The following is a 55,579-nucleotide window of genomic DNA, read 5'->3' on the forward strand; positions in this document are numbered from 1 at the left end:
TCAGGCGCCGCTCGCCACGCAGCCGCGCCTGACGGCGCTGTTCGCGCTGCGCCGCGAACTCGAGGAAACCGTCAAGGAAACCAGCGACCCGACCGTCGGACACACGAAGCTCGCGTGGTGGCACAAGGAACTCGCGGCGCTGGCCGACGGGCAGCCGTCGCACCCCGTCACGAAGGCACTCGCGCAGCATCACCCGGCGATCGCGGCCGAGGCCGATGCGTTGCGCACGCTCGTCAACGGCTACGGGATGGATCTCGAACAGGCGCGCTACCTCGATTTCGCGAACCTGCAGCGCTACATCGCTCAGGCGGGCGGCACGTTCGCGTCACTGGTTGCGCGCGCAAGTGCCGCGAACCCGGCCGACCCGCAGCCGTGGGCCGCGGAGGCCGGCCGCGCGCTGATGCTCGCGCAGTTCGTGCAGGAACTCGGCAACGACGCGCGCCACGGCCGCATCTACCTGCCGATCGACGAACTGCAGCGCTACAACGTGACCGCGGCCGATCTGCTGAATCGCCGCTACAGCCCGGCCTTCACCGAATTGCTGCAATTCCAGACGGCCCGCGCGCGCGAAGCGCTCGCCGCCGCCGACGCGGCGATCCCCGCGTCCGAACGCCGCGCGCAGCGCACGCTGCGCGCGCAGATCGCGCTGGCCGGCGCGCTGCTCGACGAAATCGAGCGCGACGGCTACCAGGTGCTGCACCAGCGCATCGCACTGACGCCGATCCGCAAACTGTGGATCGCGTGGCGCGCGTCGCGGCGCCGCTGACCCTTACGCGTCACGCCTTCAACAGCGGCAGCGTGTCGAAGCGCTGCTGCAGCACGCGCGTCGCGTCGAGCCCCCACCACGGCCCGAGCACGGTGGCATAAAGCTGGCGGAAATCGACCGCGACCGGCAGGTTGCCGTTGCCGTCGAGCCGGCCGAGCGCGGGTGGCGCGCCGTACAGCCCGCCGGCCACGCGGCCGCCCATCACGAAATGCGGCGCGGCCGTACCGTGATCGGTGCCGTTGCTCTGGTTCTCGCGCACCCGCCGCCCGAATTCCGCATACGTCATCACGAGCGTCTGGTTCCAGCGCCCGAGTTCGATCAGCGCGCCACGCATCGCGCTCATCCCTTCCGCGAACTGCTTGAGCAACGCAGCCTGCTGCCCCGGCTGGTTCTGGTGCGTATCGAAACCGTTGAGCGTCAGACGCAGCACCGCGACGCCATCCTGCGCGCCGGGCCCGGACGCCTCGCACGCGGCCAGCACCTGCATCGCGGTCTTCACCGACGTGCCGAACGCGCCGGCCGGGAAGGCCGTCCTGAACTCGCGCATGCCGCCGCGCGGCCGCAGCCGGTCGGCCGCCTTCACGATGTCGTTCTCGACGTCGATGATGTGCGCGAGCGCCGGGTTCTGCTCGCGCAGCGACGACGGCTCGGCGAGCCGCGCCGCCCGGATGAACTGCGCGGGGTTGACGAGCGCGATCGCACGCGCGCCGTTCGACAGCGGCCCCATCTCCGCGCTGCCGAGGACGACGCCGTCCGCCGCGAAACCGGGCGGCACGGGCGCCTGCGCGAACGTGCGCGTCAGCCACCCTTCATGCAGATACTGGTCGGAGCGCGATGCGGTGTCCCAGATCTCGATCGAACGGAAATGCGACAGGTTCGGCTGCGGATAACCGACGCCTTGCACGACCGCGACCTGCCCGTCACGCCACAGCGGCATCAACGCCGCGAGCGACGGGTGCAGCCCCGTGTGCGCGTCGAGCTGCAGCACCTGCTCGCGCTTGATGCCGATGCTGCGCCGGAACTGGTAGTACAGCGGGTCCGCGTACGGCACCACCGTATTGAGGCCGTCGTTGCCGCCCTTCAGCTCGACGAGAATCAGCACGTTCGCGTACCCGGCCGCCGGTTGCCGCCCCGCCTGCGCCGCGGAAGCGGCGATCGCGGGCGCTTGCCACATCGACACGCCGGCCGCGGCCGCGGCGCCGGTCAGCGTCAGAAAATCACGTCGGTTCATCGCGCATCCTTTGGTTCGCCGTCCGGCACGTTTGCCGCGGCGGCGCCCCGCTTCGTCGTCGTTTGCATCATTTCAGCTGATAGGCCGGATCCATCAGCAGCGCCTCGAGATACGCGCTGCCGGTCGAATCCGTGTCGATCGCCGCGACCGGCGACAGTTGCAGCACCGCGTGCTGCAACTGAAGCTCGGTCGACAATCCGGCGATTGCCTGCGGCCGCGCGCGATATTGCGCGAGCCAGCGTTCGAGGTCGAACCGCAGCCCGCCACGCGCGGGCCTGGCCGGCGTGCCGCGCATGCCGGCCGCGGACGCCATGTCGGCCACCGGCATCGCATGCGCCCGCGCATTCGGCGGCGGCGCCATCGGATGCGCGGGCACGCGCATGCCGGCCGTCTCCGTCGCGCGGAACAACTGTTCGACGAACTGCTTGCGCGACAGCAGCGTGGTGCTGTTGATCCACAGCGCGCCGCCCGGCCAGCCTTTGACGTTCGGCGGATAGAACAGGTTCTGCCCGAGCGTGCGCACGGTGTTCGCGAGCATCTGCGGATCGCCGTACGCCACGTCGAACAGCCGCACCGACCCGACGACGAACTCGGCCGGCGACTTGACGAGCACGCCGCGGTTGCGCGGATCCCAGAACGCGTCGGTCGACCACAGCGCGGCGAGCGCCGCGCGAATGTCGTAACCGCTCGCGCGGAACCGGTCGGCGACCGTATCGAGCGCCCCCGGATCGGGCGTGTCGGACACGAACTCGCGCCACAACTTGGCGGCGATGAAACGCGCGGTGCCCGGCCGCTTCAGCAGGATGTCGAGAAAGCCGTCGCCGTCGAACGGCCCCGTTTCGCCGAGAATCGTCTTCTCGCCGGCGTCGTGGGTGTCGGGCCGCACCTCGAAGCGCAGCGTATCGGGATCGATCGTCCAGCCCGTCATCGCGCGCGCGGCCTCGGTCACGTCGACCTGCGTGTAATGCCCTTCGCCGAGCGTGAACAGCTCCATCACCTCGCGCGCGAAATTCTCGTTCGGACGCCCCTTGCGATTGCTCGCGCCGTCGAGATACTGCAGCATCGCCGGATCCTTCGCGACCGCATGCAGCAGCGTGCCGAAGTTGCCGAGCGCCTCGCGGCGAAACAGCGCGTTCTGCGCGGCCATCGTCTGCGGGTAAGGCACCTTGTCCTGGCCCGACGTGAAGTGCCCGTGCCAGAACAGCGTCATGCGCTCGGTCAGCGGCGACGGCGTGACGACCATCTCGTTGACCCAGGCGGCACGCAATTCATCGTAGCGGCGGTTGCGCTCGCGCTGCTCGTCGCGCCGCATGTCGGGCGTCAGCGCCTGGCGCTGCGCGCGCGTCGGCGGCGGCTCGGCGATCCAGTCGGGCCATGTCGTCGCGGGTTCGCGGCGCACGCTGCCGAGCGTGTCGGCCACGATCTGCGCGCGCGTCATGCCGACGACACGCGCGACGTCGGCGGGCGCGGGAGAGAAACCGGTGCGACTGAGGAAAAACAGCGCGTCGTCGGCATCGAGCGGCGACTGCATGGCAGGCGACGACGCCGGTATGGCAGCGTTCGCTTTCATCGTCATGGACTCTCCCGGAACGCACCGGCGGTGCGGATGCCGGTACAACGGCATTCGGCACGCGAAAGTTGACCGAAAAAGTGCTACGAATTCTTTCTGCGCGGGGCGGGCCGCGCAGGGCAAGGACGGCACGTGTCAGCGCTTGTACAACTCGCGAACGGCATCTTCGATGTGCTGGCGCAACAGGTGCCGCTCTTCGGGCGTCATGTGCCCGTCGCGGCGGCGCTGTTCGAGATCGGGGGGCACGGCGGAACGAACCGTCGCCTCGGCGGCACGGTCTGGCTGCGGCGCTTTGCCGCGCGGCAGCTTGCGCGACGGTGCGCCCTGCTCGGGGCGCTGCGCATACGCGAAGTTCGACGCATACGGACCGGCGAGCGCGATCGTCAGCGTCAGTGCAATCCGGAAAGATCGCATGACCGTCCTCGCTTCTTTGGTCGATTTGTTCCCTTCGTCACGCGGCAACCGGCTACCTCTGGTACTTGAAAAACCCTGCGGAAATCGGGTGTACAAAGATGAAAGATGGAGTGCAGGGAGTATCTACCGAATTTCGGCTTCGAGTAAAGGAATCTATATAGCCTGCCTTTACTCGGCGCGACACTACGGGTAAATTTTGTAACCGACTGTAACGCACGAAAATACGTGGCCGTGCGTCAATTCCCATTCGCGATAAGATGCCGATCATGGAAACGAAAAACCCCTCCAAGATTCTCGTCGTTGACGACGACCCTCGCCTGCGCGATCTGCTGCGCCGCTATCTCGGCGAACAGGGTTTCAACGTATACGTCGCCGAAAACGCGACCGCGATGAACAAGCTCTGGGTACGCGAGCGTTTCGACCTGCTCGTGCTCGACCTGATGCTGCCGGGCGAGGACGGCCTGTCGATCTGCCGCCGCCTGCGCGGCAGCAACGACCGCACGCCGATCATCATGCTCACCGCGAAGGGCGAGGACGTCGACCGCATCGTCGGGCTCGAGATGGGCGCCGACGATTACCTGCCGAAGCCGTTCAATCCGCGCGAACTCGTCGCGCGCATTCATGCGGTGCTGCGCCGCCAGGCGCCAGCCGAACTGCCGGGCGCACCGTCGGAAACCACCGAGGTGTTCGAGTTCGGCGAATTCTCGCTGAATCTCGCCACGCGCACGCTGACGAAGTCCGGCCAGGAAATCCCGCTGACGACCGGCGAATTCTCGGTGCTGAAAGTGTTCGCGCGTCATCCGCGCCAGCCGCTGTCGCGCGAAAAGCTGATGGAGCTCGCGCGCGGCCGCGAATACGAAGTGTTCGACCGCAGCCTCGACGTGCAGATCTCGCGCCTGCGCAAGCTGATCGAACCGGATCCGGGCAGCCCGCGCTTCATCCAGACCGTCTGGGGCCTCGGCTACGTGTTCATCCCGGACGGCGCCGCCTGACCTTTCTCCCTCCCGGTTTCGCCCGTCCACGGCCCGTCCCATGCGTATCGACCGGCGCCTCCTGCAGCTCGCGTTCGGCGGGCTGTTCTGGCGCACCTTCCTGCTGATCGCGCTGCTGATCTCGGTCAGTCTCGCCGCGTGGTTCCAGAGCTTTCGCGTGATCGAGCGCGAGCCGCGCGCGCAGCGCGTCGCGCTGCAGCTCGTCGCGGTCGTCAAGCTCACGCGCACCGCCCTGCTCTATTCCGATCCCGATCTGCGGCGCGCGCTGCTGCAGGATCTCGAGAGCAACGAGGGCGTGCGCGTCTACCCGCGCGAAAAGACCGACAAGTTCAAGCTGCAGCCCGACGAATCGCTGAACCGCCTGATCGAACACGACATCCGCAGCCGCCTCGGCGACGATACCGTGATCGCGCAGTCGGTCAACGACATTCCCGGCGTGTGGATCAGCTTCAAGATCGACGACGACGATTACTGGGTCGCGCTCGACCGCGACCAGCTCGACAACGTCACGGGCCTGCAATGGGCCGGCTGGGGGCTGTTCGCGCTCGCGCTGTCGCTGTTCGGCTCCGCGTTCATCACCAGCCTCGTGAACCGGCCGTTCTCGCGGCTCGCGCTCGCCGCGCGCCAGGTCGGTTCGGGCCAGGCGCCCGAACCGCTGCCCGAGCGCGGGATGGGCGTCGCGGCCGACACCAACCGCAGCTTCAACCAGATGGTGCGCGACCTCGAACAGCTCGAGGCCGACCGTGCGCTGATGCTCGCGGGTATCTCGCACGACCTGCGCACGCCGCTCGCGCGGCTGCGGCTCGAAACCGAGATGAGCCCGTCCGACCAGGCGACCAAGGACGCGATGGTCGACGACATCGAGCAGATGGACCGCATCATCGCGGCCTTCATCGACTACGCGCGCCCGTCGCAGCGCAAGCCCGAGCCGGTCGACCTGTCGTCGATCGCGCAGGAAGTCGCCGCGCGCGTCTCGGGCGAGGACGGCGTCGAGATCCGCACGCGGCTCGTGCCGAGCGCGATCATCGAAGCGGACGAGACCGACATGCGCCGCGTGATCGGCAACCTCGTCGAGAATGCGCGCAAGTATGGCCAGAGCAAGCAGGACGGCGTCTCGCGCATCACGGTCGAGACCCGCGTGTCGCATGCGCGCGTCGAGCTGTCGGTGAGCGACGAAGGCCCCGGCATCCCCGAGGATCAGCTGCCGCTCGTGATGCGCCCGTTCTACCGCGTCGACACCGCACGCACCAAGGCGGACGGCACGGGCCTCGGGATGGCGATCGTGCTGCGGCTCGTCGGCCGCTATCGCGGCGCGCTGCGCCTGCGCAACCGGAACCCCGACGCGGGCCTCGAAGTCACGCTCGAATTCCCCGGCGCCGGCAAGGCGCGTGCGACCGCGTGACACGCGCGCGCCTGCCTCCCGCGCGTCACACTATCGATCCGGTTGAAAAAAGCTATGAGGATCGTTAGTCAAAATCTATTGAAGTGTTTTACTAATAGTGTTATAGTTTGCCTCATGCTGTCACATCATCGTTGCAGCACCGAGGTAGCTTGACTCAGTCTTCTTCCCCATTCACACAGGAGTATCCGCATGAAAACCGTGGGCGATAAACTCGAAGCTTTCACCGTCGTAGCCGCGAAGCCGGGCTTCAACCATCACGAGGAAAACGGCCAGTCGGCGTTCGAGACCGTCACCGAAGCGTCGTTCCCGGGCAAGTGGAAGATCATCTACTTCTATCCGAAGGATTTCACGTTCGTGTGCCCGACGGAAATCGTCGAGTTCGCGAAGCTGACGAAGCAGTTCGAAGAGCGCGATGCCGTCCTGCTCGGCGGCAGCTCGGACAACGAATTCGTCAAGCTCGCATGGCGCCGTGAGCACAAGGACCTCGACAAGCTGAACCACTACTCGTTCGGCGACGTCAAGGGCGAGCTGATCGACCAGCTCGGCGTGCGCGACAAGGAAGCCGGCGTGGCCCTGCGTGCAACGTTCATCGTCGATCCGGACAACACGATCCAGCACGTTTCGGTGAACAACCTGAACGTCGGCCGCAGCCCGGAAGAAGTCCTGCGCATTCTGGACGGCCTGCAGACGGACGAACTGTGCCCGTGCAACCGTGCAGTCGGCGGCGCAACGCTGTAAGCGCATCGATGCACGAAGCCCGCGGCGCACGTCCTGCCTGCGGGCTTTTTTAACGGCCAACCCATAGGAGATATCAATGGAATTCATCGACTCGATTAAGGCACGTATCCCCGATTACGCGAAGGACATTCGCCTGAACCTCGACGGCACGATCTCGCGCTCGTCGCTCGAAGGCACCGACGCGGTGGGCGTCGCGCTGGCGGCGGCCATCGCGGCGAAGAGCACCGTGCTCATCAAGACGATCCGCGAAGCCGGCGTCCTGTCGCCCGAAGAGACGAACGCCGTGCTGACGGCGGCCGCGCTGATGGGGATGAACAACACCTGGTATCCGTATGTCGAGATGGCCGACGACGCCGACCTGAAGACGCAGCGCGCCGAGCTGCGGATGGGCGCGTATGCGACGCACGGCGGTGTCGACAAGCGCAAGTTCGAGATGTACGCGCTCGCCGCGTCGATCGTCGGCAAGTGCCACTTCTGCGTGAAGTCGCACTATGCGCTGCTGAAGAACGAGCAAGGCATGACCGTCACGCAGCTGCGCGACGTCGGCCGCATCGCGTCGGTGATCAACGCCGCCGCGCAGGTGATCGCCGCCGAAGGCGAATAAGCGGTCGCGTGCCGTGCGGCAGCCATGCCGCGCGGCGCCCGCTTCAAACGACGATGCCACGCCGACGCGTGGCATTTTTCATTGCAGCGGCATCGCGCGGGGCGAACCGCGCGATGCCGCCGGCAGCCGTCAGCCGCCCTGCTTCACCAGCAGCGCGGCGGCCTGCGCCTCGATGCCTTCGCCGCGGCCGAGATAACCGAGCTTCTCGTTGGTCTTCGCCTTCACGTTCACGCGATCGAGCGGCAGCCCGAGATCGGCCGCGATGTTCGCGCGCATCCCGTCGATATGCGGCGCGAGCTTCGGCGCCTGCGCGATCACGGTGCTGTCGACGTTCTGGATCGTGAAACCCGCCGCCTTCACGCGCTCGGCGCACGCACGCAGCAGCACGCGGCTGTCCGCGCCCTTGAACGCCGCGTCCGTGTCGGAGAAATGACGGCCGATGTCGCCGAGCGCCGCCGCGCCGAACAGCGCGTCGGTGATCGCGTGCAGCAGCACGTCCGCGTCCGAGTGGCCGAGCAGGCCGCGCTCGTACGGAATCGTCACGCCGCCGATGATGAGGGGGCGTCCTTCGACGAGCTGGTGCACGTCGTAGCCTTGTCCGATTCTGAAATCCATGCGTGTTCCGATTGAGAGGGGGTGAATGTCAGGAAGCGTTCGCGGCACGCGCGAGGATCGCTTCCGCGAGCGCGAAATCTTCCGGGTACGTGACCTTGAAATTGCGCAGGCTGCCCTGGACGACGCGCGGCGTGTGGCCCGCCCATTCGATCGCGCTGGCCTCGTCGGTCAGGTCGTGCCCTTCGCGCTGCGCGCGCAGGATCGCCTCGCGCAGCATGCCGATGCGGAACATCTGCGGCGTCTGCGCCTGCCACAGCGCGTCGCGCGATTCCGTGCGCGCGATCGCGTCGCCGCCGGCCGGCACGCGCTTGAGCGTATCGGCCACCGGCAGCGCGACGATGCCGCCGACGGGGTCGTCCTTCAGCGTCGCGACGAGCGTGCGGATCAGCGCCGGCGTGATGCCCGGGCGCGCCGCGTCGTGCACGAGCACCCAGTCCTGGTCGGTCGCGCCGAATTCGGCCAGTTCGAGCAGCCCGTTCAGCACCGACGCCTGCCGCGAGCCGCCGCCGCAGCGGCGCACCGCGAAACGCAGGCCCGCGAAGCGGCGCGCGTCGAAATGGGAATCGTCGGGCGCGAGCACGACGAGCGTCTGCGCGAACTCGCTGCACGCGTCGAACGCGGCGAGCGTGTAGTGCAGCAGCGCGCGGCCGGCCAGCGTGCGGTATTGCTTCGGCACGGCCGAGCCGGAACGGCTGCCCGTGCCGGCACAGGGAATCAGGGCGAAAAGTCGGGGAGTCACGAAGGGAAACGCCGGAAAGATGAAATCGAGAAGCGGATTTTATAATAGGTCTTTCGTCTCGACCGGCGCACCGCGATGCGCCCGTGCACGCCACCCCTGTCGTCCCTATGCCAGATAACGCTTCCAACCCGTCAGCCTCCCCCGTTGCCCGCGTCAAGCCCGGCCAGCGCTTCGCCTTCGACGGCGCGCACGGCTCCGCCGACGCGCTCGCCATCGCCCGTTATCTCGCCGACAACCGTCAGGACGTGCCGCTCCTCGCGGTGATCTGCGCGAATGCGGTCGACGCGCAGCGGCTGTCGCAGGAAATCCGCTATTTCTCGCCCGACGCGCGCGTGCGCCTGCTCCCGGACTGGGAAACGCTGCCGTACGACACCTTTTCGCCGCACCAGGACCTCGTGTCCGAGCGGCTCGCGACGCTGCACGACCTCGGCGAGGGCCGCTGCGACATCCTGCTCGTGCCCGCGACCACCGCGCTGTACCGGATGCCGCCCGCGTCGTTCATGGCCGCGTACACGTTCGCGTTCGCGCAGGGCGAGCGGCTCGACGAGGCGAAGCTGAAGGCACAGTTGACGCTGGCCGGCTACGAGCACGTGAGCCAGGTCGTGCGGCCCGGCGAATACTGCGTGCGCGGCTCGCTGATCGACCTGTACCCGATGGGCTCGCCGCTGCCGTACCGGATCGACCTGTTCGACGACCAGGTCGACTCGATCCGCGCGTTCGACCCCGACACGCAGCGCAGCCTCTACCCGGTGCGCGACGTGCGCCTGCTGCCCGGCCGCGAGTTTCCGTTCGACGAAGCCGCGCGCACGGCCTTCCGCAGCCGCTGGCGCGAAACCTTCGAAGGCGACCCGAGCCGCGCGCCGATCTACAAGGACATCGGCAACGGCGTGCCGTCGGCCGGCATCGAGTACTACCTGCCGCTGTTCTTCGACGAAACCGCCACGCTGTTCCACTACCTGCCGCAGGACGCGCACCTCGTGTTCACCGGCGATCTCGAGGCGTCGATCCGCCGCTTCACCGCGGACACGAAGCAGCGCCATGCGTTCCTCTCGCACGATCGCGAGCGGCCGATCCTCGAGCCGCAGCGGCTGTTCCTGTCCGACGAGGATTTCTTCGCGTTCGCGAAACCGTTCGCGCGCGTCGTGCTGCCCGCGCAGCCGGCCGGCGGCTGGGCAACCGCGCTGCCCGAGCTGACCGTCGACCGCCATGCGGACGACCCGCTCGCGTCGCTGCGCACCTTCGTCGAAACGTCCGGCAAGCGCGTGCTGCTGACCGTCGAATCGGCCGGCCGCCGCGAGACGATCCTGCAACTGCTCGCCGAGCATCACCTGCGCCCCGCGTCGAACGACCACTTCGCGGGCTGGCTCGCGAGCGACGAACGTTTCGCGCTCGGCGTCGCGCCGCTCGCGAACGGCTTCGCGGTGCCGGGCGAAGGCTACGCGGTCGTCACCGAAACCGAGCTGTACGGCGCGCTCGGCCGCCGCGCGGGCCGCCGCCGGCAGGAACAGGCGAGCAACGTCGACGCGATGGTGCGCGACCTGTCGGAGCTGAAGGTGGGCGATCCGGTCGTGCACTCGCAGCACGGCATCGGCCGCTACCTGGGCCTCGTCTCGATGGATCTCGGCGAAGGCGAGACCGAATTCCTGCATCTCGAATACTCGGGCGAAAGCAAGCTCTACGTGCCCGTCGCGCAATTGCACGTGATCTCGCGCTACAGCGGCGCCGACCCCGACAGCGCGCCGTTGCACGCGCTCGGCTCCGGCCAGTGGGAACGCGCGAAGCGCAAGGCCGCGCAGCAGATCCGCGATACGGCCGCCGAGCTGCTGAACCTGTACGCGCGTCGCGCGGCCCGCGAAGGCCACGCGTTCACGCTCGACCCGCGCGACTACGTGAAATTCGCGGAAAGCTTCGGCTTCGAGGAAACGCCCGACCAGGCCGCGGCGATCGCGGCCGTGATCGGCGACATGACGAGCGGCAAGCCGATGGACCGCCTCGTGTGCGGCGACGTCGGCTTCGGCAAGACCGAGGTCGCGCTGCGCGCCGCGTTCATCGCGGTGCTGGGCGGCAAGCAGGTCGCGCTGCTGTCGCCGACCACGCTGCTCGCCGAGCAGCACACGCAGACCTTCGCCGACCGCTTCGCGGACTGGCCGGTGCGGATCGTCGAGCTGTCGCGCTTCAAGACCACGAAGGAAGTGAACGCGGCGATCGCGCAGATCAACGAAGGCAGCGTCGACATCGTGATCGGCACGCACAAGCTGCTGTCGTCGGACGTGCAGTTCAAGCGCCTCGGCCTCGTGATCATCGACGAGGAACACCGCTTCGGCGTGCGCCAGAAGGAAGCGCTGAAGGCGCTGCGCGCGGAAGTCGACGTGCTGACGCTCACCGCGACGCCGATCCCGCGCACGCTCGGGATGGCGCTCGAAGGGCTGCGCGATTTCTCGGTCATCGCGACCGCGCCGCAAAAGCGGCTCGCGATCAAGACCTTCGTGCGCCGCGAGGAGGAAAGCGTGATCCGCGAGGCAATGCTGCGCGAGCTGAAGCGCGGCGGCCAGGTGTACTTCCTGCACAACGAAGTCGAGACGATCGAGAACCGCAAGGCGATGCTCGAGGCGCTCGTGCCCGAGGCGCGGATCGTGATCGCGCACGGCCAGATGCACGAGCGCGAGCTCGAACGCGTGATGCGCGATTTCGTCGCGCAGCGCGCGAACGTGCTGCTGTGCACGACCATCATCGAGACCGGCATCGACGTGCCGAGCGCGAACACGATCATCATGCACCGCGCGGACAAGTTCGGCCTCGCGCAGCTGCACCAGCTGCGCGGCCGCGTCGGCCGCTCGCATCACCAGGCCTATGCGTACCTGCTGGTCCACGATCCGCAGTCGCTGACCAAACAGGCGCAGCGCCGGCTCGAGGCGATCCAGCAGATGGAGGAACTCGGCTCGGGTTTCTATCTCGCGATGCACGACCTCGAGATCCGCGGCACCGGCGAGGTGCTCGGCGACAAGCAGTCGGGCGAGATCCACGAGATCGGCTTCCAGCTCTACACGGACATGCTGAACGACGCGGTGAAGGCGCTGAAGAACGGCAAGGAGCCCGACCTCACCGCCCCGCTCGCCGCGACGACGGAAATCAACCTGCATGCGCCCGCGATCCTGCCGGCCGACTACTGCGCGGACGTGCAGGAGCGGCTGTCGCTGTACAAGCGGCTCGCGAACTGCGAGCACGGCGACGCGATCGACGGCATCCAGGAGGAGTTGATCGACCGCTTCGGCAAGCTGCCGCCGCAGGCGCACGCGCTCGTCGAGACGCATCGGCTGCGGATCGCCGCGAAGCCGCTCGGCATCGTGAAGATCGACGCGAGCGAGGCCGCGATCGGGCTGCAGTTCGAGCCGAATCCGCCGATCGATCCGATGCGGATCATCGAGATGGTGCAGAAGCACCGGCACATCAAGCTCGCGGGCCAGGACAAGTTGCGCATCGAGACGCGCTCGCCCGATCTCGCGATCCGCGTGTCGACGATCAAGGAAACGCTGCGCGCGCTCGGCCCGAAACAGGGCGCGGCCGCCGCGGCGCGCTGACGCGATACCGGCGGGCGCGACGTTGCTGCACCGCATCGCGCCCGACGAAGGCGGCCCGGCGCGTTTTTGAGTATGATTTTCCCATTCATCAGACGGAGTTTTGCCATGTCCACTCTCGACGCGACGGCGCCTTCCGCCGCAACCCGGGGCGACGAATCGCTCGTCAGCCTGCCCTGGGTCAAGCAACTGGTGTCGATGGACACGACGAGCCGCGTGCCGAACCTCGGCCTGATCGAGACGGTACGCGACGCACTCGCCGCGAAGGGCATCGCTTCGACGATCACGCACGATCCGCGCGAAGGCTGGGCGAACCTGTTTGCCACCGTGCCCGCGCACGACGGCACAACGAACGGCGGCATCGTGCTGTCGGGGCATACCGACGTCGTGCCGGTCGACGGCCAGCAATGGGACAGCAACCCGTTCGCGCCGGAGATCCGCGACGGCCGCCTGTACGGCCGCGGTACCTGCGACATGAAGGGCTTCATCGGCGCGGCGCTCGCGCTGCTGCCCGAGATGCAGGCGACGAAGCTCGCGAAGCCGATCCATTTCGCGCTGTCCTACGATGAGGAAATCGGCTGCGCGGGCGCGCCGCTGATGATCGCCGACCTCGTGAAGCGCGGTGTGCAGCCGTCGGGCTGCATCGTCGGCGAGCCGACCAGCATGCGGCCGATCATCGCGCACAAGGGCATCAACGCGTACCGCTGCTGCGTGCGCGGCCACGCGGCCCATTCGTCGCTGACGCCGAAGGGGCTCAACGCGATCGAATATGCGGCACGCCTGATCTGCCATATCCGCGACATCGCCGACCGCTTCCGTGCCGAAGGCCCGTTCGACGAACTGTACGACGTGCCGTTCACGACCGCGCAGACGAGCACGATCCAGGGCGGCAACGCGATCAACACGGTGCCGGCCGAGTGCCGCTTCGATTTCGAATTCCGCAACCTGCCCACGCTCGACCCCGAGCAGATCTTCACGCGCATCGAGGCGTATGCGCGGGAAACGCTGCTGCCGCAGATGCTGCGCGAGCATCCGAACGCCGCGATCGAGTTCTCGAAGATCGCCGCGGCGCCCGGCCTCGATGCAACCGAACAGGCCGCGATCACGCAGCTCGTGCGCGCGCTGACGGCCGACCAGGACAAGCGCAAGGTCGCGTACGGCACCGAGGCCGGCCTGTTCGAACGCGCGGGCATCCCGAGCGTCGTGTGCGGGCCCGGCAACATCGAGCAGGCGCACAAGCCGAACGAGTATGTCGAGCTCGCGCAGCTCGCCGGCTGCGAGCAGTTCCTGCGCAAGTTCATCCGCAGCATGTCGGTCGACGCGCACTGACTGCCTCCCGCCACGCCGGCCCGCGTGTGCGGGCCGGCCCACTCCGCCACCGCCACGTCATGCCGACCGAACAACAGGGCACCGCCCATACGACGATCGACGGCGAGCCGATTCCGACGCTCGACGAAATCGCCGCGCAGCATTTCGCTTTGTCGCCGTGGGTCGCGCGCACGCCCGTGTTCGAGCGCGCCGACCTGCCGTCCCTCGAGGGCACGCACGTCAACTTCAAGTTCGAGCTGCTGCAGGCGAGCGGCAGCTTCAAGGCGCGCGGCGCGTTCACGCACCTGCTCTCGCTGGACGAGGCACGCAAGAACGCGGGCGTCACCTGCGTGTCGGCCGGCAATCACGCGGCGGCCGTCGCGTATGCGGCCATGCGGCTCGGCAGCAGCGCGAAGGTCGTGATGTTCCACACCGCGAGCCCGTCGCGCATCGCGCAATGCAAGCAGTACCGCGCGGAAGTCGTGCTCGCGGGCAGCGCGTCGCAGGCCTTCGATCTCGTGCGACGCATCGAGGCCGAGGAAGGCCGCTTCTTCATTCATCCGTTCAACGGCTATCACACGATCCTCGGCACCGCGACGCTCGGCTACGAATGGGCGACGCAGACGCCCGACCTCGACGCGGTGATCGTGCCGATCGGCGGCGGCGGGCTCGCGGCCGGCATGGCGACCGCGCTGCGGCTCGCGAACCCGCGCGTGCACGTGTACGGCGTCGAGCCGGAAGGCGCCGACGCGATGAGCCGCAGTTTCGCGGCGAATCACACGATCAAGATGAGCGCGATGCAGACCATCGCCGATTCGCTGATGGCGCCGCATACCGAGGAATACAGCTACCAGCTGTGCCGGCGCCACGTCGACCGCATCGTCACCGTGTCCGACGACGCGCTGCGCGCCGCGATGCTGTTCCTGTTCTCGCACCTGAAGCTGTCGGTCGAACCGGCCTGCGCGGCCGCGCTCGCCGCGCTGCTCGGCCCGCTGCGCGAAACGCTGCAGGGCAAGCGCGTCGGCGTGCTGCTGTCGGGCACGAATACCGATCCCGCCACGCTCGGCATGCACCTCGCGCACGCGAAACTGCAGCACTGACCCCACATCGGGCACCGACGAACCACCCTAGGGTTATCCCCAGATTATGTTGACAGCCCTGTTGATAACCCGCCGGACACGCACGCAAGTGGTTGAGCGCGCAGCATTTTGCGCGCGCGAAGGTCGATCGTCACGAAATGGGCAGACACGGACGCTGGTCGCATGCGCGGCGGCGCTCACGCTGCTCGCCGGTTGCGCGACGGCGCCGTCGCCCGTCGCGCAACCGGTGTCCTGCACGCAACCGGGCGAAAGCCGGATGCTGCAGGCCGACCTGCTGTTCGGGCGCGACGTCACGGGGCGCGGTCCCGTCACCGACGCGGAACGCGCGACGTTTCTCGCCGACACGGTGACGCCGCGCTTCCCCGACGGCCTCACCTACTGGGACACGCACGGCCAGTGGCGCGACCGCGCGACCGGCGGCGTCACGCGTGAAGACAGCTTCGTGATCCGTATCATCGCCGACGATACACCCGACACGCGCACACGGCTCGCCGCGATCCGGCTGGCGTACATGCAGCGATTTCACCAGCAATCGGTCGGCGTGACGATCGTGCCGGCCTGCGTATCGTTCTGATTCACCTTCTCCTGCTGCTCACGACTCGCACAAGAAAAACGGGCGCCCGAAGGCGCCCGTCGCATGTCCGAAGCACCGCGTATCGCTTACTTGTTCTCGAACATGTCCATGATCTGCTGCTTCTCCTGCGGCGTGACGGGCGGCGGTGCCAAACCGGCCGCGCCGGCCGAACCGAGCGCGTCGTTCGCGCTGATCGCGTTCTCGGCCGGGTTGATGTCGACGTTCGCGACGAAGCCGTTGCCCGGCGTGCGATCGGCGTAGTACAGCTCGCCGTCGATCGTGGTCAGGCCGTCCGGCATCGGCATCTGCTGCTCGGGCACGCCGTTCAGCGCGGTGCGCATGTAGTTCACCCAGATCGGCAACGCGAGCTGCGCGCCGAATTCGCGGCTGCCGAGGCTCTTCGGCTGGTCGAAACCCATCCATGCGACCGCGACGAGCGACTGCTGGTAGCCGGCGAACCAGCCGTCCTTCGCGTCGTTCGTCGTACCCGTCTTGCCCTGCAGGTCGCTGCGGCCCAGCACGTTGGTGCCTGCCCCCGTGCCGGCCGTCGCGACCGAGTGCAGCAGGCTGTTCATCACGTATGCGTTGCGGCCTTCGATCGTACGCGGCGCCGTGCCGCCCGCGATCACCGGCTGCGACTTCTGCAGCGGCTGGCCGCGCGCGTCGTCGACTTCGGCGATCAGGTACGGATCGACCTTGTAGCCGCCGTTCGCGAATACCGCGTAGCCGGTCGCGAGCTGCAGCGGCGTGACGAGGCCCGCGCCGAGCGCCATCGGCAGGTAAGGCGGCGTCTTCGCCGGATCGAAGCCGAAGCGCTGCGTCACGTACTGCTGCGCATACTGCGTGCCGATCGACGCGAGGATCCGGATCGACACGAGGTTCTTCGAACGCTGCAGGCCGGTGCGCATCGTCATCGGGCCGTCCGGCTGGTCATCGTCCTTCGGCTCCCACGCGGTGCCGCCCGGCACGCTCGGCGGGAAGTACAGCGGTGCGTCGTTGATCATCGTCGCCGGCCCGAGCCCCTTGTCGAGCGACGCCGAGTAGATGAACGGCTTGAACGACGAGCCCGGCTGCCGCCATGCCTGCGTCACGTGGTTGAACTTGCTCTTGTTGAAGTCGAAGCCGCCCACGAGCGAGCGGATCGCGCCGTCCTGCGGCGCAATCGCGACGAGCGCGCCTTCGACCTGCGGCAGTTGCACGACCTGCCAGCCCGTCTTGCCGTCCTTCAGCACGCGCACGACCGAGCCCGGCTTGATGCGCAGCGCGTTGTTCGCGCGCGGGCCGAGCGCGGCCGACACGAAGCGCAGCCCGGCCGGGCCGATCGTGGTGGTCGCGCCGCCGACGAACTGCACCTCGACCGCGTTCGGCGACGCCGACAGCACGACCGCCGATTGCAGGTCGCCGTTGTCCGGATGATCGGCGAGCGCGTCGTCGATCGCCTCGTCGCGGTCGTCGCCGGCCGCGGGCAGGTTGATCGACGCCTCCGGCCCACGGTAGCCGTGGCGGCGCTCGTAGTCGAGAATGCCGCGACGCACGGCCTGGTACGCGGCTTCCTGGTCGGCCGAGTTGATCGTCGTCGTGACGGTCAGCCCGCGCGTATAGGTTTCGTCCTTGTACTGCTGGTACATCATCTGCCGCACCATCTCGGCGACGTATTCGCCGTGCACCGCATACTGGTTGCCCGGCGTGCGCACGTGGATCTCTTCCTTGATCGCTTCGTCGTACTGCGGCTGCGTGATGTAGCCGACCTCGAGCATGCGCTTCAGGATGTACTCCTGGCGCACCTTCGCGCGCTTCGGATTGACGACCGGGTTGTACGCGGACGGCGCCTTCGGCAGCCCCGCGAGCATCGCCGCCTCGGCAAGGGTGATGTCCTTCAGGTCCTTGCCGAAGTACACGCGCGCGGCGGCCGCGAAGCCGTATGCGCGCTGGCCGAGATAGATCTGGTTCATGTACAGCTCGAGGATCTGGTCCTTCGTCAGGGCCTTCTCGATCTTGTACGCGAGCAGCATTTCGTAGATCTTGCGCGTATAGGTCTTCTCGCTCGACAGGAAGAAGTTGCGCGCGACCTGCATCGTGATCGTGCTCGCCCCCTGCCGCGCGCCGCCGTGCATGAGGTCGGCCACGCCCGCCCGCAGGATGCCGACGAAGTCGACGCCGCCGTGTTCGTAGAAACGGTAGTCCTCGATCGCGAGCACGGCCTTCTTCATCACGTCGGGAATGTCCTGGAAGCGCACGAGGCTGCGGCGCTCCTCGCCGAACTCGCCGATCAGCACGTGATCGGCCGTGAACACGCGCAGCGGCACCTTCGGCTGGTAGTTGGTCAGCGCGTCGAGCGACGGCAGCTGCGGCGCCATCACGACCAGCGCATAGCCGACGATCAGCGCGCCGACGATCGCCAGCGTCGCGAACAGGCCCGCGAACCACAGCGCGACGCGCGAGCCGAACGTGCGGCGCCGCCCGCCGCCGCCGCTGCCGCTGCGCTGCTGCGCGCGGCGGTCGTCACGATCGTCGTCATCGGGGTAATAGGCCCCGGACGGCGAACGGCGCAGCGTGTAGTGGGGTTCGTTCCTGTCGGAAGAAGAAGGCGGTCGTTTGATAATTGGCATGTCGGAATGGCGGGCGGTCGTGGCGCCCTCGAACGCATGCGGAAATGCAAGCGGATGAATCAGAGTGGGTGCATCGAGATGCGGCTGTCACGTCGACAGACCCCGCCGCGCGGCGATCCGTTCCCGCGACGTGACAGCGCATTTTAATGAAATCGACCGGGCGCCTTCGCGATTTTTTGTAAAAATTCCCGCAATGCCGTGATTTGCGGAACGTATTGTCGGCCTCCTCGGCCTATGATGGACACGCAATGGGGCGTGTCGCCGGCTTTTTCTTTCAACCGCGAAAGGTTTGGCATCCCGATGCGCACGCCGCTTGAACTCACGCGTTTAAGCCGTATTTAAGTGAACCGGTGGTGTAATATCCGCCGGCTCACGCGGGTCGGAACCGGCCCGCGGCGGGCACGGCCGCGAATGCGCGGCGCCTTTAACCACGGAGGATTTCATGTCGCTTTTCGACTCTATTTCGCGCACGATCAAAGGCCTGCTGAACGATGCGGCCGATTCGGTACAGGATCCGTCGCGCGACGCACGGCAGATCGTGCGGGAGCTCGACGACAGCATCGGCCGCGCCGAGAACTCGCTGATCGAGATCGAGGCACAGGTCGCGACCCAGCGCAGCAAGCGCGATGCGGCCGACGACAAGGTGAAGAAGTACGAGGACGGCGCGAAACGTGCGCTGCAGTCCGGCGACGAAGCGCTCGCCCGCGAGGCCCTCGCCGCGCAGTCGAACGCGGAAGCCGAGCGCGATGCGCTCGCGGCCGAGCTGACGACGCTCGAGCCGTCGGTCGACAAGCTGAAGGGGCAGATCGCCGACATGCGTCAGCGCCGCAACGACCTGAATGCGCGCTCGAACATCCTGCAGGCCAAGCAGGAAATCGCGCAGGCGAAGGACGTCGCGGCCAGCGCGCTGGGCGGCATCGGCGGCAAGAACCTGTCCGAGGATTTCCAGAAGCTCGAGGACAAGGTCGCGCTGCAGAACGCGCGTTCGGACGCACGCCTGAATTCGGCCGACACGTCGAGCGGCAAGGCGCTCGACGACAAGCTCGCCGCGCTGAACAAGGGCCCGTCGGTCGAGGATCGCCTCGCCGCGCTGAAGAAGCAGCTCGACACGCCCGCGCAGTAACGGCAAACGTGCCGCGCCCCGGCCCGGGTGCGCGGCGCGAACCGATCGTCAGGAGACGGGCGCCTGCGCCCGGTTCGACCATGAAGAAATCTCTCGCCGCACTCGGCCTCTCGCTGATGTTGCTGTCGTCCGCCGCGTTCGCGGTCCCGTCGCTGCAGCAGGTCGAGCAATCGATCGCGCAGCGCAACTGGCAACAAGCCGACGCGCAGCTGTCGCAAGTCATCGACGCCCATCCGAACAACGCGCACGCGCGCTACCTGTATGCGCAGGTGCTGGACCGCGAGGGCCGCGCGTCCGACGCGCTCGCGCAGCTGCAGCGCGCGAAATCGCTCGATCCGCAACTGCGCTTCACCGACGCGTCGCGGTTCGCACAGACGGAGTCGCGCATTCGCGCCGACGCCGCGCGCGTGAGCGGCAACGTGCCGTCGGCCACGCAGGCCGGCACGCTGCAGCCGGGGCTCGCCCCGGCCGTCGCGCCGGCCGAAAAACACGGCCCGTCGACCGACATGTGGATCGGCCTCGGGCTGATCGTCGCCGTGATCGCGTTGGTGCTGCGCTGGACGCTGCGGCGCGCACGCACCGCCGACAACGGCCGCGCCGACGACGAACGCCGCACGCAGCTCAAGCGCGCGACCGACGTGCTGAACGACATCCGTCCGCTGAAACTCGACGCGAAGCTGTCGACGGCGCCCGGCGCCGCGGCGCTCACGGGCGAACTCGAAACGATCGAGGCCGACGCGCGCACGCTCGTCGAGACGCTGTCGAACGGCAAGAATCCGGTGCCGCCGTATCGCGTCGATGAACTCGAGCAACGCCATGCGAGCGTGAAGGCCCGCGTCGAAGGCCGGCCCGACCCGGCCGCGCAACCCGCGGCACCGGCGAACGGCAGCGGCTCCGTGTACGCGCAGGAAGCCGATCGCATGACGGGCGCGCAGGGCCAGCCGTATCAGCAGCCCTACCCGCCGCAACAGCCGTATCCGCAACAGCAGCCGCCCGTCGTGATCCAGCAAGGCGGCGGTGGTTTCGGCGGCGGGATGGGCGGGCTGCTGACCGGCGTGCTGCTCGGCGAGGCGATGTCGGGCGGCCGCGAGCGCGTGGTCGAACGCGACGTGATCGTCGACGGCGAGCGCCGCCGGCAGGAAGCCGACCCGGGCTTCGACCTCGGCCGCGGCGACGATTCGAACTGGAGCGACGGCAGCGGTAGCGGCGGCGGCATGGACCTCGGCAGCAACGACGACGGCTGGACCGACGACAACACCTGAGCACCCATGCACCGGGCGCCGGCGCGCATGCCGGCGCTCCGTCACGCACGCCACGCTTCGCTGCACGGCCGGCCGCGCCCACGCGCGGATTTGTCAATCATTTCAAGATGGACTACCGGCAATGGGGAGCGTTCGTTATCATGCGGCCATCGGCGTGCCACCGACCCTCATTCGACGCAAAGCAATCCTGCGCGTCGCGGCACGCCTCCCCTCGCCCCAACCAGGAGAAAGCCGCTCATGAGCATCATCAAGGAATTCAAGGAGTTCGCCGTCAAGGGCAACGTGATGGATCTCGCCGTCGGCGTGATCATCGGCGGCGCATTCTCGAAGATCGTCGACTCGGTCGTGAAAGACCTCATCATGCCGGTCATCGGCGTGCTGACCGGCGGTCTGGATTTCTCGAACAAGTTCGTTCTGCTCGGCACCATCCCCCCGACGTTCAAGGGTAATCCCGATTCGTTCAAGGACCTGCAGGCCGCCGGTGTCGCCGCATTCGGTTACGGCTCGTTCATCACCGTGGCGATCAATTTCGTCATCCTCGCGTTCATCATTTTCCTGATGGTGAAATTCATCAACAAGCTGCGCAAGCCGGAAGAAGCCGCGCCGGCCGCGACGCCGGAAGACACCGTGCTGCTGCGCGAGATCCGCGATTCGCTCAAGCAGCGCTGAGCGCCGAGCGCTCCGCCCGCCAGGCCCGCCGCGTGCGGGCCTTTTTATTGCGCGCGGCGCACCGCCACAAGCGGCCTATCTCACTTTTTTGTGACGGGCGAATGCACGCGCGGGAAAAGCAGGTCTATGATGGAGACTAAACGACAGTACGGGCGCCAAGACGCTGGCTGTGTCGATCATGGCGAGCAGGTCGACGGGAGACATTGATCGTCGTACTGCACGAATGCAGCATTTTCGTGTGCTATAAAGGATCGACATGCGGCGTACATAGCCGGGAGTGGGTCGCATGAAAGTGCCGCATTTCTTGCAATTGTTTTTGAGGCGAGTGTTTATGTCCTTCCCGAAAAAACGTCGGCGTGCGCAACAGGATGGCCAGGAGTCGTTCCTCGCGGTCTTGCGCCACTCGAAACCGTTTGCGCAACTCGACACCAAGATTGCCCGCGCCCGTGCGCAGGACGAACCCGTCCTCTATGCGCACGTGCTGCCCGGTCTCGACGTGCTCCTGTGCAGCGTACGCCGCGCCCAGCCGCCCTATCCGGCGATCGCGGAGCTGCGCAAGCGCTGCATCGAATCGATCGCCAACGCGCTCGAGCAGCCGCTCGACGGCCTCGAAAACGGCGGCTACTGGTACGAGGCGAACGGCTTCGGCTTCCTCGTATTCGCGAGCCGTGCGCGAGCGCGCATCCTGCCCGAGTTTGGTGCAGGCACGAAAGCGAGCCTGCGCGGCGGGCTCGGCCGCCAGAACGCCGGCGACACGACACCCCGCTCGCTCGGCTGATTCGCCAGCCATTCGATGGGCCGCCTCCGGGCGGCCCATCTGTCATTCACGCGCTCCGCTTGCCCGTCACGATGCCTGCCCGCGGCCGTTGCCCGGCCGCACGATGTCGATGAACGCGGCGAAATCCGCGCCCGCGAGCCCCTGCGCGGCACCGAGCCGCAGCACCTGCTGGACGGTGGCCGACACGGGCATCACCGCGCCCGTGTCGCGCGCGGCATCGGCAATCGCATCGACATCCTTCTGGAACGTGCCGAGCGCGCCGATCGGCGGATGACCGCCCGACGTCATGCGCGGCACGAACGTCTGCAGCAGCACCGAGTCGGCCCAGCCGCCGGACAGCGCCTCGGCCAGGCGCGCGGCGTCGATGCCGCTCGCCTGTGCGAGACCGACGGCCTCGGCGATCGCCGTGACCGTCGCGGTGACGATCGCCTGGTTGCACAGCTTCGCCGTCTGGCCCGCGCCCGCGTCGCCCATGTGCGTGACACGCGACGCGTACGAGTCGATCAGCGGCCGCACCGCGTCGAGATCGGCCGCGCGGCCGCCCGCCATCACCGCGAGCGTGCCGGCCTGCGCGCCCGGCACGCCGCCGGACACCGGCGCATCGACCCAGCCGACCCCAAGCGCGGCCGCGCGCGCCGCGTAGTCGCGCGTCGCCGCGGGCGGAATGCTCGAATGATCGACGATGCGCAGCAGGCGGCGCGCCGCCGCGTCACCGGAGAGCAGCCCGTGCTCGCCGAACACGACGTCGCCGACCGCACGGCCGTCGAGCACGCACACGAATACCGTCTCGACACGTTCGGCCAGTTCGCGCGGCGTGCCGGCCACCTGCGCACCGTCCCCGACCAGCGCCTCGGCCTTGTCGCGCGAGCGGTTCCACACGCTGACGCGGTGCCCCGCCGCCAGCAAATGCCGAATCATCGGCGCACCCATCAATCCCGGTCCGCAAAATCCGACTTCCACGATGTTCCTCGTCTCCAATACGGGTTGCACTTGCCGCCCATCATACCTATCACTCAAGAAGCCGGGCACGCGCGGCACCGCTTCGGGACCGCGGCTTGCACCGGCAATACGGACCGATATCCCAGGGAGCGCATCATGAGCGACCACGTGTACAAGATGATCGAGCTGACCGGTTCGTCGCGGCAATCGAGCGACGACGCGATCCGCAACGCGATCTCGAAAGCCGGCAAGACGCTGCACAACCTGCACTGGTTCCAGGTGACCGAAACGCGCGGCCACATCGAAGGCGACCAGGTCGTGCACTGGCAGGTCACGCTGAAGGTCGGCATGCGCATCGACGACTGACGCATCCGTCGCCTCACCCGCCGCGTCGCGATCCGGATCCGCGCAATACAGACCCGCGCGGCGCCGCGCGTCCCGCACTTCACCTCGTTCGGGCCCCTTGTCGCGGCCCGACCGGCGGGTAGCCGCGGGTATCCATCTCTTGACGCTGCTTTTCGTTCATATTAAAAACAATATACCCACCCCATCCCTCGATCAGCCCAGCCATATAAACCGGAGATAACATGAGTCAGCAACGCGAGGCGATCGACACGTACCTCTTGCGCGTCTTGCACACCTTGTTGATGGAGCGCAGCGTCACGCGCGCGGCCGTCAAACTGAACCAGTCGCAACCGGCGATCAGCGCCGCGCTGCGACGCCTGCGCGACATCACCGGCGATCCGCTGCTGGTGCGCGGCAAATCCGGCATGGTGCCGACCGAATACGGGCTGCGCCTGCTCGAGCCCGTGCAGAACGCGTTGCGTGAAATCGAGCGCATCAAGTTCCAGCAGCACAACTTCGACCCGGCCACGTCGATCCGCTGCTACCGGATCGGCTGCCCCGACTACCTGAACGTGCTGTTCGTGCCGACCGTCGTCGAGCGTTTCCGCCTGGCCGCGCCGAACGCGACGCTCGAGTTCCATTCGCTCGGCCCGGCGTTCGACTACGAGCTCGCGCTGGAAGACGGCAAGCTCGACATCGTCGTCGGCAACTGGCCCGAGCCGCCCGAGCAGCTGCACCTGTCGAACCTGTTCGTCGACGAAATCGTCTGCCTGATGAGCAACACGCACCCGTTCGCGAAGCGCGGCGGGCTCACGCTCGACCAGTACCTGAACGCGCCGCATCTGGCGCCGACGCCGTACTCGGTCGGCCAGCGCGGCGCGATCGACGTGCATCTCGCGCGCGAGCGGCTCAAGCGCCACGTGGTCGTCACGCTGCCGTACTTCAACCTCGCGCCGTACGTGCTCGTGAAGTCGGACCTGATCTTCACGACCACGCGCCTGTTCGCCGATCACTATGCGAAGTTCCTGCCGCTGTCGGTCGTGCCGGCGCCGCTCGACTTCCCGCCGATGCAGTACTACCAGCTGTGGCACGAACGCTGCCATTACTCCGACGAAGTGCGCTGGCTGCGCGGCCTCGTCGCCGAAGCTACCCGCACGCTGATCGAGCCGTAACGGCACGCGCGGCCCGCGCCGCCGTCGCGCGCCGCGGCCGCCCAGGGCGCGACGACGGCCGGCGGCACGCCCCGTCGGGCGGCGGCCGCCCGACGTCGGTCCCGCGTCAGCGCGAGGCCTCGACGAGCGCGTGCGCCAGCGCGTTGTGGCGCTCGATGACGGGCGGCAGATCGAGCGTCGCCAACCGCCCTTCCCGTACCACCACCTTCCCGTTCACCACCGTGTAGGCCGTCTGCGACGGCGCGCAGAACACGAGCGCCGCGACCGGATCGTGCAGCGCGCCCGCGAACAGCGGCTGGCGCAGGTCGAACGCGGCGAAGTCCGCGGCCATGCCGGGCTTCAGCGCGCCGATGTCGTCGCGGTTCAGCACCTTCGCCCCGCCGAGCGTCGCGATCTCGAGCGCTTCGCGCGCGGTCATCGCGTCGGGCCCGAACCCGACCCGCTGCAGCAGCAGCGCCTGCCGCACTTCCGCGACCATCTGCGCGCCGTCGTTCGACGCGGAGCCGTCGACGCCGAGGCCGACCGGCACGCCCGCGAGACGCATCTTCTTCACCGGCGCGATGCCCGACGCGAGCCGCATGTTCGAGCACGGACAGTGCGCAACGCCCGTGCCGGTGCGCGCGAACAGGCCGATGCCCGCGTCGTCCAGCTGCACGCAGTGCGCATGCCACACGTCGTGGCCGACCCAGCCCAGATCCTCCGCATATTCGGCCGGCGTCATCCCGAACTTCTCGCGGCTGTAAGCGATGTCGTTGACGTTCTCCGCGAGGTGCGTGTGCAGCGACACACCGTATTCGCGCGCGAGCACGGCCGCATCGCGCATCAGGTCGCGGCTCACGGAGAACGGCGAGCACGGCGCGACCACCACGCGCAGCATCGCGTAGCGGCCTTCGTCGTGATAGGTTTCGATCAGGCGCTGCGTGTCGCGAAGGATGTCGGGCTCGCGCTCGACGACCGAATCGGGCGGCAGCCCGCCGTCGCGCTGCCCGACGCTCATCGCGCCGCGGCTCGCGTGAAAACGCATGCCGATCCGCCGCGCGGCGCCGATGCTGTCGTCGAGCCGGCTGCCGTTCGGGTAGATGTACAGGTGATCGCTCGACGTCGTGCAGCCCGACTGCAGCAGCTCGGCCATCGCGGTCAGCGTCGACACCTCGATCATCTCGGGCGTCAGGTGCGCCCAGATCCGGTACAGGTTCGTGAGCCAGCCGAACAGTTCGGCGTTCTGCGCCGCGGGCACCGCGCGCGTGAGGCTCTGGTACATGTGGTGATGCGTGTTCACGAGCCCCGGGATCACGAGGTGGCCGCGCAGGTCGAGCACTTCGTCGGCCGTGTCGGGCAGCTCGGCGGTCGGGCCGACCGCGACGATCCGGTTGTCCTCGATGTAGAGCCCGGCATCGCGCAGTTCGCGGCGCGTGTCGTCCATGGTCACGAGCACGTCGGCGTGCTTGACCAGCAGGGTGGTCGGGCGGGATGAGGTGGGGTTCGGCGCGCGTGCGCCAGCGTGCTGCTCGAGGTTCATGCGTTCTCCGCGTCGGTCTGCCTCCAGGAGTTGCCTGGCGGCGGTCACACAGCCGTTCGAACGCTGAATCGCGGCACGCCCCGGTGCCTGCGTCCGTTCGAACGCCCTGGCCCGGTTACCCGGCGTGCTCGCCGTCTTCGGGGTACGCGCGGGCCACGGGCCGACGCGCACGGCGGGAGGATCGCCCACGCGCGCGCCGCGCACAATGCGCGAACCGGAATACCGTACCTCAGGGTTTCGATATGGTACGCCGCCCGCGGCGCCGCCCGGCGCCCGAAACCGGGCCGGCAGCCTTGCCCGGCGGGCCGTCGACAGCCGCTCATGCTCGGCGCATTATCTTCGATATCGCGCACGTATTTGCACGGGGAACCTTTTTACAATGCCTGCACGGCGCTCGCTTCAATCTCGCCGACGGGTATGTAGCCACGTGTGACGTGGAGCCTCGATCCGCCGCATAGTCAATGGATCGGGTCGCCGCCGAACCTCGCATTCACACAAGGACACAACGAATGGGAAAGCTCACTACCCACGTACTCGATACGGCGCACGGCCGTCCCGGCGCGGCCATCAAGGTGGACCTCTACGCGCTCGACGGCGAATCGCGCCGCGCGATCAAGACCGTGCTGACCAATAGCGACGGCCGCTGCGACGAACCCCTGCTCGAAGGCGCCGCGCTCGCCACCGGCGAATACGAACTCGTGTTCCATGCCGGCGACTACTTCGCGGCGCTCGGCGTGAAGGTGCCCGAACCCCGCTTCGTCGACCGCGTCGTGCTCCGCTTCGGCATCGCCGACGCCGGCTCGCACTACCACGTGCCGCTGCTCGTGTCGCCGTGGTCGTACAGCACCTATCGCGGCAGCTGACAGACGAATCAGCGCCCGCATCGAACAAACGAATTGAGTCTGGAGGAGTTTCATGGAAGGCTTCATCACCGACTGGCTGAACCTCGCGCTGCGATGGCTGCACGTCATCGTCGCCATTGCGTGGATCGGCGAGTCCTTCTATTTCGTCGCGCTCGACAACAGCCTGAAACCGCCGACCGACGCGAACCAGCGCAAGCGCGGCGTGTTCGGCGAGCTGTGGCACGTGCACGGCGGCGGGTTCTACAACATGCAGAAGTACACGGTGGCCCCGCCGGAAATGCCCGATGACCTGCACTGGTCGAAGTGGCCGTCGTACACCACGTGGCTGTCGGGCTTCTCGCTGTTCTTCGTGCTGTACCTGCTCGCGCCGAACACGTACCTGATCGACAAGAGCGTGCTCGACATGGGCCCGGTGGTCGCCGTCGCCTCCGCGCTCGGCTTCCTCGCGGCCGGCTGGATCGTCTACGACTCGCTGTGCCGCATCCTCGGCACCAACGACCGCGTGCTCGGCATCTGCGTCGGCCTCTACGTCGTCGTCGCCGCGTACCTCGCGTGCCACATCTTCTCGGGCCGTGCCGCCTACCTGATCGTCGGCGCGATGCTCGCGACGATCATGTCGGCGAACGTGTTCTTCGTGATCATCCCCGGCCAGCGCAAGATGGTCGACAAGATGCTCAAGGGCGAGGAACCGAACCCGATCTACGGCAAGCGCGGCAAGCAGCGTTCGGTGCACAACACGTACTTCACGCTGCCGGTCGTGTTCGCGATGCTGTCGAACCACTATGCGATGACGTACACGAACAAGTTCAACTGGGTCGTGCTCGTGCTGATCATGCTGGCCGGCGCGCTGATCCGCCAGTTCTTCGTGATGCGCCACCGCGGCAAGCAGTTGTGGTACCTGCCGATCGGCGGCGTCGCGCTGCTGTCGGGCGCGCTGGTGTGGACGATGCCGAAGCCGGTCGCACCGGAAGCGCAGGCCGCGAACGCGCCGAAGATCGCAATCAACGACATCATGCCGATCCTGCAGCAGCGCTGCGTCGAGTGCCACTCGTCGAAGCCGACGCTGATGGGCAGCGCTCCCGCAGGCGTGATGTTCGACACGCCGGACGAAGTGTCGAAGAACGCGCAGCGTATCTACGAACAGGCCGTGCGCCTGAAGGCGATGCCGATCGGCAACGTCACGCACATGACCGACGACGAGCGGACCAAGCTCGCCGCCTGGTTCGAGGGTGGCGCGGTCAAGTAAGCCGCCGTGCGCCGGTCGCCGGCGCGATCCTCTCCGTTCGCGGGCCCGGTGACGGGCCCGTTTTTTCATGCGCCGCGTGCGCCGCATGCACTTCGGGCACTAGCCGCGCATCGCGTCGCGCTGCAGGGCAACGAGCGCATCGCGCGCGCGCGGGCCGTCGTCGACCGGTACGAAGATGTGATCGTGGCATGCGGCGGCCATCACGTTGCAGCTGATGCCGGCCGCGCCGAGCGCCCGCGCGAAGGCGGCCGTGAGACCGACGGCCGCGAGATCGGAATGGACGGTGAGCGTGATCCATGCGGCGCGGAACAGCACGGGCCAGCCGCGACGTGCTGCCGTTGCCTCTTCGACCACGACCGTCAGCCCTTCCGCTTCGCGGAACGTCGCGATGACTTCGGATAACGATACGTCCGCACCGGTCGGCAGCGACACGAAGGCGAACGCGCCCGGATGCAGTTCGGGTTGCATCGTCCGTAGCAGGACCCTGAGGTCGTTTTCAGGTTGGCTCATCGAAGGGGCACGTCCGGCGCCGGACGTCGTGCGGTGGTAATGCGGGCACGATAGCACGCACGACGACGCGCTACGCGTGCGCCATCGCCGCTTCGTCCGCGAGCCAGTCGCGCAACGCGACGATGCGCGGATCGTCCTGCGTGTGCGCCGGATACACGACGTGATACGCGAGCCCCGGCGCCACCTCGACGTTCACGTCGAACAGCCGGACGAGGCGCCCGTCCGCGAGATCGCGCGCAATCATGTGCGGCTCCGCCAGGCCGATCGTCGTACCGTCGATCACGGCCTGCACGACGTGACTCGAATCCGGAAACGCAACGCACCGGCTGTCGTCGAAACCGTCGACGCCGGCGGCGGCCATCCACGCCGACCAGCGCGGCCAGGTCACGCCGTCGACTTCGCAGTCGGCGTGGCAAAGCGTGTGGCGCAGCAGGTCGCGCGGCTTGCGCAACGCGGGGCCGGCCGACACCAGCGCGGGGCTGCAGACCGCGACGACCGATGTGCCGAACAGGCGCTGCACGCACGCGTCGCGATAACGCCCGGTGCCGAAGCGGATCGCGACATCCACGTCGTCGCCGTCGAAATCGCGCAGCCGGTCGGTGATGTCGAACGTCAGTTCGAGCGCCGGATGCGCGGCCTTGAAGCGCGGCAGGCGCGGCAGCAGCCAGTGCGTCGCGAAGCGCGCGCCGACCGACACGCGCAGCTCCGTCCGCTCGCGCGCGATGCGCCGTGCCCGCGCGGTCGCGTGCCGCAGGCCCGCCAGCGCATCGGCGGCGGCCGCAACCAGCACCGCGCCGGCCGGCGTCAGCCGGATGCTGCGGCTCGTCCGGACGAACAGTTCGATGCCGAGCTGCGCCTCGATTTCCTTGATCTGGTGACTGACGGCGGCCGGCGTCAGCCCGACCTCGTCGGCCGCCCGCGAAAAATTCAGGTGCCGCGCCGCCGCCTCGAACGTCCTCAGCGCGCGCGTGCCAGGCCACATGCGTTCCATCGATCTTCAAACAGAATTTGACGACCGTTCCAAAACTACTCGTTTTTCACGACACCATCAATCGGCAAACAATAGGTTTTCTTGAAGATGCCGCGCCGCCCCGCGCCCGCGGCCAACCTGGAGATTCGCCGATGACCGCTGCACCGTTCCCGTCCGTCGCCCACATCAACGGCGTGGCCGCCACGCCCGATGCGCTTGCCGCGCTGGCTTTCGCGGGCCACGCACATTTCACCGCGATGCAGGTTCGCGACGGCCGCGTACGCGGCCTCGACCTGCACCTTGCACGGCTGCGCGATGCATCGAACGCGCTGTTCGGGCATGCGCTGCCCGATGCACGGATTCGCGCGTTCCTGCGCGCCGCGCTCGATCGTGCGCCGTCGGCGCTGTCGCTGAGCGCGACCGTCCATGCGACGACCGGCGAATTCGCCGCGCCGCGCGACGACGAAGCGCTCGACGTGCTGATCCGCACCGCCGCGCCGTCGTCGGGGCCGGCCGGCCCGCTCGATCTCGCGCTGTTCGAACACGAGCGCGTGCTGCCGGACATCAAGCACGTCGGCGAAGTCGCGAAAACGCACTTCCTGCGCCGTGCGGCGGCGCAAGGGTTCGACGACGCGGCCTTCATCGATCGTCGTGGACGCATCAGCGAAGGCTCGATCTGGAACATCGCGTTCTGGACCGGCGACGCGCTCGTGTGGCCAGTGGCCGGCATGCTCGGCGGTGTCACGATGGGCATCCTGCGGCGGCAGCTGGCACGTCTGGGCATCGCGCAGCACGACCGTGAAGTGACGCCGGCCGACCTGCCGTCGATGGCCGGCGCCGTCGTGATGAATTCGTGGACGCCGGGCGTCGCCGTGCGCCGGTTCGGCACGGCGACGCTGCCCGATTCGCCGTCGCTGGCCGCGCGACTGCATCGCGCGTATGAACAGGAGCCGCCCGTCGCGCCGTGATACGCACGCGCCATGCTCACGCATCGGCCGACTCCGGCAGCCGTGCGATCGCCTTGATCTCGAACTGGAAACCGTACAGCCAGGTCACGCCGACGGCGGTCAGCGCCGGATGCGGCGCATCGCCCCAGTATTCGGGGACGATCGTCCAGATCCGTTCGAACGTCTCCTCGGGATCGACGAGGAACACCGTCACGTCGACGACGTCGTCGAACGTGCAGCCAGCCGCGCGCAGCACCGCATTCAGGTTGTCGAACGCGCGGCGGACCTGCGCGCCCAGCTCCGGCTCGGGCGAACCGTCGTCGCGGCTGCCGACCTGCCCGGACACGAACAGGAAGCCGTTCGCGCGCACCGCCGGCGAATAGCGATTGCGGTCATACAGCGCCCGGCGACCGGGCGGAAAAACTACGCTACGCTTTGCCATTCAACCCCTCCATCGGTCGGTGGGGCGTCGCCGCCCCGGTCTCAACGATGAAGGCACTTTAAGGACCGTTGCACGGCGGATAAACCGGCAACCTTGTCCAACACTGTTTGCGCGCGCCAAACAATGTCCGGGCGCCGCGGAGTCCTGACCCGATGGATCGATTCGACGCAATGCAGGCGTTCGCCCGCGTGGTGGAGGCCGGCAGCTTCACGAAGGCAGCCGACACGCTGCACATGAGCCGCACCACCGTCACGCAACTGGTGCAGCAACTCGAGGCGCGGCTGCGCGTGAAGCTGTTCCACCGCACGACCCGCAAGGTCGTCGTCACGGCCGACGGTGCCGCGTACTACGAGCGCGTCGTGCGGCTGCTGGCCGACATGAACGATGCCGAAACGAGCCTGTCCGCCGCGTCGGCGTCGCCGACGGGGCGGCTGCGCGTGGACGTGCCGACCCCGCTCGCGCGCCTGATCCTGATCCCCGCGCTGCCCGCGTTCCACGCGCGCTATCCGGACATCCAGCTCGACATGGGCGTGAGCGACCGCGTGGTCGACGTGATCGGCGAGAACGTCGACTGCGTCGTGCGCGGCGGCGAGCCGGCCGACCGCTCGCTGATCGCGCGCCGCATCGGCGACCTGCGGCTCGGCGTATACGCATCGCCCGCTTACCTCGCGCGCGCCGGCACACCGACGCACCCGGGCGAACTCGAAGGCACGCATCACCGCATCGTCGGCTTTCTGTGGGCGCGCACCGGCAAGGCACTGCCGTTTGCGATGGCGCGCGACGGCGAGCAGATCACCGTACGCGGCCGCTACGTGCTCGCCGTCGACGACGGCAATGCGTACCTCGAAGCCGGCCTCGCCGGGCTCGGCATCCTGTGGCTGCCCGACTACATGGCCGCCGCGTATCGCACGCGGGGCGAACTCGTACCGCTGTTCGAGCCATGGCAACTCGAACCGATGCCGATGTACGTCGCATTCCCGCCGAACCGCCACGTCAGCGCAAAGCTGCGCGTGTTCGTCGACTGGGTCGCCGATCTGATGGCCGAGCATGCGCCGGTCGCGAACCGTCGTCGCGGCGGCGGTTCGCGCGACGCGCGCAAGGCCGTGTTGACCTGAGTCGCGACAAAGCGAGCGCACATAAAAAAACCCGCGCATCTTGCGCGGGTTTCGGCGGGCAGGCAACGGAAGCGTCGACGACTCAGGCGGTCAGCGCATGCAGCGCCTCGTCGGTGAGCCAAAGCGATTCCTGCAGATCCTGCTCGTTCAGGTTCAGGCCGTCACCGCCGCGATCGACGACGATGAAATCGCTGACGCCGCCGAGCGCGATCAGCGGATGATGCCACACGCCCTTCGCGTAGTTGACGCCCTGCCAGCCGCTCGTCACGAACGCACGGATCTTCGCCGGATCGAGATCGCCCGCGGGCGCGACGACGACGAGATACGGCTGGTCGTTCAGCGGCACGAACGCCTGGCTGCCGAGCGGGTGCCGCTCCAGCATCTTCACTTCGAACGGCAGCGTGCGCGGCTGGCCGCGAAACAGGTTGACGAGCGTGCGGCCGCCCTCGTCCGTCACGTCGACTTTCGCGAGATCGTGAAAGCGGATCGTCGTGCCGAGGTTGATCGGGATCTGCTTCGCCCCGTCCGTTTCGATCACGTCGCCGAACGGCGCGAAGGCTTCCCTGGTCAGCGGTTCGATAACGAGCGTCTTCATTTGTCGAGCGTTCCCCACAGGCGCAGGCGCGACACGCCGCCGTCCGGAATGATGTTCAGTCGCACGTGCGTGACGGGGCCAAGCGACGCGATGTCCTGTTCGAAATAGTGCTGCTTGTCCATCTGCAGTTTCTGTTCGCCGAGCAGCACCGGCCAGAACATCGACTGCGTGATCAGCGAGCTGTCCGTGCCGCCCGACACGTACGCGGCCTGGATCGAGCAGCGGTCCGGGAAGTTGCCCTTGAAGAACGCGGTATCGACTTCGATCTTGCGGATCACGCCCGGCTGCGCGAGCGCGATGATCGCCCAGTCGTTGCCCGGCTCGCGGCGGCGGCGGGTTTCCCAGCCGTCGCCCATGTTCACGCCGCGGCCCGGCAGCAGCAGGTTCGACGCGACGCCGAAGTGCTGGTTGTTCGCGGCCACGACGTAACCGCCGTTTTCCATCGCCGCGAGGTCGAACTGCTCGGTCGCGCTCGCGCCGGCCCAGTCGAGCTGCGGCTGGCCGTACACGCGCAGGCGCGCGATGCCGCCGTCCGGGTAGATGTTCACGCGCAGGTGCGTGAACGCGCGTGCGTCGCTCGCTTCGACGTAGTGATGGCTGTTGCCCTGCAGCGTCGTCGACGGCACGATCTCGACCCACTCGGTCGCATGCGTCGGCGCGCCGTCGGCCACGAACGCGGCCTCGATCGACGCGGCCGGCGGGAAGTTGCCGGTGAAGTGGCTCGTGTCGATGTCGAAGCCCTTGATCACGCCCGGGCGCGCGAGCTTGACGATGCACCAGTCGTACCCCGTCGTGCGCTTGCGGCGCGTTTCCCAACCGTCCATCCACTTGCCGTGGTCGTCGTACTTGCCGGGGATGAAGACGGCCGGCTCGGGGTTCAGCATCCGGTCCTTCGGCGCGAAGAAATCGTCGCTGGCCTCGAGCGCCTGCGCACCGAGACGCGGGTCGGCAAGATTCACGTAGCGCCGCGTGAATTCGGGTGCGTTGGGATCGAGAAGCGGAACAGCCATGATGTTTCCTTGTTTCAGTGATTGCGATCCGGCCGCCGCGACACAGCGGGCCGTGCGCGGTGTCAGGCGTCGATCAGGTCGTCGAGGCGAAAGCGCGCGATCCGGTAGATCTGGTCGAGGCTCGCACGCAGTTCCTCGGTGCGCGAATGATTCACGCGCGACTCGAAGTTCGCGATGATGCCGTGGCGGTCATAACCGCGCACCGCGAGGATGAACGGGAAGCCGAACTTCTCGCGATACGTGCGGTTCAGCGTCAGCAGCTTGTCGAATTCTTCCTGCGTGCACTGGTCGAGGCCCGCGCCGCTCTGCTCGCGCGTCGACTCGGCCGTCAGCTCGCCGCGCACGGCGGCCTTGCCGGCCAATTCCGGGTGAGCGTTGATCAGCGCGAGCTGGCGCGCTTCGCCGCCCGTTTCCACCGCGTCCGCCATCGTCTTGTGCAGCGCGTCGATGCTCGCGAACGGCCGCTCGCCCGCGGCGACCTCGGCCACCCACGGCGAATGTTCGAAGATCCCCGACAGCGCCGCGACAAATGCGCTCGGCGCCATCGTGTTCAGTTGTTCCAACGTGTAGCGCATCGCCTTCATGCTTTCCCTTCGTCTTGATGATTGGGCTGATACGGATGATGTTCACGCCAGTGACGCGCGATATCGACACGGCGCGTCACCCAAACGCGATCGTGCTTCTCGAGGTGATCGAGGAAACGCTGCAGCCCGCGGAACCGGCCCGGCCGGCCGAGCAGCCGGCAATGCATGCCGATCGACAGCATCTTCGGCGCCTCGTCGCCCTCCGCGTACAGCACGTCGAATGCGTCGCGCAGGTAGTCGAAGAAGTGATCGCCGGTGTTGAAACCCTGCGGCGTCGCGAAGCGCATGTCGTTCGTGTCGAGCGTGTACGGCACGATCAGTTGCGGCGACGTGCCGCCGCCCGACACCTTGACGTCCATCCAGAACGGCAAGTCGTCGCCGTAGTTGTCGGAGTCGTACAGGAAGCCGCCGTATTCCGCGACCAGGCGGTGCGTATTGGGGCTGTCGCGGCCGGTATACCAGCCGAGCGGACGCTCGCCCGTCACGCGCTCGATCGCTTCCATCCCGAGGCGCATGTGCTCCGCTTCGAGTTCCGGCGTCATGCTCTGGTAGTGGATCCAGCGCCAGCCGTGGCACGCGATTTCATGGCCGAGCTCGACGAAGGCGCGCGCGAGCTCCGGATGACGCTCGATCGCCATGCCGACGCCGAAGACCGTCAGCGGCATCCCGCGCCTCTCGAATTCGCGCAGGATGCGCCACACGCCGGCCCGCGAACCGTATTCGTAGATCGACTCCATGCTCATGTGGCGGTCCGGATACGCGGCCGCGCCGACGATTTCGGACAGGAACTGCTCGGAGCCCGGATCGCCGTGCAGCACGCAGTTCTCGCCGCCCTCCTCGTAGTTCAGCACGAATTGCACGGCGACGCGGGCGCGCCCCGGCCAGTTCGCCTGAACGGGATGGCGGCCGTAGCCGATCAGGTCGCGAGGATAGTTGGGATCGAGTGACATGGGTTCGAAGTACGGCGAAAGCGGGCTGAAATAATGGGTTCGCATCGACCGCGCGGCGCCGGAAGCCGGCCGCACGAGCCGATGCGATGACGGCCCAGTGTAGCGAAAACGTTCATACGCGCCCATACAGCGACGCAGATAGTGCGTGTCAGACGGTGTGTATGTGCGGTTGCGGCAAATTCGGGACCGGCTCCGCCGCCTCCCCGTCCGGCGGGCTGAAGCGGGCGAATGCGCCGTCGTAGCGTTTCGCCAGCGGCCGCGCGTAATCGCCGCGTTTCGCGGTCGCGAGGCGCAGCGCGACGAGCGCCTCGGCCCACTTGACGGCCGCCGTGACGCCTTCGACCACCGGCGCGCCGATCTGCTGCTCGATCTCGTGCGCGAACTCGGCCATCCCCGCGCAGCCGAGCACGATCGCGTCGGCGCCGTCCTCGTCGAGCGCGCGCCGGCATTCGTCGACGATGATCCGGCGCGCGGCCGAGCCCGGCCGGTCGAGTTCGAGCACCGCGACGTCGGTCGCGCGCACGTTGCGGCAGAAGCGCTTCATCCCGTAGCGCTCCGCGAGGTGCCACGCCATCCCGCAGGTGCGCGCGAGCGTCGTGACGACCGAGAAGCCCGGCGCGAGCACGCTCGCCGCATGCATCGCGGCCTCGGCGATGCCGATCACCGGCCCGCGCGCGAGTTCGCGCGCCGCGTACAGGCCCGGGTCGCCGAAGCACGCGATCACATAGGCGTCGCAGCCGTCGCGCTCGCCCTGCGCGATCTCGGCGAGCAGCCCCGGCGTCGCGAGCGCCTCGTCGTAATAACCTTCGATCGACGGCGGCCCCATCGGCGGGCTCACCGCGACGATCTCCGTGCCCGCGGCCGCGACCTCGCGGGCGCAGCGCCCCATCGCGTCGGTCATCCGCTGCGTCGTATTCGGATTGATCAGTCGGATCTTCATCGCACGCTCCTCACGCCTTCGCGCTCACGAGCAGCCGGTAGAACACGAAGCCGAGCCCCGCGCCGATGAACCAGGAAAAATTCGCGGCGGCCTGCCAGCCCGGCACCATCACGCAGACGACCGCGATCACGGCCGCCGGCAGCAGCGCGGCGAGCGCGCGGCGGTTCACGCCGCCCGTGTACCAGTAGCTGCCGCTCTCCGACATCGTGTACAGGTCGTCGCGCACGAGCCGGCCGCGCTTGACGAGATAGAAGTCGGCGATCAGCACGCCGTACAGCGGGCCGATGAACGCGCCGAGCACGTCGAGCGTGTAGTGGATCACGGCCGGGTTGTTGAACAGGTTCCACGGCGTGATGAAGATCGACGCGACGGCCGCGAGCATCCCGCCCGCACGCCAGCTGATCAGCCGCGGCGCCACGTTCGAGAAGTCGAACGCGGGCGACACGAAGTTCGCGACGATGTTGATGCCGATCGTCGCGATCGTGAACGTCAGCGCGCCGAGGATCACCGCGGTCGGATGGTCGATGCGGCCGACCGTCTCGACCGGGTCGGTGATCAGTTCGCCGAACACCGGCAAGGTCGCCGCCGTCGTGATCACCGTGACGAGCGAGAACGCGAGGAAGTTGACCGGCAGCCCCCAGAAATTGCCGCGCTTCACGTCGCCGAACGAGCGGCAGTAGCGCGAGAAGTCGCCGAAGTTCAGCATCGGCCCGGAGAAGTACGACACGACCAGCGACACCGCCGTGATCATCACCGGGATCACTTCCGCGCCGTGATACTTGACGCCGCCGAGGTTGATGCCGATGTTGCGCCAGCCCGCGCGCCACACCATGTAGCCGGCGAGGATGAACATCACGACGTAGACCGCCGGGCCGGCGAAGTCGATGAACTTCTTGATCGTCTCCATCCCGTTCCAGAACACGAACGCCTGAAGCACCCACAGCAGCATGAAGCCGGCCCAGCCGACCGCCGACAGCCCGAGGAAGCCGTAGCGATGGACGTCCGCGTACGGCAGCCATTGCGGGAAGAACTTCAGCACGACGATCACGAGCGCGCTCGACGCGAGATAGGTCTGGATGCCGTACCACGCGATCGCGATCAGCCCGCGGATCACCGCCGGCACGTTCGCGCCGAGCACGCCGAAGGTCGCGCGGCACGCGACCGGATACGGCACGCCGATCTGCTGGCTCGGCCGCGCGATCAGGTTGCACAGCGCGTTCACGAGGCCGATGCCGACGATCAGCGCGATCAGCACCTGCCAGCTCGTCAGCCCGAGCGCGAACAGGCTGCCCGCGAACACGTAGCCGCCGACGCTGTGCACGTCCGACATCCAGAACGCGAAGATGTTGTACGCACCCCACGTCTGATTCTTCAGGGGTGCCAAATCTTCGTTATACAGACGTTCGCTGTAACCATCCGGCAGCGTCGGATCGCCGCCCTCGCCGCCTTCTTTCGCCGGAAAGGCGCTCTCGTGCGCCACACTGAACTGAGCCATGACTTCTCCTTGACGCGGCCGGGCGGCCGCTCCACCGTCATCGATATCGCTCCGGATCGTCGCCCGGAGTCGGACCAGCGGCCCGCGGCAAATACCGCGGGCCTGCATTTCGCTCGTTCTGTGGCGCGCGGCCGGGTTCGCGTCGCCGCTCAGGCGCCGCCGAACACTTCGCACAAATCGACCTGCCCTTGCGCGGGCCGGTCCAGCATCTTCAGTTCGACATGCTGCAGGTGGCGCGCCATCAGCGTCACCGCCTGCTTCGGGTCTCCCGCCTCCAGCGCGGCGAGGATCTCGTCGTGGTCGTCGCACGAGCACGGGCTGCGCCCGTGCGATTCGTACAGCGCCGACATCAGCGTCGAGCGTGCGACGAGCCCTTCGAGGCACGCGCTGAGCGTCGCATTGCCCATCAGCGTGGCGAGCGCCGTGTGGAATTCGCCCGACAGCCGGATCCACGCCGCGAAGTCATGCCGCTCGAACGCCTTGCGTTCCTTGTCGATCAGCGCGGCGACGCCCTTCAGCCGCTTCGCACCGGGCCCGGTTGCCAGCCGCTCGACCACCGCCAGCTCGATGATCCGGCGCATCTCGAACACCTCGTGCACGTCCTGTAGCGTCGGGCTCGCGACGAACGCGCCACGGTTCGGCTCGAGATCGACCAGCTTGTCGGTCGCGAGCTGCGCGAGCGCCTGGCGGATCGTCCCGCGCTTCACGCCGAACACGTCGCAGAGCTGCGCCTCCGTCAGCTTCGCGCCGGGCGCGAGCCGATGCTCGAGGATCGCGGTGCGGATCCGCTCGGCGATCGCTTCGGGACCGGCTGCGCCGGACGGCTGGGAATCGGGCTCGTTCATGATCTGCATCGTGTGATGGTCCTCATCCTAGGGCGGACATAAAGATTGTCAACAATTCTTTTCCGGGATTTCGCACAATCGGCGTGCATCGACGCGACCCGGTTCGGTGCAGGATGCGCTCATTCCATGCAATACAAGCCTCACATGCCTGTCGGAGGCCTTTCCTGTCGTATACCCGACCGGCCATTTTGTTGACAAAACTGGTGCATACCCGGGCAACAATCGGTCGTGCGTCGACGAAAATTTTCGACCGTTAGTTGCGCATTTACATAAAGAAAAAGGCGGGAAACCCGCCTTTCGATCGATCGCGCCTGCATCAGCCGAGATGCGGGTAGTCCGACAAGGTCAGCCGGAAGCCGTGCGCATTCGCGACCAGTTGCGCCTGCGCGCCGAACGGCAGCGTCAGCAGGTCGGGCACATGGCCGAACTGGAGCCCCGTGACGACCGGGATCCCGATCACCGCTCGGACCTGGTCGATCATGGCCTGCATGTCGTAGCCGTTGTCGTACTCGAACGGCCGCGCGCCGGTGAACTGGCCGAGCACGAGCGCCTGCTGGCGCGCGAGCAGCCCCGACAGGTGCAACTGGTAGATCATCCGCTCGATCCGGAACGGCTGCTCGTTGACGTCCTCGATGAACAGGATGCCGCCTTCGATGTCGGGCATGTACGGCGTGCCGATCAGCGACGTCAGGATCGCGAGGTTGCCGCCCCACAGCGTGCCCGTCACGTTCGCCGCCTGCACCTGCGGCGCCTCGGTGACGATCGTCGTGCCCGGCTGCGTCAGCGTCTGCCAGAAGTGCTGCATCGTGAAGTCGCTCGGCGTTTCCGCGCCGAAGTCGGCGGACAGCATCGGGCCGCCGAACGTCTTGATGCGCGCCTTCGCATACAGCGCGAGCTGGATCGCGGTGAAGTCGCTGTGGCCGACGAGCGCGACCGGCTGGTCGCGCAGCCGGCGCTCGAGCCCGCGGTAGTCAAGCCCGTGCAGGATCCGCGCGGCGCCGTAGCCGCCGCGCACCGCGAGCGCGATGTCCGGCAGCGGCCGCTCGGGATCGGCGAGGCGGTTCAGGTCGCCTGCGCGCTCCCCGTCGGTACCGCCGAACCGCTGGTAGCGCCGCTGCGTCGCCTCGATGTTCTCGATGCGATGCTGCGCGGTGCTGAGGCGTTCGAGCGCGCGATTGATCGCGTCCGGGTCGTGCGGATAACCGGACGGCGCCAGCAGGCGGATGGTATAGGACGCGGCGGGCTGGAAGGACATGGGGGAAAGGTGTCGGGTCGTCAAACCTGCTTAGAGGGTCCGAACCGTCTCCGGTTCACGGCGTCGTGCCTGACGGGTGGGCTTATGACGCGCCGGGTGCGGCATCGCGGGCGAGCCGCGCCTCGCGCAGCGCGCGACGGCGCTCGGCGAAGAACGACTTCAGCGCGGCGCCGCACTCGTCGGCGAGCACGCCGCCCGTCACTTCGGTATGGTGGTTGAGCTGCGGATTCGCGAACGCGTCGATCACGCTGCCGCACGCGCCCGTCTTCGGATCGGCGGCGCCGTAGACGACCCGCGCGATGCGCGCATGCATGATCGCGCCCGCGCACATCAGGCACGGCTCCAGCGTCACGTACAACTCGCAGCCGGGCATCCGGTAATTCCGCAGATGCTGCGCGGCCATCCGCAGCGCGGCCATTTCCGCATGCGCGGACGGGTCGTGCCCGCCGATCGGATGGTTGAAACCGCGCGCGATCACTTCGTCGCCGCGCACGAGCACCGCGCCGACCGGCACCTCGCCGGCCGCGCGCGCCTCTTCGGCGGCGGCCTGCGCGAGCCGCATGAAATGCAGGTCGCGCGCCGACACGGGCGTGGCTTCGGGAACAGGTGTATCGGTGGCCGGTTCGGCCGCCGGAGCGGTTGCCGACCGGGCTGCGTCGTGCAGCGCGTCGGACGTCACATCGGCCCCGTGTCGGCGGGCGCTTCGTCGAGCCCGCGCTCGCACAGGCGCTCCGCGATGCGCCGGCAGTAGTCGCGCGGCATCACCATCGGGCCGCCGCGCAGCGATTCGAGCGCCATGTCGAGCGCGAGAATCTTCGCCTGCAGCCGGCAGCGCGCGGCACGGTCGCTGACCGCCTGCACTTCGTCATGCAGGTTGCGCAGCGCGCGCAATTGTTCGACGGCCGGCGGCACGAAGCCCGCGTTCTTCAGGATACGGTTGGCCACCCGCACCTCCTCGGGCACGAGCAGGTCGTCATCCAGCGCCTGCGGCGCGCCGGTACCCGGCAAATCGTCGAACTCGCCCCGCGCGGCGGCGGCGGCGATACGTTGTTCGACCAGGGCGTCAAGCAATCTCATCAGTCAATCGGAACAATGCGGCAGGCCGAATTCTAGCAGGGTGACGCGGCTATGACAGGCCCTTCGAATATATGCTCGATATTGTGCTTTTTAGGGGCCGAATCGCCACGCATGCACGCCGATCACCGTCAAATGCCGCTCTGCTGCGCCGCAGCGGGCCGAGCGCCGTGCGGGCCGCTCCAGACGCAAACGGCGTCGGGCCCTGTTTTCTATTCGTGACGAGGCGCGCCGGACCGCGCCGGTCCGACGAAACGGCAGCCGTTCCGTTTCCGCCGCCGCATCAAGCGGCCGCCGTTTCCGGCCGCGTTTTCGCGAACGGGCGAAACATCATCGCGATCAGGAACGCGCCGAGGCCGATCGCGAACGAACCGAGGTACAGCCAGCCGTAACTGCCGAACGTATCGACGATCAGGCCGCCGGCGACCGGGCCCGCGGCCATCCCGAGGCTGCCGGCCATCGCGCAACCGCCGATCACGGTGCCCATCATCCGCAGCGGGAAGTTCTCGCGCGCGAGCACCGCATACAACGGCATCACGCCCGCATAGATGAAGCCGAACAGCGTCGCGACCGCGTAGAACCCGTCGAGCGAGCGCACGAAGTAATAGCCGAGCGCGCCGAGCGCCTGCGCGAGCAGCCCCGCCACCAGCATGCGCTTCGCGCCGAGGCGGTCGCCGAGCATGCCGAACGCGATCCGGCCGCCCATACCGGCGAGCCCCTCGACGCTGTAGATCGACACCGCGACGATCAGCGGGATGCCGCACGTGACCGCGTAGCTGACCGTGTGGAAGATCGGGCCCGAGTGCGTCGCGCAGCAGAAGAAGTTGGTCAGCAGCAGGATCATGAACTGCGGCGAGCGCAGCGCATCCGCGACCGACATCGCTGCCGGTGCGCCGGCAGCCGAAGGCGCGGCGTGCGCGGAGGCAGGGTCGAGCGCGGGCGGCCGCCGTACCAGGAGCGACACCGGAATCATCACGACGGCCGCCAGCCCGGCGATCAGCAGCATCGACGTGCGCCAGTCGCGCACCGACACGAGCCACGCGGCGAGCGGCGCCATCGTCATCGGCGCCATTCCCATGCCGGCCGACACGAGCGACACCGCGAGGCTGCGGTGCGTGTCGAACCAGCCCGTCACGCACGCCATCATCGGCGCGAATATCGCGGCCGTCGCGCCGCCGACGGCCAGGCCGAAGGTCAGCTGGAACGCGAACAGCGACGGCGCGCGGCTCGCCAGCGCGAGGCTCGCCGACAGCAGCACCGCGCCCGCGAGGACGACCGGCCGCGTGCCGATCCGGTCCGACAGGCTGCCCCACGCCATGCTCGCGAAGGCCATCGCGATGAAGCCGAGCGTCATCGCCGTGGAAATGCCGGTCATCGACCAGCCCGTGTCGCGCGCAATCGCGCGCAGGAACACCGGCAGGGAAAACATCGCGCCGATCGCGACGCAGCCCATCAGGCCGCCCGCGGCGACGATCACCCAGCGGTAACGGGAATCCGTCATTTGGCGCCTCCTTGTCCGTTTCGGCCATCCTCGGAAACCGGGTACAGGCCGCATGTGCGGCGCCATACCCGGTCGACATGGATACGACGGGCGAATCATCGGGAAATCGACATCCGCGGGTCACGAGCCGGCGATTTTTCATTGTCGGCCAATTCGCGCGGCCGGCAACGAACCGGTCACGCGTTCGCCCCGCTTTGCCGGAATCGGAAATTCGTTATCGGAAATGGTTGGTTTGGCCGCGCGGCCACGCTGACTACACTCGATCCATCTTGTCATAACAAGTTGATCGATGACCGCATCCAACGTCGTGCCGCTGTCGGCGGCCCCGCTCTACGTACAGATCAAGGACATGCTGCGCGCGCGCATTCTCGACGGCACCTATGCGCCGCACAGCCGGATGCCGTCCGAGCACGAGCTGTGCGCGATGTTCGACGTCAGCCGCATCACGGTGCGCCAGGCGCTCGGCGACCTGCAGAAGGAAGGACTGCTGTTCAAGCTGCACGGCAAGGGCACGTTCGTGTCGAAGCCGAAGGCGTTCCAGAACGTGACGTCGCTGCAGGGCTTCGCCGAGGCGATGTCGTCGATGGGTTACGAGATCGTCAACCAGTTGCGCAGCTTGCGCACCGTGAAAGCCGACCGCCATCTCGCGACCAAGCTGAACGTGCCGGAAGGCGCGCCGCTCGTCGAGATCCACCGCGTGCGGCTGCTGAACCGCGAACCGGTGTCGCTCGAACAGACCTGGGTGCCGGAAGCGCTCGGCAAGCGCCTCGCGGGCGCCGATCTCGCGACCCGCGACATCTTCCTCGTGCTGGAAAACGACTGCGGCATCCCGCTCGGCCATGCCGACGTGTCGATCGACGCGATCCTCGCCGACGACGAGATCGTCGATGCGCTGCACGTCGAGGACGGCAGCCCCGTGCTGCGCATCGAGCGCCTCACTCACGACGCGTCGGGCGCCCCGATCGACTACGAATACCTCTACTTCCGTGGCGACGCATTCCAGTACCGGCTGCGCATCGACCGGCAAAAACCACGCAAAGCTGCAAGGAAACAGCGATGACAACCCAGGTTCACGAATACGACGTCGTCGTGGTCGGCGGCGGCACGGCCGGGCCGATGGCGGCGATCAAGGCGAAGGAGCGCGACCCGTCCCTGCGTGTGCTGCTGCTCGAGAAGGCCCACGTGAAGCGCAGCGGCGCGATCTCGATGGGCATGGACGGCCTGAACAACGCGGTGATCCCCGGTCATGCGACGCCCGAACAGTACACGCGCGAAATCACGATCGCCAACGACGGCATCGTCGACCAGGAAGCCGTGTACGCGTACGCGGCGCACAGCTTCACGACGATCGAGCAGCTCGACCGCTGGGGCGTGAAGTTCGAGAAGGACGGCACCGGCGACTACGCGGTGAAGAAGGTCCATCACATGGGCTCGTACGTGCTGCCGATGCCGGAGGGGCACGACATCAAGAAGGTGCTGTACCGGCAACTGAAGCGCGCGCGCATCGCGATCACGAACCGGATCGTCGCGACGCGCGTGCTGACCGATACGCAGGGCCGCGCAAGCGGCGTGCTCGGTTTCGACTGCCGCACCGCCGAGTTTCACGTGATCCGCGCGAAGGCCGTGATCCTCTGCTGCGGCGCGGCCGGCCGCCTCGGCTTGCCGGCATCGGGCTACCTGATGGGCACCTACGAGAACCCGACCAACGCGGGCGACGGTTACGCAATGGCCTATCACGCGGGCGCCGCGCTCGCGAATCTCGAATGCTTCCAGATCAATCCGCTGATCAAGGACTACAACGGCCCGGCGTGCGCGTACGTGACGGGCCCGCTCGGCGGCTTCACCGCGAACGGCAAGGGCGAGCGCTTCATCGAATGCGACTACTGGAGCGGCCAGATGATGTGGGAGTTCTACCAGGAACTGCAGAGCGGCAACGGCCCGGTGTTCCTGAAGCTCGACCATCTCGCGGAAGAAACGATCCAGACCATCGAGCAGATCCTGCATACGAACGAACGGCCGAGCCGCGGCCGCTTCCACGCGGGGCGCGGCACCGACTACCGCAGCCAGATGGTCGAGATGCACATCTCCGAGATCGGCTTCTGCAGCGGTCACAGCGCATCGGGCGTGTACGTGAACGCGCGCGCGGAGACGACCGTGCCGGGGCTCTACGCGGCCGGCGACATGGCGGCCGTCCCGCACAACTACATGCTCGGCGCGTTCACGTACGGCTGGTTCGCCGGGCAGAACGCGGCCGACGACGTGGCCGGACGCGACCTTGCGCCGGTGGACGACGAACAGGTCGAGGCCGAACGCGCCCGCGTGATGGCCCCGCTTCTGCGCGAACACGGCCTCGCGCCGGCGCAGGTCGAATACAAGCTGCGCCGCATGGTGAACGATTACCTGCAACCGCCGAAGGTGACGCGCAAGATGGAAATCGGGCTGCAACGCCTTGACGATATTACTGAGGATATCGAACAGATCAAGGCTGGTCATCCGCACGAACTGATGCGGGCGGCCGAAGTGCGCGCGATCCGCGACTGCGCGGAAATGGCCGCGCGCGCGTCGCTGTTCCGCACCGAGAGCCGCTGGGGGCTGTACCACCATCGCGTCGACTTCCCGCATCGCGATGACGCCGAATGGTTCTGCCACACGTGGCTGCGCAAGGATGCCGACGGCGCGATGCGCAGCGAGAAGCGGCCGGTCGAACCGTACGTCGTGCCGCTGGCCGACGACGATCGCGGTGCCTACACGAATCTGCGCATCCGCGAACCGGCCGCGCTCGCGACTGCCCTCTAAGGAGCCCTACCGTGCCCCATACCCCGCACGACATCTTCCTGCGCAGCAGCGCACCCGTGACGATCGACGAGGAACGCTGCATCGCCGACAAGGGGTGCACCGTCTGCGTCGACGTGTGCCCGCTCGACCTGCTCGCGATCGACGTGACCAAGGGCAAGGCCTACATGCAGTTCGACGAATGCTGGTACTGCATGCCGTGCGAGCGCGATTGCCCGACCGGCGCAGTCAAGGTCGAGATCCCTTACCTGCTGCGCTGACCGCGTACGTCAACGCCCTTTTTCTTCGCTCATGACCGACTCTCCTTTCGCCGCCCCGCTACCCGGCGCACACGAGCGCGACCCGGCCGCGCTCGTCGCCCGCCTCGCCGCGTCCGACGCATCCGTGCGCCGCGTCGCGCTGTTCGAACTCGCGGATCTCGAGGATCCCGAACGCGTGCCGGCGTTCGTCGCCGCGCTGCGCACCGACCCGTCGGCCGACGTGCGCGGCGAAGCCGCCCGCGTACTCGGTGCGTGGGAACAGTCCGACGTCGTCGAGGCGCTGTGCGGCGCGCTGCTCGATCCGGACGACGACGTGCGCGCCGCCGCCGCCCAGAGCCTGTCCGAACTGAAGGACCCGGCGTCGGGTCCCGTACTGTGCCGCTGGGCCGACCGGCCCGAGCCGTTCGTGCGCCGTGCCGTGCTGCGCGGATTGCGCGAGTTGCGTGACCCCGGCGCGTTCGCACCCGCGCTGCATGCGCTCGAGGCCGAGCCCCCCGCCGTGCGCGCCGAAGCCGTCACGGTGCTCGGCTGGCTCAAGGATCCGCGCGCGCTTTCGCCGCTCGCGCGCATCGCGACGGCCGATACCGATGCGGACGTGCGACGTGCCGCGGTCGGCTCGATCGGCTTCGCGGCAGCCGACGATGCGGCCGTCATCGATGCGCTGTTCGCCGCGCTGCGCGATCGCGCATGGCAAGTACGCGAGGAAGCAGCCACCACGCTCGGCAAGCTGCGCGTGACGCTGGCGCGCGAGCCGCTCGTCGCCGCGCTCGACGACGACTACTGGCAGGTGCGTCTGCGCGCAGCACGCGCACTCGGGCAGTTGCGCGACGCGGCTGCGGCGCCGGCCGTCGTCGCGCTGCTCTCGCATGCGATCAGCAATCTGCGCAAGGAAGCCGCGCTCGCGCTCGGCGAATTGCGCGACCCCGCGACGCTGCCCGCCCTGAACGATGTGCTCGAGGATCGCGACCCGGAAGTCCGCAAGGCCGTACGGATCGCGATCCGGCAAATCGGCGACGCGCCCCGATGATCGCGCCGACCGAAATCGCGCTCGACCATCCGGCAGGCGCGCTCATGCTGCGCTGGCCCGACGGCGCAACGCAGCGCATCGGCTATGCGCGATTGCGCACCGAATGCCCGTGCGCGGCATGCCGACGCATCCGGCGTGACGGCGGTCGCGTCGATGCCCGGCCCGACCTGACGCTCGAAGGCGTGGAGCCGGCCGGCTACGGCGTGCGCTTCATGTTCGGCGACGGCCACGCGCGCGGCATCTATCCGTGGCCCTATCTGGCGGACATCGACTAGCAGCCGCCGTGCGGCTTCCCGCGGGTTCGCGGGCGCGATGGCACGCGTGTGGAAACGCTGCGATACTGACGCCCACGAACGTCTCCACCCACCGTGGGAGCAAGGACATGCAAACCGCAGTCGGATTCATCGGCCTCGGCGTGATGGGCACGCCGATGGCGCTCAATCTCGCGCGTGCCGGCACGCCGCTCGTCGCGTGGAGCCGGTCGCGCGGCAGCGACGATGCGCTGCGCGCCGCCGGCGCGCGCATCGCCGAGCACGTCGACGACGTGTTCGCGACGTGCCGCACCGTGATCCTGATGCTCGCGAACGACGCGGCGATCGACGCCGTCCTCGCGCGCGGCACACCCGGTTTTGCCGCGCGCGTCGGCGGCCACACGATCGTGAACATGGGCACCAACGCACCCGGGTATTCGCGTGCGCTCGCCGATGAAATCGCCGCCGCGTCGGGCCGCTACGTCGAGGCGCCCGTATCGGGGTCGCGCAAGCCGGCCGAAGCGGGCCAGCTCGTCGTGATGCTGGCCGGTGCGCCGGACGACGTCGACGCCGTGCGCGCGCTCGTGAAGCCGCTGTGCCGCGACAGCTTCGCGTGCGGCGACGTGCCGTCGGCGCTGACGATGAAGCTGGCCGTCAACCTGTTCCTGATCACGATGGTCACCGGCCTGACCGAAGCCACGCATTTCGCACAACGTCACGGTATCGATCTCGCACGTTTCGCCGACGTGCTGAACGCCGGCCCGATGGCAAGCGACGTATCGCGCGTGAAACTCGGCAAGCTCGTCGCGGAAGATTTCTCCGTGCAGGCCGCGATCACCGACGTGCTGAAGAACGCGCGCCTCGTCGCCGAATCCGCGCGCGGCACCGGCATCGCGTCGCCGCTGCTCGACGTCTGTCACGCGCTTTACGGCGAGACCGAAAAAGCCGGACATGGATCGGACGACATGGTCGCGGTGATTCGCGCGATCGAACGACGCACCGACGCATAGGTGCGCCCATGTCCGGATCGGCACACTCCGCAATCGGCGCCGCCGCAACCGTGCGCCCCATTCCCGCCGTGATCGGCATCGTGCTGCGCGAACGCGACGTTTTGCTCGTGCGCCGCGCGAATCCGCCCGACGCGGGCTGCTGGGGGTTCCCCGGCGGCAAGATCGAACCGGGCGAACCGATCGCGGACGCGGTCGTTCGCGAGATCGCCGAAGAGACGACCGTCGCGGTCGATGCACTCGACGCCTTTACCGCGCTCGATGCGTTCGATTACGATGCGGGCGGCGCCGTGCGCCAGCATTTCATCATGGTCGCGGTGCTGTGCCGATGGCTGCGCGGCACGCCCGCCGCCGGCGACGATGCGCTCGATGCGCGCTGGTTCGCCCTCGACGAGCTCGATCGTGATGACGTGCCGATGAGCGCGGGCGTGCGCGACGTCGCTCGACGGGCGATCGAACGGTCGGCATCCCTGGGCGACGCGCGGCGCTCGCCCGTTTGACGCTTCGCCGTCGTTTCCGCGCTACCGCGCGGACGATGCGCCCGATCCATCGCGGTGCGGGCTACCCGCCGGGCACCGGATCACAACCTATCCAATCATGATCAGAATTCGCCAATCCACCGAGGCCGACGGCACACGCGTGCTGGATATCTGGCGCCGTGCCGTCGACGCAACCCACCCCTTCCTGAGCGACGACGACCGCCGCGCCATCGAAGCCGAAGTCGTCACGTTCCTGCCGGCCGCGCCGCTCGACCTCGCTGTCGACGCGCACGATCGGCCGATCGGCTTCATGCTGCTCGACGGCAGTCACATGGAAGCGCTGTTCGTCGATCCCGCCCATCATGGGACGGGCGTCGGTCGGCGGCTTGTCGAAGCTGCGCTCGGGCGCCACCCCAATTTGACGACCGACGTCAACGAGCAGAACGAAGCGGCCACGGCATTCTACGAGCGGCTCGGGTTCGAGCGCTGGGGACGATCGGCCTGCGACGGACAAGGGCGGCCGTATCCGCTGATTCACCTTCGTTATCGCGGTAGCGAACGATCCTGAGCAGGATCGGGAACCGGTGCGACATCCATTCGCACGTTATCCGAGCGATGACGTCTCGATTCCCGTTCGCGGCCCGCTGTCGGACGCCAATCGCGCCGATGCCATGTCGTTCTCGAGCGCAGGTAACGGATAGCCGCCGCGCTGGCAAGCCCGGATTTCCTGCCGTCATCCGATCTTGATCCGGATGGCCGAAGGTCCGGGTGAGCTTGCCGCGCGACGATCACGCGTGGAACAACGTCAGTCGGATCACGCCCCTGCATCGCAGCCAGTCACAAACGGTGCAATAGCGAGAACGCGCGTTTCTCGGGCCAAACGAGCCTATCTCCGCCCCGATGATGCTACTCTCTCGGCCAACCCAAACGTCACCCCATGAAGCAGCAGGATTCAACCATGCAGACCGTCGCGGTACTGGACTTCGAAACCACCGGGCTGTCGCCGAACATGGGCGACCGCGCGACCGAAATCGCCGTCATCCTTCTGCGTGACGGGCAGATCGTCGACCGCTTCCAGAGCCTGATGAATGCGGGCCGGCGCATCCCGTCCGATGTCGTCGCGCTCACCGGCATCACGAACGACATGATCGCGTCGGCACCGCCGGCGTCCGAAGTCATGAAGGAAGCCGCGGCGTTCGTCGGCAAGCATGCGGTCGTCGCCCACAACGCCGGTTTCGACAAACGCTTCTGGCAATCGGAGCTCGGGCAGCTCGGCATGCCGGCCGAGCATGCGTTCGCCTGCACGATGCTGGTGGCGAGACGGATCTACCCGGACGCTCGCAGTCATCGCCTGTCGAGCCTGGTCGAGATGCTGCGTTTACCGAAATCGGGCCGCGCGCACCGGGCGATGGTCGATGCCGAAATGGCCGGCCATCTGTGGTGCCGGTTGCAGCACGACATCGCCCGGACGTACGGGCTGGATCGCATCGATCACGCGCTGATGTCGCGGGTCCAGGCAACGAGCAAGGCGAAGGTGCCGACGTATCTGCGTTCGCTCGGGTGCGCGCACGCGTAGGCATCCGGTCGCGCCCGGTGACACGACGCGTCCCGTTCCACGCGATGCGTGAATGCAAAAACGGCTTGGCAAGCGCCAAGCCGTTTTTTTGCCCGGACGTGAACCCGACCCGGAAGCTTACGCAGGCTGCTTGGGCGGCTGGACGGCGCCGATCTGGATGAAGACCTCGAGGGTGTTGAGTTCGTCCCAGTGTTCGACGAAGCGGCCGTGTTCCACCCGCCAGATGTCGATCGAGCGCATGACGAAGGGCCTGCCGGTCGCGGGGTAGCCGAGAAGGTTGCCGGTGTGGGTGCCCTCGTAGCGATAGCGACCGGCCACGCGGGAGCCGTCGGCCGACACGAAAACGTCCTCCGCGGTGACCTTCAGGTCGGGAACGCCCGCGATGATGGCCCCAAGCACCTTCTTGGAACCTTCCCGTCCGGGCTCAGCGAATGCGTTGTGATTCACGTAGTTCGGCGCCTTGATCTCGTCGAGGCGCGACACATCGTGGCTGGACATGATCTCGGCAAAGAGGTAGCCGAGCCTGGCCAGATCAGGGGAAGGAGCGCTGTTCATGGATGAAGTCCTTTTGCGGTTAGGGGGTCGCATCACTGCCTGCTTCGGAGCTCTATCCGAGCAAAAATATCTAGCAACGCTAGGATCATAGTCTAGCAACGCTATTTCTTCAAGCGTCGGTATAATTACGGATCAAAGAGGCTTTTGGGGAATCAGTGATGGGGGTCGCCGAGCGCAAGAACAGGGACCGGGACGCACGCGAGCAGCGCATCACCGCAGCGGCCCGACAAATTGCGGAGGCAGAGGGCTGGAGCGCCGTTACCGTTCGCCGCCTGGCTGACGAGATCGAGTACAGCCAGCCCGTACTCTATTCGCACTTCAGGAACCGGGACGCGATCGTCGGCGCCGTTGCGCTCGAAGGCTTTCGGGAAATCAAGGCGGCGCTTCATCAAGCGGCGCAGCGATCAAACGATCCCCGCCAGGCGTGCGAAAGCGTTGCGATCGCCTATCTCGACTTCGCTCGCGACAATCCCGCGCTCTACGAGGCGATGTTCACGATGCCGACCGACTTGCTTTTCGCAGAAGCCGACACCAGGCCCGAACTGAGAGAAGCCTTCGAGGTGCTTGCCGCTGTCGTGCCGTCGAGTCTGAATGTCGACGTGGCGACGGAGACGTTTTGGGCAACCCTTCATGGGCTGGCTCAGCTCGAAAGCTCAGGCCGGATCAAGCACAGCACGCGGCTGGCGCGGGTAGCATTGGTTATTCGCGGCCTGTTCGGATGAGCGATCCTCCTGCTATTTCAGGCCGGTCCGATCAAGCCGTTCACGCCGCTCGGTTTGGACGGCGTGACAGTCCGCCAAAGGTGGCGGATGAAATTCGTGCGGCGCACCCCCTACGTTGATTGACGCACGATTGCGGCATCGGCCGGCCAGGAACCCACTGCTTCGTCTGCGTCCGCCGCAATCGTGTTCGCCGTCCAGGCTTTTGCGGCCGAGCTAAATCCCTTCCGAACAACGTTCGGAAGCAGATGTGCCATTGGCTCTTCTTTAACGGATGCTCGCAAATGTCGCGCGAATATCGCTTACCAGCGCATTCGGATTTTCCAACGCGGCGAAATGGCCACCCTGCTCGTGCTCGCCGAAGTGCCGCACATCGCGGTAGCGTCGTTCGATCCACCGCCGCGATTTTCGTACGTGTTCGCCAGCAAGCATGGTGAATCCAGACGGCACGGCAATGGGACGATCGATACGAGCCGCGGAGGACCAGCTGGATCGCTTCAGTTCCCAATACAGTCGTGCTGACGAAGCCGACGTATTGGGTATCCAGTACAACATGATGTCGTCGAGCATGTCGTCGAGCGTGAAGGAAGCTTCCGCGTTGCCCGCGGTGCCGCACGTGTCCTGGAACATCGCGTAAATCCACGCTGCCTGCGCAACCGGAGAATCCGCGAGCGCGTAGCCTATCGTCTGCGGTCGCGTCTGCTGCTGTTGAGCGTATCCGGATAGCGTGCTCCAGAAATACCGGGCACTGTCGAGCATGCCCTGCTCATCCGGCGTCGCGTCGCGCATTTCGTCCGGCGTGGGCATGAACATCGCGAAGTTCAGATGGATACCCATAAGCTCGGCGAGCGCCAGTGACGCGACTTCGTCCGTCACGCCTGCGCCAAGATCACCACCTTGCATGGCCCAACGGTCATAGCCCAGTCGGTGCATCAGCTGAACGTAAGCGCGCCCAATGCGCGACATGTCCCATCCGGGTTCATCAGGTTTGTCGGAAAAACCAAATCCCGGCATCGACGGAATGACGAGGTGAAACGCCTGCCTCGGATCGCCGCCATGTGCGGCGGGATTGCCGAGCGGCCCTATCACCTTGCGGAACTCAAGCACTGAACCGGGCCAACCATGCGCCATCAGCAATGGAACGGCATCGGGTTCAGGTGACCGAATGTGGAGGAAGTGGATGTCAAGGCCGTCAATGGTCGTCTTGAACTGCCCGAAGTCATTCAACATCGACTCGCAGCGACGCCAGTCGTAACCCTCTATCCAATGCGCGACCAATGCCTGCAGCTTTGAAAGCCGCGGACCCTGACTCGTGTCATTGACGGTCTCAGGGTCGGGCCAGCGCACCCGCCGCAGTCGCTCGCGCAAATCGGACAATTCGTGCTCGGGCACATCGAGATGAAACGGCTTGATCAGATCACTCATGACTTGCTGCCTTTAGTTGCGTAGCGACGTTTCATGAAGTCGACGAGCGATGTCGGCCGCACCGCCGGATATCGGTCATTCGCGATGTCGCGCAAAGTCCCTTCGCCCGACATCATCGGTAGCAGATACTGGAGCGACAGCATCGCCGTCGGATGAGCACCGGCCTTCGCCATTCGCCGTAGTTCGGCGTATCCGTCCGCGATCGAGCCTCGACGAATCCGATGAAGCGCCCTGCCCGTCGCTGCTGCATAGTCACCTGCGATCTGGGCAATGGTGCGGCAGTCACCTGCCACGGACACCACCCGGTTGGCCGATGCCGGATCCTCGACGACCGCCACCGTCCAGGCCGCGACGTCGCTCATGGAAGTGAAATCGAGCGGCACCTCGTCGTCACCCCAATAAGTGATCGTGCCCGCGTTGGCATCGATCAGGCCGGGATGGGAGAACACGGCCTCCATGAATCCACCGTTCAGGATGTGGGTATAGCCGATGCCACTCGGGGCGACCTTGCGATCGAAGGTCCGCCGCATGTCGAGGTAAGGGTTAATGCCTTCAGGAATCGAGAACAGGTTCTCCGAGAAGTCCGACGGGACGAATCGCCCGACGTTCGCCGCGAGCGCTGCATCGAGCAAACGGGACTGGCCGTCAATGATGGTGTCAGGTCCGCCCTGAACTGCCGAAATGACGGTACCGACGCCGGCACAGGCGTGCCTGAGGCTGAGCGGGTCGTCCAGATCCATATTGACGACGGTTACGCCGTTCGCTGCCCACCCCTTTGCACGATGGGCATGTTTGCCTGCTGAACCGCCGCGAACACCCGCACGGATCTCACTGGCGGGCCGCGTGCGAAGCAACGCATCAATGACCCTGCGCCCAAGATTGCCGGCGGCGCCGGCGACCAGATAGCTCGTTTGCGTGTTCTCCATGACTTCCTCGGTTCGTCATGACGCGCGGTGTACGTCGTTGAGAAGAAGTCTAGGTTGTTCCGGGTTTGAATATAAGATGGCTGAATCGCGACTCGCTGTTCCGGAAAACGATACGAAATGGATCAGGCCGACCTCATCATCTTTCTTCGGTTAGCCGATAGCGGCAGCCTTTCCGGCACCGCACGGGCGCTGAAGACGCCCAAATCGTCCGTCAGCCGGGCGCTCGTCCGATTGGAGACGGAGATTGGATCAGCGCTCTTCGACCGGTCCACACGACATTTCCGGCTGACTGACGCGGGAAAACTGCTGCTGCCCTACGCGTCGCGGGCAGTTCAGGACCTACAGGAAGCGCAGGCGATCATCGATGGCTACGCGGGGAAACCGCGCGGGCTTCTACGGATCAACACGACGCAATCGTTCGCGCAGGGACTCGTGGCGCCCATGCTGCCTGAATTTCTCGACCGCTATCCGGAACTCGCCGTGGAGCTGACCACGGACTCGAACTACGTCGACATTGCGCGCGACGGTATCGACGTAGCGGTGCGCGTCGGCACACTGCCTGACTCGTCGCTCATCGCTCGCAGGCTGCCACCCGTTGAATTGTGGTTATGCGCAAGTCCGTCCTACCTGGCGCGAGCGGGCGTTCCGATGGAGGCAGCTGAACTTCACGGACATGCGCTCATCGTTCGGGAGGCGCCCACGAACTGGATTTTTCAGGATGGCAAAGCGGAATTGACCATACAGCCGCGTGGCAGGGCAATCATCCCGGACGCGGCTGCGCAGAAGATCGTTCTTGAAGGCGGCGGCGGGATTGGTTTTCTTCCAAGCTACCTCGCGGCTCCCGCCTTGACGGCGGGCACCCTGGTGCGGGTCCTTCCGTCATTGCGACGGGAACCCATCGAGCTTCACGCGTTGTATCCGACGCACCGCAGCATGTCGGCAAAGGTCCGGGCTTTCATCGATGCCCTTATTGGTCACCTTGATACGGTCAGGCTAACGTCCTCGCGCGACTAGCCAGCCGTCTCATGCGGTACCGTCATTCGTACCGCCCGAATGACCGGGATTGAGTGAAACAGGATGCGCGCTGAATCACTCAACCCCTTCACACAAAAGGCTCACGGTCGATTTTTGATACTGCTCGAGACGACGTGAGCCGATTGTGAATCACTCCCACTCGATCGTCGCCGGCGGCTTGCCCGAAATGTCGTACACGACCCGGTTGATCCCGCGCACCTCGTTGATGATCCGGTTCGACGCACGGCCGAGCAGCGCGTACGGCAGGTGCGCCCAGTGCGCGGTCATGAAGTCGGTCGTCTGCACCGCGCGCAGCGACGTCACGTAGTCGTACGTGCGGCCATCGCCCATCACGCCGACCGACTTGACCGGCAGGAACACCGCGAATGCCTGGCTCGTCAGGTCGTACCAGCTCTTGCCGACATCGGCTTCGCCGCACAGGCCGGCCGCCGCGTCCTGCGCGGTCGCGGTCGTGTTGCGCAGTTCCTCGATGAAGATCGCATCCGCGCGGCGCAGCAGGTCCGCATACTCGCGCTTCACTTCGCCGAGAATCCGCACGCCGAGGCCCGGGCCCGGGAACGGATGGCGGTACACCATCTCCGGCGGCAGGCCGAGCGCGACGCCCAGCTCGCGCACTTCGTCCTTGAACAGGTCGCGCAGCGGTTCGAGCAGCTTCAGGCCGAGCGTTTCCGGCAGGCCGCCGACGTTGTGGTGGCTCTTGATCGTCGTTGCCTTCTTCGTCTTCGTGCCGCCCGATTCGACCACGTCCGGGTAGATCGTGCCCTGCGCGAGCCACTTCGCCTTCGACAGCTTCTTCGCCTCGGCCTGGAACACCTCGACGAACTCGCGGCCGATGATCTTGCGCTTCGCTTCCGGATCGGTCACGCCGGCCAGGTGGCCGAGGAACTGGTCGGACGCATCGACGTGCACGACCTTCGCATGCAGGCGGCCCTCGAACATGTCGAGCACCATCTTGCCTTCGTTCAGGCGCAGCAGGCCGTGGTCGACGAACACGCAGGTGAGCTGGTCGCCGATCGCGCGGTGAATCAGCGCGGCCGCGACGCTCGAATCGACGCCGCCCGACAGGCCGAGAATCACTTCCTCGTCACCGACCTGCTCGCGGATCTTCGCGACGGCTTCCTCGATGTGGTTCTTCATGAT

The 55,579-nt window shown here is 67.2% G+C and carries 56 protein-coding genes (2 of these 56 running past the window's edge); 30 read left to right on the forward strand and 26 right to left on the reverse strand.

The features are described from left to right. Positions 1-766, forward strand: the 3' portion of a protein-coding gene (gene hpnD, locus VXM69_RS29970) for a presqualene diphosphate synthase HpnD (protein WP_034188778.1). 68 nt of this gene lie to the left of the window's left edge; the window shows 766 of its 834 coding nt (coding positions 69-834); its start codon lies beyond the left edge, outside the window; its stop codon occupies positions 764-766. A 10-nt stretch (positions 767-776) separates the two neighbouring features. Here the strand turns inward: hpnD and VXM69_RS29975 are convergent, their stop codons facing one another. From VXM69_RS29975 to VXM69_RS29985, 3 genes are all read right to left on the reverse strand, one after another. Then, positions 777-1,997 (reverse strand): DUF1501 domain-containing protein, encoded by a 1,221-nt coding sequence (locus tag VXM69_RS29975; RefSeq protein ID WP_175027188.1) that lies wholly within the window; start codon positions 1,995-1,997, stop codon positions 777-779. A gap of 67 nt (positions 1,998-2,064) precedes the next feature. Next, entirely contained in the window at positions 2,065-3,567 is a 1,503-nt protein-coding gene (locus VXM69_RS29980; RefSeq protein ID WP_367190227.1) for a DUF1800 family protein, read from the reverse strand. Positions 3,568-3,702: 135 nt separating this feature from the next. Beyond that, entirely contained in the window at positions 3,703-3,981 is a 279-nt protein-coding gene (locus VXM69_RS29985) for a hypothetical protein (RefSeq protein WP_034188780.1), read from the reverse strand. A gap of 266 nt (positions 3,982-4,247) precedes the next feature. Here VXM69_RS29985 and ompR point away from each other — a divergent pair, with 266 nt between their 5' ends. The 4 genes from ompR to VXM69_RS30005 all read left to right on the forward strand — a co-directional run bounded on the left by ompR (position 4,248) and on the right by VXM69_RS30005 (position 7,717). Further along, positions 4,248-4,973 carry a two-component system response regulator OmpR gene (ompR, locus tag VXM69_RS29990; RefSeq protein ID WP_004199523.1) on the forward strand — a complete coding sequence of 242 codons (726 nt, stop codon included), beginning with the start codon at positions 4,248-4,250 and terminating at the stop codon, positions 4,971-4,973. A 40-nt stretch (positions 4,974-5,013) separates the two neighbouring features. After that, positions 5,014-6,375 carry an ATP-binding protein gene (locus tag VXM69_RS29995; protein WP_367189692.1) on the forward strand — a complete coding sequence of 454 codons (1,362 nt, stop codon included), beginning with the start codon at positions 5,014-5,016 and terminating at the stop codon, positions 6,373-6,375. Positions 6,376-6,564: 189 nt separating this feature from the next. Next, complete coding sequence (locus VXM69_RS30000; RefSeq protein ID WP_034188782.1) at positions 6,565-7,113, forward strand: peroxiredoxin; 549 nt, start codon at positions 6,565-6,567, stop codon at positions 7,111-7,113. Positions 7,114-7,189: 76 nt separating this feature from the next. Beyond that, complete coding sequence (locus tag VXM69_RS30005) at positions 7,190-7,717, forward strand: carboxymuconolactone decarboxylase family protein (RefSeq protein ID WP_011352388.1); 528 nt, start codon at positions 7,190-7,192, stop codon at positions 7,715-7,717. 129 nt (positions 7,718-7,846) lie between these two features. Here VXM69_RS30005 and ispF read toward each other — a convergent pair whose 3' ends face one another. Continuing rightward, positions 7,847-8,332, reverse strand: a complete 486-nt coding sequence (ispF, locus tag VXM69_RS30010) for a 2-C-methyl-D-erythritol 2,4-cyclodiphosphate synthase (protein WP_034188783.1) — start codon at positions 8,330-8,332, stop codon at positions 7,847-7,849. Between the two features lie 28 nt (positions 8,333-8,360). Continuing rightward, a complete protein-coding gene (gene ispD / locus VXM69_RS30015) occupies positions 8,361-9,071 on the reverse strand; it encodes a 2-C-methyl-D-erythritol 4-phosphate cytidylyltransferase (RefSeq protein WP_059561773.1) in 711 nt (236 codons plus the stop codon). 107 nt (positions 9,072-9,178) lie between these two features. On the opposite strand from ispD, the gene mfd reads away from it, so the two are divergent. The 4 genes from mfd to VXM69_RS30035 all read left to right on the forward strand — a co-directional run bounded on the left by mfd (position 9,179) and on the right by VXM69_RS30035 (position 15,628). Continuing rightward, positions 9,179-12,649 carry a transcription-repair coupling factor gene (gene mfd, locus VXM69_RS30020; RefSeq protein ID WP_034188785.1) on the forward strand — a complete coding sequence of 1,157 codons (3,471 nt, stop codon included), beginning with the start codon at positions 9,179-9,181 and terminating at the stop codon, positions 12,647-12,649. 105 nt (positions 12,650-12,754) lie between these two features. Further along, complete coding sequence (argE, locus tag VXM69_RS30025; protein WP_034188786.1) at positions 12,755-13,975, forward strand: acetylornithine deacetylase; 1,221 nt, start codon at positions 12,755-12,757, stop codon at positions 13,973-13,975. 59 nt (positions 13,976-14,034) lie between these two features. After that, complete coding sequence (locus VXM69_RS30030; RefSeq protein WP_034188787.1) at positions 14,035-15,054, forward strand: threonine/serine dehydratase; 1,020 nt, start codon at positions 14,035-14,037, stop codon at positions 15,052-15,054. Positions 15,055-15,100: 46 nt separating this feature from the next. After that, positions 15,101-15,628 (forward strand): DUF3574 domain-containing protein, encoded by a 528-nt coding sequence (locus tag VXM69_RS30035; RefSeq protein ID WP_124608931.1) that lies wholly within the window; start codon positions 15,101-15,103, stop codon positions 15,626-15,628. Between the two features lie 86 nt (positions 15,629-15,714). On the opposite strand, the gene VXM69_RS30040 is transcribed toward VXM69_RS30035, so the two are convergent. Continuing rightward, positions 15,715-18,237, reverse strand: coding sequence for a penicillin-binding protein 1A (locus tag VXM69_RS30040; protein ID WP_367189693.1), 2,523 nt, complete (start codon positions 18,235-18,237; stop codon positions 15,715-15,717). 442 nt (positions 18,238-18,679) lie between these two features. On the opposite strand from VXM69_RS30040, the gene VXM69_RS30045 reads away from it, so the two are divergent. The 4 genes from VXM69_RS30045 (at position 18,680) to VXM69_RS30060 (ending at position 22,069) form a co-directional block, all read left to right on the forward strand. Continuing rightward, complete coding sequence (locus VXM69_RS30045) at positions 18,680-19,360, forward strand: PspA/IM30 family protein (RefSeq protein ID WP_034188789.1); 681 nt, start codon at positions 18,680-18,682, stop codon at positions 19,358-19,360. 80 nt (positions 19,361-19,440) lie between these two features. Continuing rightward, positions 19,441-20,622, forward strand: coding sequence for a tetratricopeptide repeat protein (locus VXM69_RS30050; RefSeq protein WP_367189694.1), 1,182 nt, complete (start codon positions 19,441-19,443; stop codon positions 20,620-20,622). Positions 20,623-20,859: 237 nt separating this feature from the next. Beyond that, a complete protein-coding gene (gene mscL, locus VXM69_RS30055) occupies positions 20,860-21,291 on the forward strand; it encodes a large conductance mechanosensitive channel protein MscL (RefSeq protein ID WP_006487991.1) in 432 nt (143 codons plus the stop codon). A 331-nt stretch (positions 21,292-21,622) separates the two neighbouring features. Continuing rightward, a complete protein-coding gene (locus VXM69_RS30060; protein WP_367190228.1) occupies positions 21,623-22,069 on the forward strand; it encodes a hypothetical protein in 447 nt (148 codons plus the stop codon). 66 nt (positions 22,070-22,135) lie between these two features. Here VXM69_RS30060 and VXM69_RS30065 read toward each other — a convergent pair whose 3' ends face one another. Further along, positions 22,136-23,029: an NAD(P)-dependent oxidoreductase gene (locus VXM69_RS30065; RefSeq protein ID WP_069706300.1), complete on the reverse strand. Its 894-nt coding sequence runs from the start codon at positions 23,027-23,029 to the stop codon at positions 22,136-22,138. A 135-nt stretch (positions 23,030-23,164) separates the two neighbouring features. On the opposite strand from VXM69_RS30065, the gene VXM69_RS30070 reads away from it, so the two are divergent. Together VXM69_RS30070 and VXM69_RS30075 are read left to right on the forward strand one after the other, a co-directional pair. Then, entirely contained in the window at positions 23,165-23,374 is a 210-nt protein-coding gene (locus VXM69_RS30070; RefSeq protein ID WP_006493215.1) for a dodecin, read from the forward strand. 221 nt (positions 23,375-23,595) lie between these two features. After that, a complete protein-coding gene (locus VXM69_RS30075; protein WP_034188792.1) occupies positions 23,596-24,525 on the forward strand; it encodes a LysR substrate-binding domain-containing protein in 930 nt (309 codons plus the stop codon). A 106-nt stretch (positions 24,526-24,631) separates the two neighbouring features. Here the strand turns inward: VXM69_RS30075 and VXM69_RS30080 are convergent, their stop codons facing one another. Continuing rightward, the gene (locus tag VXM69_RS30080) at positions 24,632-26,044 is read right to left on the reverse strand and encodes an 8-oxoguanine deaminase (RefSeq protein ID WP_049030961.1); all 1,413 of its coding nucleotides are present in this window, start codon (positions 26,042-26,044) and stop codon (positions 24,632-24,634) included. 509 nt (positions 26,045-26,553) lie between these two features. On the opposite strand from VXM69_RS30080, the gene uraH reads away from it, so the two are divergent. Together uraH and VXM69_RS30090 are read left to right on the forward strand one after the other, a co-directional pair. Then, positions 26,554-26,907, forward strand: a complete 354-nt coding sequence (gene uraH / locus VXM69_RS30085) for a hydroxyisourate hydrolase (RefSeq protein ID WP_034188794.1) — start codon at positions 26,554-26,556, stop codon at positions 26,905-26,907. Between the two features lie 52 nt (positions 26,908-26,959). Continuing rightward, the gene (locus VXM69_RS30090) at positions 26,960-28,153 is read left to right on the forward strand and encodes a urate hydroxylase PuuD (RefSeq protein ID WP_034188795.1); all 1,194 of its coding nucleotides are present in this window, start codon (positions 26,960-26,962) and stop codon (positions 28,151-28,153) included. A 99-nt stretch (positions 28,154-28,252) separates the two neighbouring features. On the opposite strand, the gene VXM69_RS30095 is transcribed toward VXM69_RS30090, so the two are convergent. After that, the gene (locus VXM69_RS30095) at positions 28,253-28,663 is read right to left on the reverse strand and encodes an ACT domain-containing protein (RefSeq protein WP_034188796.1); all 411 of its coding nucleotides are present in this window, start codon (positions 28,661-28,663) and stop codon (positions 28,253-28,255) included. Between the two features lie 70 nt (positions 28,664-28,733). After that, complete coding sequence (locus VXM69_RS30100) at positions 28,734-29,654, reverse strand: LysR substrate-binding domain-containing protein (RefSeq protein ID WP_069706302.1); 921 nt, start codon at positions 29,652-29,654, stop codon at positions 28,734-28,736. Positions 29,655-29,785: 131 nt separating this feature from the next. On the opposite strand from VXM69_RS30100, the gene VXM69_RS30105 reads away from it, so the two are divergent. Continuing rightward, positions 29,786-30,601 carry an aminotransferase class IV family protein gene (locus VXM69_RS30105; protein ID WP_367189695.1) on the forward strand — a complete coding sequence of 272 codons (816 nt, stop codon included), beginning with the start codon at positions 29,786-29,788 and terminating at the stop codon, positions 30,599-30,601. A gap of 16 nt (positions 30,602-30,617) precedes the next feature. Here the strand turns inward: VXM69_RS30105 and VXM69_RS30110 are convergent, their stop codons facing one another. After that, positions 30,618-31,022, reverse strand: coding sequence for a RidA family protein (locus tag VXM69_RS30110; protein ID WP_124669719.1), 405 nt, complete (start codon positions 31,020-31,022; stop codon positions 30,618-30,620). A gap of 152 nt (positions 31,023-31,174) precedes the next feature. On the opposite strand from VXM69_RS30110, the gene VXM69_RS30115 reads away from it, so the two are divergent. Next, positions 31,175-32,137 (forward strand): LysR family transcriptional regulator, encoded by a 963-nt coding sequence (locus tag VXM69_RS30115; protein WP_049032051.1) that lies wholly within the window; start codon positions 31,175-31,177, stop codon positions 32,135-32,137. An 82-nt stretch (positions 32,138-32,219) separates the two neighbouring features. Here the strand turns inward: VXM69_RS30115 and VXM69_RS30120 are convergent, their stop codons facing one another. The 11 genes from VXM69_RS30120 to VXM69_RS30170 form a co-directional block, all read right to left on the reverse strand. Then, on the reverse strand, positions 32,220-32,732 hold the full coding sequence (locus VXM69_RS30120) for an ureidoglycolate lyase (RefSeq protein WP_034188801.1): 513 nt from the start codon (positions 32,730-32,732) through the stop codon (positions 32,220-32,222). Continuing rightward, positions 32,729-33,742 carry an allantoicase gene (alc, locus tag VXM69_RS30125; protein WP_059561796.1) on the reverse strand — a complete coding sequence of 338 codons (1,014 nt, stop codon included), beginning with the start codon at positions 33,740-33,742 and terminating at the stop codon, positions 32,729-32,731. Before alc ends, VXM69_RS30120 begins: the two co-directional genes overlap by 4 nt. Before the next feature lie 62 nt (positions 33,743-33,804). Next, entirely contained in the window at positions 33,805-34,326 is a 522-nt protein-coding gene (gene uraD / locus VXM69_RS30130) for a 2-oxo-4-hydroxy-4-carboxy-5-ureidoimidazoline decarboxylase (RefSeq protein ID WP_034188803.1), read from the reverse strand. Further along, positions 34,323-35,276, reverse strand: a complete 954-nt coding sequence (gene puuE / locus VXM69_RS30135; RefSeq protein WP_049032803.1) for an allantoinase PuuE — start codon at positions 35,274-35,276, stop codon at positions 34,323-34,325. Before puuE ends, uraD begins: the two co-directional genes overlap by 4 nt. A gap of 148 nt (positions 35,277-35,424) precedes the next feature. Then, positions 35,425-36,216, reverse strand: coding sequence for an aspartate/glutamate racemase family protein (locus tag VXM69_RS30140; RefSeq protein WP_034188805.1), 792 nt, complete (start codon positions 36,214-36,216; stop codon positions 35,425-35,427). 10 nt (positions 36,217-36,226) lie between these two features. Further along, positions 36,227-37,711, reverse strand: coding sequence for an NCS1 family nucleobase:cation symporter-1 (locus VXM69_RS30145; protein WP_034188806.1), 1,485 nt, complete (start codon positions 37,709-37,711; stop codon positions 36,227-36,229). Positions 37,712-37,860: 149 nt separating this feature from the next. Continuing rightward, the gene (locus VXM69_RS30150; protein ID WP_367189696.1) at positions 37,861-38,565 is read right to left on the reverse strand and encodes a GntR family transcriptional regulator; all 705 of its coding nucleotides are present in this window, start codon (positions 38,563-38,565) and stop codon (positions 37,861-37,863) included. A 307-nt stretch (positions 38,566-38,872) separates the two neighbouring features. Next, positions 38,873-39,811 carry a muramoyltetrapeptide carboxypeptidase gene (ldcA, locus tag VXM69_RS30155; RefSeq protein WP_034188808.1) on the reverse strand — a complete coding sequence of 313 codons (939 nt, stop codon included), beginning with the start codon at positions 39,809-39,811 and terminating at the stop codon, positions 38,873-38,875. A gap of 82 nt (positions 39,812-39,893) precedes the next feature. Beyond that, entirely contained in the window at positions 39,894-40,490 is a 597-nt protein-coding gene (gene tadA, locus VXM69_RS30160) for a tRNA adenosine(34) deaminase TadA (RefSeq protein WP_049034427.1), read from the reverse strand. After that, complete coding sequence (locus tag VXM69_RS30165; protein ID WP_034188809.1) at positions 40,487-40,888, reverse strand: DnaJ family domain-containing protein; 402 nt, start codon at positions 40,886-40,888, stop codon at positions 40,487-40,489. Before VXM69_RS30165 ends, tadA begins: the two co-directional genes overlap by 4 nt. Positions 40,889-41,168: 280 nt before the next feature. Further along, positions 41,169-42,386, reverse strand: a complete 1,218-nt coding sequence (locus VXM69_RS30170; protein WP_059561799.1) for an MFS transporter — start codon at positions 42,384-42,386, stop codon at positions 41,169-41,171. 289 nt (positions 42,387-42,675) lie between these two features. On the opposite strand from VXM69_RS30170, the gene VXM69_RS30175 reads away from it, so the two are divergent. From VXM69_RS30175 to VXM69_RS30215, 9 genes are all read left to right on the forward strand, one after another. Beyond that, a complete protein-coding gene (locus VXM69_RS30175) occupies positions 42,676-43,446 on the forward strand; it encodes a GntR family transcriptional regulator (RefSeq protein WP_367189697.1) in 771 nt (256 codons plus the stop codon). Then, on the forward strand, positions 43,443-45,182 hold the full coding sequence (locus VXM69_RS30180; RefSeq protein WP_034188812.1) for a fumarate reductase/succinate dehydrogenase flavoprotein subunit: 1,740 nt from the start codon (positions 43,443-43,445) through the stop codon (positions 45,180-45,182). The genes VXM69_RS30175 and VXM69_RS30180 overlap by 4 nt, the downstream gene beginning before the upstream one ends. Before the next feature lie 11 nt (positions 45,183-45,193). Further along, positions 45,194-45,439, forward strand: a complete 246-nt coding sequence (locus tag VXM69_RS30185) for a ferredoxin family protein (RefSeq protein ID WP_034188813.1) — start codon at positions 45,194-45,196, stop codon at positions 45,437-45,439. A 31-nt stretch (positions 45,440-45,470) separates the two neighbouring features. After that, positions 45,471-46,466, forward strand: a complete 996-nt coding sequence (locus VXM69_RS30190; RefSeq protein ID WP_367189698.1) for a HEAT repeat domain-containing protein — start codon at positions 45,471-45,473, stop codon at positions 46,464-46,466. Next, the gene (locus VXM69_RS30195; RefSeq protein ID WP_301940958.1) at positions 46,463-46,741 is read left to right on the forward strand and encodes a gamma-butyrobetaine hydroxylase-like domain-containing protein; all 279 of its coding nucleotides are present in this window, start codon (positions 46,463-46,465) and stop codon (positions 46,739-46,741) included. The genes VXM69_RS30190 and VXM69_RS30195 overlap by 4 nt, the downstream gene beginning before the upstream one ends. 107 nt (positions 46,742-46,848) lie before the next feature. Beyond that, complete coding sequence (locus VXM69_RS30200; RefSeq protein ID WP_367189699.1) at positions 46,849-47,727, forward strand: NAD(P)-dependent oxidoreductase; 879 nt, start codon at positions 46,849-46,851, stop codon at positions 47,725-47,727. Between the two features lie 8 nt (positions 47,728-47,735). After that, positions 47,736-48,224, forward strand: a complete 489-nt coding sequence (locus VXM69_RS30205; protein ID WP_367189700.1) for an NUDIX hydrolase — start codon at positions 47,736-47,738, stop codon at positions 48,222-48,224. A 97-nt stretch (positions 48,225-48,321) separates the two neighbouring features. After that, positions 48,322-48,771, forward strand: coding sequence for an acetyltransferase (locus tag VXM69_RS30210; RefSeq protein ID WP_367189701.1), 450 nt, complete (start codon positions 48,322-48,324; stop codon positions 48,769-48,771). 390 nt (positions 48,772-49,161) lie between these two features. Continuing rightward, on the forward strand, positions 49,162-49,779 hold the full coding sequence (locus tag VXM69_RS30215) for a PolC-type DNA polymerase III (protein WP_049032646.1): 618 nt from the start codon (positions 49,162-49,164) through the stop codon (positions 49,777-49,779). Positions 49,780-49,896: 117 nt separating this feature from the next. Here VXM69_RS30215 and VXM69_RS30220 read toward each other — a convergent pair whose 3' ends face one another. Next, positions 49,897-50,334, reverse strand: a complete 438-nt coding sequence (locus VXM69_RS30220; RefSeq protein ID WP_367189702.1) for an ester cyclase — start codon at positions 50,332-50,334, stop codon at positions 49,897-49,899. A 158-nt stretch (positions 50,335-50,492) separates the two neighbouring features. Between VXM69_RS30220 and VXM69_RS30225 the strand changes: the two genes are divergently transcribed. Next, complete coding sequence (locus tag VXM69_RS30225; RefSeq protein WP_124608938.1) at positions 50,493-51,056, forward strand: TetR/AcrR family transcriptional regulator; 564 nt, start codon at positions 50,493-50,495, stop codon at positions 51,054-51,056. A 264-nt stretch (positions 51,057-51,320) separates the two neighbouring features. On the opposite strand, the gene VXM69_RS30230 is transcribed toward VXM69_RS30225, so the two are convergent. Then, a complete protein-coding gene (locus VXM69_RS30230; RefSeq protein WP_367189703.1) occupies positions 51,321-52,478 on the reverse strand; it encodes an epoxide hydrolase family protein in 1,158 nt (385 codons plus the stop codon). Further along, positions 52,475-53,404 carry an NmrA family NAD(P)-binding protein gene (locus tag VXM69_RS30235; RefSeq protein ID WP_124669726.1) on the reverse strand — a complete coding sequence of 310 codons (930 nt, stop codon included), beginning with the start codon at positions 53,402-53,404 and terminating at the stop codon, positions 52,475-52,477. Before VXM69_RS30235 ends, VXM69_RS30230 begins: the two co-directional genes overlap by 4 nt. A gap of 117 nt (positions 53,405-53,521) precedes the next feature. Here VXM69_RS30235 and VXM69_RS30240 point away from each other — a divergent pair, with 117 nt between their 5' ends. Continuing rightward, complete coding sequence (locus VXM69_RS30240; protein WP_124669727.1) at positions 53,522-54,418, forward strand: LysR family transcriptional regulator; 897 nt, start codon at positions 53,522-53,524, stop codon at positions 54,416-54,418. Between the two features lie 150 nt (positions 54,419-54,568). Here the strand turns inward: VXM69_RS30240 and guaA are convergent, their stop codons facing one another. Further along, on the reverse strand, positions 54,569-55,579 hold the 3' portion of the coding sequence (gene guaA / locus VXM69_RS30245) for a glutamine-hydrolyzing GMP synthase (RefSeq protein WP_367189704.1). The gene runs 609 nt beyond the window's last position; 1,011 of the gene's 1,620 nt are visible here — the last part of the coding sequence; the start codon falls outside the window, past its right edge; it ends in the stop codon at positions 54,569-54,571.

The organism is Burkholderia sp. Ed8, assembly GCF_040761425.1.
Taxonomy (GTDB): Bacteria; Pseudomonadota; Gammaproteobacteria; order Burkholderiales; family Burkholderiaceae; genus Burkholderia; species Burkholderia seminalis.

Excerpts from the sequence above, each read along its gene's own strand:
- alc (WP_059561796.1), bottom strand. The coding sequence starts at position 33,742 with ATGGCTGTTCCGCTTCTCGATCCCAACGCACCCGAATTCACGCGGCGC.
- VXM69_RS30035 (WP_124608931.1), top strand. The coding sequence starts at position 15,101 with ATGTTGACAGCCCTGTTGATAACCCGCCGGACACGCACGCAAGTGGTT.
- VXM69_RS30040 (WP_367189693.1), bottom strand. The coding sequence starts at position 18,237 with ATGCCAATTATCAAACGACCGCCTTCTTCTTCCGACAGGAACGAACCC.
- VXM69_RS29995 (WP_367189692.1), top strand. The coding sequence starts at position 5,014 with ATGCGTATCGACCGGCGCCTCCTGCAGCTCGCGTTCGGCGGGCTGTTC.
- VXM69_RS30150 (WP_367189696.1), bottom strand. The coding sequence starts at position 38,565 with ATGCAGATCATGAACGAGCCCGATTCCCAGCCGTCCGGCGCAGCCGGT.
- VXM69_RS30045 (WP_034188789.1), top strand. The coding sequence starts at position 18,680 with ATGTCGCTTTTCGACTCTATTTCGCGCACGATCAAAGGCCTGCTGAAC.
- VXM69_RS29975 (WP_175027188.1), bottom strand. The coding sequence starts at position 1,997 with ATGAACCGACGTGATTTTCTGACGCTGACCGGCGCCGCGGCCGCGGCC.
- VXM69_RS30080 (WP_049030961.1), bottom strand. The coding sequence starts at position 26,044 with ATGAACCTCGAGCAGCACGCTGGCGCACGCGCGCCGAACCCCACCTCA.
- puuE (WP_049032803.1), bottom strand. The coding sequence starts at position 35,276 with ATGTCACTCGATCCCAACTATCCTCGCGACCTGATCGGCTACGGCCGC.
- VXM69_RS30110 (WP_124669719.1), bottom strand. The coding sequence starts at position 31,022 with ATGGCAAAGCGTAGCGTAGTTTTTCCGCCCGGTCGCCGGGCGCTGTAT.
- VXM69_RS29985 (WP_034188780.1), bottom strand. The coding sequence starts at position 3,981 with ATGCGATCTTTCCGGATTGCACTGACGCTGACGATCGCGCTCGCCGGT.
- VXM69_RS30240 (WP_124669727.1), top strand. The coding sequence starts at position 53,522 with ATGGATCAGGCCGACCTCATCATCTTTCTTCGGTTAGCCGATAGCGGC.
- VXM69_RS30220 (WP_367189702.1), bottom strand. The coding sequence starts at position 50,334 with ATGAACAGCGCTCCTTCCCCTGATCTGGCCAGGCTCGGCTACCTCTTT.
- VXM69_RS30070 (WP_006493215.1), top strand. The coding sequence starts at position 23,165 with ATGAGCGACCACGTGTACAAGATGATCGAGCTGACCGGTTCGTCGCGG.
- VXM69_RS30005 (WP_011352388.1), top strand. The coding sequence starts at position 7,190 with ATGGAATTCATCGACTCGATTAAGGCACGTATCCCCGATTACGCGAAG.
- VXM69_RS30145 (WP_034188806.1), bottom strand. The coding sequence starts at position 37,711 with ATGGCTCAGTTCAGTGTGGCGCACGAGAGCGCCTTTCCGGCGAAAGAA.
- ldcA (WP_034188808.1), bottom strand. The coding sequence starts at position 39,811 with ATGTCCTTCCAGCCCGCCGCGTCCTATACCATCCGCCTGCTGGCGCCG.
- VXM69_RS30105 (WP_367189695.1), top strand. The coding sequence starts at position 29,786 with ATGACCGCTGCACCGTTCCCGTCCGTCGCCCACATCAACGGCGTGGCC.
- VXM69_RS30180 (WP_034188812.1), top strand. The coding sequence starts at position 43,443 with ATGACAACCCAGGTTCACGAATACGACGTCGTCGTGGTCGGCGGCGGC.
- VXM69_RS30115 (WP_049032051.1), top strand. The coding sequence starts at position 31,175 with ATGGATCGATTCGACGCAATGCAGGCGTTCGCCCGCGTGGTGGAGGCC.
- VXM69_RS30090 (WP_034188795.1), top strand. The coding sequence starts at position 26,960 with ATGGAAGGCTTCATCACCGACTGGCTGAACCTCGCGCTGCGATGGCTG.
- VXM69_RS30225 (WP_124608938.1), top strand. The coding sequence starts at position 50,493 with ATGGGGGTCGCCGAGCGCAAGAACAGGGACCGGGACGCACGCGAGCAG.
- VXM69_RS30000 (WP_034188782.1), top strand. The coding sequence starts at position 6,565 with ATGAAAACCGTGGGCGATAAACTCGAAGCTTTCACCGTCGTAGCCGCG.
- VXM69_RS30205 (WP_367189700.1), top strand. The coding sequence starts at position 47,736 with ATGTCCGGATCGGCACACTCCGCAATCGGCGCCGCCGCAACCGTGCGC.
- VXM69_RS30060 (WP_367190228.1), top strand. The coding sequence starts at position 21,623 with ATGTCCTTCCCGAAAAAACGTCGGCGTGCGCAACAGGATGGCCAGGAG.
- VXM69_RS30095 (WP_034188796.1), bottom strand. The coding sequence starts at position 28,663 with ATGAGCCAACCTGAAAACGACCTCAGGGTCCTGCTACGGACGATGCAA.
- VXM69_RS30200 (WP_367189699.1), top strand. The coding sequence starts at position 46,849 with ATGCAAACCGCAGTCGGATTCATCGGCCTCGGCGTGATGGGCACGCCG.
- mscL (WP_006487991.1), top strand. The coding sequence starts at position 20,860 with ATGAGCATCATCAAGGAATTCAAGGAGTTCGCCGTCAAGGGCAACGTG.
- VXM69_RS30120 (WP_034188801.1), bottom strand. The coding sequence starts at position 32,732 with ATGAAGACGCTCGTTATCGAACCGCTGACCAGGGAAGCCTTCGCGCCG.
- VXM69_RS30190 (WP_367189698.1), top strand. The coding sequence starts at position 45,471 with ATGACCGACTCTCCTTTCGCCGCCCCGCTACCCGGCGCACACGAGCGC.
- VXM69_RS30175 (WP_367189697.1), top strand. The coding sequence starts at position 42,676 with ATGACCGCATCCAACGTCGTGCCGCTGTCGGCGGCCCCGCTCTACGTA.
- uraH (WP_034188794.1), top strand. The coding sequence starts at position 26,554 with ATGGGAAAGCTCACTACCCACGTACTCGATACGGCGCACGGCCGTCCC.
- VXM69_RS30235 (WP_124669726.1), bottom strand. The coding sequence starts at position 53,404 with ATGGAGAACACGCAAACGAGCTATCTGGTCGCCGGCGCCGCCGGCAAT.
- uraD (WP_034188803.1), bottom strand. The coding sequence starts at position 34,326 with ATGAAGGCGATGCGCTACACGTTGGAACAACTGAACACGATGGCGCCG.
- VXM69_RS30215 (WP_049032646.1), top strand. The coding sequence starts at position 49,162 with ATGCAGACCGTCGCGGTACTGGACTTCGAAACCACCGGGCTGTCGCCG.
- argE (WP_034188786.1), top strand. The coding sequence starts at position 12,755 with ATGTCCACTCTCGACGCGACGGCGCCTTCCGCCGCAACCCGGGGCGAC.
- VXM69_RS30210 (WP_367189701.1), top strand. The coding sequence starts at position 48,322 with ATGATCAGAATTCGCCAATCCACCGAGGCCGACGGCACACGCGTGCTG.
- VXM69_RS30030 (WP_034188787.1), top strand. The coding sequence starts at position 14,035 with ATGCCGACCGAACAACAGGGCACCGCCCATACGACGATCGACGGCGAG.
- VXM69_RS29980 (WP_367190227.1), bottom strand. The coding sequence starts at position 3,567 with ATGAAAGCGAACGCTGCCATACCGGCGTCGTCGCCTGCCATGCAGTCG.
- VXM69_RS30165 (WP_034188809.1), bottom strand. The coding sequence starts at position 40,888 with ATGAGATTGCTTGACGCCCTGGTCGAACAACGTATCGCCGCCGCCGCC.
- VXM69_RS30170 (WP_059561799.1), bottom strand. The coding sequence starts at position 42,386 with ATGACGGATTCCCGTTACCGCTGGGTGATCGTCGCCGCGGGCGGCCTG.
- VXM69_RS30140 (WP_034188805.1), bottom strand. The coding sequence starts at position 36,216 with ATGAAGATCCGACTGATCAATCCGAATACGACGCAGCGGATGACCGAC.
- VXM69_RS30230 (WP_367189703.1), bottom strand. The coding sequence starts at position 52,478 with ATGAGTGATCTGATCAAGCCGTTTCATCTCGATGTGCCCGAGCACGAA.
- ispF (WP_034188783.1), bottom strand. The coding sequence starts at position 8,332 with ATGGATTTCAGAATCGGACAAGGCTACGACGTGCACCAGCTCGTCGAA.
- ompR (WP_004199523.1), top strand. The coding sequence starts at position 4,248 with ATGGAAACGAAAAACCCCTCCAAGATTCTCGTCGTTGACGACGACCCT.
- VXM69_RS30195 (WP_301940958.1), top strand. The coding sequence starts at position 46,463 with ATGATCGCGCCGACCGAAATCGCGCTCGACCATCCGGCAGGCGCGCTC.
- VXM69_RS30050 (WP_367189694.1), top strand. The coding sequence starts at position 19,441 with ATGAAGAAATCTCTCGCCGCACTCGGCCTCTCGCTGATGTTGCTGTCG.
- VXM69_RS30100 (WP_069706302.1), bottom strand. The coding sequence starts at position 29,654 with ATGGAACGCATGTGGCCTGGCACGCGCGCGCTGAGGACGTTCGAGGCG.
- mfd (WP_034188785.1), top strand. The coding sequence starts at position 9,179 with ATGCCAGATAACGCTTCCAACCCGTCAGCCTCCCCCGTTGCCCGCGTC.
- VXM69_RS30075 (WP_034188792.1), top strand. The coding sequence starts at position 23,596 with ATGAGTCAGCAACGCGAGGCGATCGACACGTACCTCTTGCGCGTCTTG.